Annotated in this window: 53 protein-coding genes and 3 pseudogenes; 32 read left to right on the top strand and 24 right to left on the bottom strand. The window is 68.4% G+C overall.

Translation table 11 applies throughout. The features are described from left to right. The 3 genes from MFF54_RS07110 to MFF54_RS07120 form a co-directional block, all read right to left on the bottom strand. A partial coding sequence (locus tag MFF54_RS07110; protein ID WP_238301923.1) for a pyruvate kinase occupies positions 1-678 on the bottom strand: 678 nt, incomplete at its 3' end. 234 nt (positions 679-912) lie between these two features. Then, on the bottom strand, positions 913-1,989 hold the full coding sequence (locus tag MFF54_RS07115; RefSeq protein WP_238301924.1) for a tartrate dehydrogenase: 1,077 nt from the start codon (positions 1,987-1,989) through the stop codon (positions 913-915). A 40-nt stretch (positions 1,990-2,029) separates the two neighbouring features. Next, positions 2,030-3,328, bottom strand: a complete 1,299-nt coding sequence (locus MFF54_RS07120; RefSeq protein ID WP_238301925.1) for an MFS transporter — start codon at positions 3,326-3,328, stop codon at positions 2,030-2,032. Positions 3,329-3,479: 151 nt separating this feature from the next. On the opposite strand from MFF54_RS07120, the gene MFF54_RS07125 reads away from it, so the two are divergent. Then, a complete protein-coding gene (locus MFF54_RS07125) occupies positions 3,480-4,196 on the top strand; it encodes a GntR family transcriptional regulator (protein WP_238301926.1) in 717 nt (238 codons plus the stop codon). Between the two features lie 162 nt (positions 4,197-4,358). On the opposite strand, the gene MFF54_RS07130 is transcribed toward MFF54_RS07125, so the two are convergent. The 4 genes and pseudogenes from MFF54_RS07130 to MFF54_RS07145 form a co-directional block, all read right to left on the bottom strand. Continuing rightward, positions 4,359-4,907: a cupin domain-containing protein gene (locus tag MFF54_RS07130; RefSeq protein ID WP_238301927.1), complete on the bottom strand. Its 549-nt coding sequence runs from the start codon at positions 4,905-4,907 to the stop codon at positions 4,359-4,361. 20 nt (positions 4,908-4,927) lie between these two features. Next, a complete protein-coding gene (locus MFF54_RS07135; RefSeq protein WP_238301928.1) occupies positions 4,928-5,875 on the bottom strand; it encodes an ABC transporter substrate-binding protein in 948 nt (315 codons plus the stop codon). Next, the gene (locus MFF54_RS07140) at positions 5,875-6,972 is read right to left on the bottom strand and encodes an LLM class flavin-dependent oxidoreductase (RefSeq protein WP_238301929.1); all 1,098 of its coding nucleotides are present in this window, start codon (positions 6,970-6,972) and stop codon (positions 5,875-5,877) included. Before MFF54_RS07140 ends, MFF54_RS07135 begins: the two co-directional genes overlap by 1 nt. 18 nt (positions 6,973-6,990) lie before the next feature. Continuing rightward, positions 6,991-7,137, bottom strand: a pseudogene (locus tag MFF54_RS07145) (acyl-CoA dehydrogenase); the annotation flags it as partial. A gap of 673 nt (positions 7,138-7,810) precedes the next feature. On the opposite strand from MFF54_RS07145, the gene MFF54_RS07150 reads away from it, so the two are divergent. The 4 genes from MFF54_RS07150 to MFF54_RS07165 all read left to right on the top strand — a co-directional run bounded on the left by MFF54_RS07150 (position 7,811) and on the right by MFF54_RS07165 (position 11,729). Beyond that, positions 7,811-8,893 carry an ABC transporter substrate-binding protein gene (locus tag MFF54_RS07150; RefSeq protein ID WP_238301930.1) on the top strand — a complete coding sequence of 361 codons (1,083 nt, stop codon included), beginning with the start codon at positions 7,811-7,813 and terminating at the stop codon, positions 8,891-8,893. Between the two features lie 9 nt (positions 8,894-8,902). Beyond that, complete coding sequence (locus MFF54_RS07155) at positions 8,903-9,898, top strand: ABC transporter permease (RefSeq protein ID WP_238301931.1); 996 nt, start codon at positions 8,903-8,905, stop codon at positions 9,896-9,898. Continuing rightward, complete coding sequence (locus tag MFF54_RS07160; protein ID WP_238301932.1) at positions 9,892-10,701, top strand: ABC transporter ATP-binding protein; 810 nt, start codon at positions 9,892-9,894, stop codon at positions 10,699-10,701. The genes MFF54_RS07155 and MFF54_RS07160 overlap by 7 nt, the downstream gene beginning before the upstream one ends. A 77-nt stretch (positions 10,702-10,778) precedes the next feature. Beyond that, positions 10,779-11,729, top strand: a complete 951-nt coding sequence (locus MFF54_RS07165; RefSeq protein WP_370880302.1) for an aliphatic sulfonate ABC transporter substrate-binding protein — start codon at positions 10,779-10,781, stop codon at positions 11,727-11,729. Positions 11,730-11,747: 18 nt separating this feature from the next. Here MFF54_RS07165 and MFF54_RS07170 read toward each other — a convergent pair whose 3' ends face one another. The 5 genes from MFF54_RS07170 to MFF54_RS07190 all read right to left on the bottom strand — a co-directional run bounded on the left by MFF54_RS07170 (position 11,748) and on the right by MFF54_RS07190 (position 18,188). Continuing rightward, entirely contained in the window at positions 11,748-13,082 is a 1,335-nt protein-coding gene (locus MFF54_RS07170) for an LLM class flavin-dependent oxidoreductase (protein ID WP_238301933.1), read from the bottom strand. Between the two features lie 59 nt (positions 13,083-13,141). Next, positions 13,142-14,014: an ABC transporter permease gene (locus MFF54_RS07175; protein ID WP_238301934.1), complete on the bottom strand. Its 873-nt coding sequence runs from the start codon at positions 14,012-14,014 to the stop codon at positions 13,142-13,144. Continuing rightward, positions 14,011-14,808, bottom strand: a complete 798-nt coding sequence (locus MFF54_RS07180; protein WP_238301935.1) for an ABC transporter ATP-binding protein — start codon at positions 14,806-14,808, stop codon at positions 14,011-14,013. The genes MFF54_RS07175 and MFF54_RS07180 overlap by 4 nt, the downstream gene beginning before the upstream one ends. A gap of 118 nt (positions 14,809-14,926) precedes the next feature. Then, entirely contained in the window at positions 14,927-15,958 is a 1,032-nt protein-coding gene (locus MFF54_RS07185; protein ID WP_238301936.1) for an ABC transporter substrate-binding protein, read from the bottom strand. 403 nt (positions 15,959-16,361) lie between these two features. Further along, complete coding sequence (locus tag MFF54_RS07190) at positions 16,362-18,188, bottom strand: sigma 54-interacting transcriptional regulator (protein ID WP_238301993.1); 1,827 nt, start codon at positions 18,186-18,188, stop codon at positions 16,362-16,364. 244 nt (positions 18,189-18,432) lie between these two features. On the opposite strand from MFF54_RS07190, the gene MFF54_RS07195 reads away from it, so the two are divergent. From MFF54_RS07195 to cynS, 4 genes are all read left to right on the top strand, one after another. Beyond that, positions 18,433-19,803, top strand: a complete 1,371-nt coding sequence (locus MFF54_RS07195; protein WP_238301937.1) for a CmpA/NrtA family ABC transporter substrate-binding protein — start codon at positions 18,433-18,435, stop codon at positions 19,801-19,803. A gap of 3 nt (positions 19,804-19,806) precedes the next feature. Continuing rightward, positions 19,807-20,646, top strand: a complete 840-nt coding sequence (gene ntrB, locus MFF54_RS07200; RefSeq protein ID WP_238301938.1) for a nitrate ABC transporter permease — start codon at positions 19,807-19,809, stop codon at positions 20,644-20,646. 7 nt (positions 20,647-20,653) lie between these two features. Beyond that, complete coding sequence (locus MFF54_RS07205) at positions 20,654-21,631, top strand: ABC transporter ATP-binding protein (RefSeq protein ID WP_238301939.1); 978 nt, start codon at positions 20,654-20,656, stop codon at positions 21,629-21,631. A gap of 180 nt (positions 21,632-21,811) precedes the next feature. Further along, positions 21,812-22,300, top strand: a complete 489-nt coding sequence (cynS, locus tag MFF54_RS07210; RefSeq protein WP_238301940.1) for a cyanase — start codon at positions 21,812-21,814, stop codon at positions 22,298-22,300. A 145-nt stretch (positions 22,301-22,445) separates the two neighbouring features. Here cynS and MFF54_RS07215 read toward each other — a convergent pair. Continuing rightward, a pseudogene (locus tag MFF54_RS07215) lies at positions 22,446-23,594 on the bottom strand (metallophosphoesterase). Positions 23,595-24,218: 624 nt separating this feature from the next. On the opposite strand from MFF54_RS07215, the gene MFF54_RS07220 reads away from it, so the two are divergent. After that, positions 24,219-25,127, top strand: coding sequence for a LysR family transcriptional regulator (locus MFF54_RS07220; protein ID WP_238301941.1), 909 nt, complete (start codon positions 24,219-24,221; stop codon positions 25,125-25,127). A gap of 154 nt (positions 25,128-25,281) precedes the next feature. Here the strand turns inward: MFF54_RS07220 and MFF54_RS07225 are convergent, their stop codons facing one another. Beyond that, positions 25,282-25,740 carry an Lrp/AsnC family transcriptional regulator gene (locus tag MFF54_RS07225; RefSeq protein WP_238301942.1) on the bottom strand — a complete coding sequence of 153 codons (459 nt, stop codon included), beginning with the start codon at positions 25,738-25,740 and terminating at the stop codon, positions 25,282-25,284. A gap of 189 nt (positions 25,741-25,929) precedes the next feature. Between MFF54_RS07225 and alr the strand changes: the two genes are divergently transcribed. Both alr and MFF54_RS07235 read left to right on the top strand, forming a co-directional pair. Beyond that, entirely contained in the window at positions 25,930-27,036 is a 1,107-nt protein-coding gene (alr, locus tag MFF54_RS07230; protein WP_238301943.1) for an alanine racemase, read from the top strand. A 12-nt stretch (positions 27,037-27,048) separates the two neighbouring features. Further along, a complete protein-coding gene (locus MFF54_RS07235; RefSeq protein ID WP_238301944.1) occupies positions 27,049-28,314 on the top strand; it encodes a D-amino acid dehydrogenase in 1,266 nt (421 codons plus the stop codon). A 44-nt stretch (positions 28,315-28,358) separates the two neighbouring features. Here MFF54_RS07235 and MFF54_RS07240 read toward each other — a convergent pair whose 3' ends face one another. From MFF54_RS07240 to MFF54_RS07250, 3 genes are all read right to left on the bottom strand, one after another. Continuing rightward, a complete protein-coding gene (locus MFF54_RS07240; protein ID WP_238301945.1) occupies positions 28,359-29,198 on the bottom strand; it encodes an EamA family transporter in 840 nt (279 codons plus the stop codon). Positions 29,199-29,472: 274 nt separating this feature from the next. Continuing rightward, positions 29,473-30,273 carry a DeoR/GlpR family DNA-binding transcription regulator gene (locus MFF54_RS07245; protein WP_238301946.1) on the bottom strand — a complete coding sequence of 267 codons (801 nt, stop codon included), beginning with the start codon at positions 30,271-30,273 and terminating at the stop codon, positions 29,473-29,475. After that, positions 30,270-31,151, bottom strand: a complete 882-nt coding sequence (locus MFF54_RS07250) for a LysR substrate-binding domain-containing protein (protein ID WP_238301947.1) — start codon at positions 31,149-31,151, stop codon at positions 30,270-30,272. The genes MFF54_RS07245 and MFF54_RS07250 overlap by 4 nt, the downstream gene beginning before the upstream one ends. 118 nt (positions 31,152-31,269) lie before the next feature. Here MFF54_RS07250 and MFF54_RS07255 point away from each other — a divergent pair, with 118 nt between their 5' ends. The 16 genes from MFF54_RS07255 (at position 31,270) to soxA (ending at position 46,908) form a co-directional block, all read left to right on the top strand. Then, on the top strand, positions 31,270-32,379 hold the full coding sequence (locus MFF54_RS07255) for a 2-aminoethylphosphonate--pyruvate transaminase (RefSeq protein WP_238301948.1): 1,110 nt from the start codon (positions 31,270-31,272) through the stop codon (positions 32,377-32,379). A gap of 21 nt (positions 32,380-32,400) precedes the next feature. Then, positions 32,401-33,228, top strand: a complete 828-nt coding sequence (phnX, locus tag MFF54_RS07260; RefSeq protein ID WP_238301949.1) for a phosphonoacetaldehyde hydrolase — start codon at positions 32,401-32,403, stop codon at positions 33,226-33,228. Positions 33,229-33,456: 228 nt separating this feature from the next. Then, on the top strand, positions 33,457-34,473 hold the full coding sequence (locus MFF54_RS07265) for a putative 2-aminoethylphosphonate ABC transporter substrate-binding protein (RefSeq protein WP_238301950.1): 1,017 nt from the start codon (positions 33,457-33,459) through the stop codon (positions 34,471-34,473). A gap of 50 nt (positions 34,474-34,523) precedes the next feature. Then, positions 34,524-35,621 carry a putative 2-aminoethylphosphonate ABC transporter ATP-binding protein gene (locus tag MFF54_RS07270; RefSeq protein WP_238301951.1) on the top strand — a complete coding sequence of 366 codons (1,098 nt, stop codon included), beginning with the start codon at positions 34,524-34,526 and terminating at the stop codon, positions 35,619-35,621. Positions 35,622-35,646: 25 nt separating this feature from the next. Continuing rightward, positions 35,647-37,368 (top strand): putative 2-aminoethylphosphonate ABC transporter permease subunit, encoded by a 1,722-nt coding sequence (locus tag MFF54_RS07275; RefSeq protein ID WP_238301952.1) that lies wholly within the window; start codon positions 35,647-35,649, stop codon positions 37,366-37,368. A 2-nt stretch (positions 37,369-37,370) separates the two neighbouring features. Continuing rightward, the gene (pbfA, locus tag MFF54_RS07280; RefSeq protein ID WP_238301953.1) at positions 37,371-38,756 is read left to right on the top strand and encodes a (R)-1-hydroxy-2-aminoethylphosphonate ammonia-lyase; all 1,386 of its coding nucleotides are present in this window, start codon (positions 37,371-37,373) and stop codon (positions 38,754-38,756) included. After that, positions 38,753-39,958 carry a Na/Pi cotransporter family protein gene (locus MFF54_RS07285; RefSeq protein WP_238301954.1) on the top strand — a complete coding sequence of 402 codons (1,206 nt, stop codon included), beginning with the start codon at positions 38,753-38,755 and terminating at the stop codon, positions 39,956-39,958. Before pbfA ends, MFF54_RS07285 begins: the two co-directional genes overlap by 4 nt. Then, complete coding sequence (locus MFF54_RS07290) at positions 39,955-40,386, top strand: Na/Pi cotransporter family protein (protein WP_238301955.1); 432 nt, start codon at positions 39,955-39,957, stop codon at positions 40,384-40,386. Before MFF54_RS07285 ends, MFF54_RS07290 begins: the two co-directional genes overlap by 4 nt. Before the next feature lie 220 nt (positions 40,387-40,606). Beyond that, on the top strand, positions 40,607-41,068 hold the full coding sequence (locus tag MFF54_RS07295; protein ID WP_238301956.1) for a (2Fe-2S)-binding protein: 462 nt from the start codon (positions 40,607-40,609) through the stop codon (positions 41,066-41,068). Positions 41,069-41,079: 11 nt separating this feature from the next. Continuing rightward, complete coding sequence (locus tag MFF54_RS07300) at positions 41,080-43,263, top strand: xanthine dehydrogenase family protein molybdopterin-binding subunit (protein WP_238301957.1); 2,184 nt, start codon at positions 41,080-41,082, stop codon at positions 43,261-43,263. Then, positions 43,260-43,553 (top strand): c-type cytochrome, encoded by a 294-nt coding sequence (locus tag MFF54_RS07305; protein ID WP_238301958.1) that lies wholly within the window; start codon positions 43,260-43,262, stop codon positions 43,551-43,553. Before MFF54_RS07300 ends, MFF54_RS07305 begins: the two co-directional genes overlap by 4 nt. Further along, a complete protein-coding gene (locus tag MFF54_RS07310) occupies positions 43,550-44,818 on the top strand; it encodes an NAD(P)/FAD-dependent oxidoreductase (RefSeq protein WP_370880301.1) in 1,269 nt (422 codons plus the stop codon). The genes MFF54_RS07305 and MFF54_RS07310 overlap by 4 nt, the downstream gene beginning before the upstream one ends. Beyond that, positions 44,815-45,300, top strand: a complete 486-nt coding sequence (gene soxX / locus MFF54_RS07315; RefSeq protein WP_370880300.1) for a sulfur oxidation c-type cytochrome SoxX — start codon at positions 44,815-44,817, stop codon at positions 45,298-45,300. The genes MFF54_RS07310 and soxX overlap by 4 nt, the downstream gene beginning before the upstream one ends. 20 nt (positions 45,301-45,320) lie before the next feature. Next, complete coding sequence (locus MFF54_RS07320; RefSeq protein ID WP_238301996.1) at positions 45,321-45,782, top strand: SoxY-related AACIE arm protein; 462 nt, start codon at positions 45,321-45,323, stop codon at positions 45,780-45,782. A 5-nt stretch (positions 45,783-45,787) separates the two neighbouring features. Continuing rightward, positions 45,788-46,108: a thiosulfate oxidation carrier complex protein SoxZ gene (locus MFF54_RS07325; RefSeq protein ID WP_238301959.1), complete on the top strand. Its 321-nt coding sequence runs from the start codon at positions 45,788-45,790 to the stop codon at positions 46,106-46,108. A gap of 8 nt (positions 46,109-46,116) precedes the next feature. Further along, entirely contained in the window at positions 46,117-46,908 is a 792-nt protein-coding gene (gene soxA / locus MFF54_RS07330; RefSeq protein WP_238301960.1) for a sulfur oxidation c-type cytochrome SoxA, read from the top strand. A 151-nt stretch (positions 46,909-47,059) separates the two neighbouring features. On the opposite strand, the gene MFF54_RS07335 is transcribed toward soxA, so the two are convergent. The 6 genes from MFF54_RS07335 to MFF54_RS07360 all read right to left on the bottom strand — a co-directional run bounded on the left by MFF54_RS07335 (position 47,060) and on the right by MFF54_RS07360 (position 51,975). Continuing rightward, entirely contained in the window at positions 47,060-47,911 is an 852-nt protein-coding gene (locus MFF54_RS07335) for a lytic transglycosylase domain-containing protein (protein ID WP_238301961.1), read from the bottom strand. A 2-nt stretch (positions 47,912-47,913) separates the two neighbouring features. Continuing rightward, entirely contained in the window at positions 47,914-48,837 is a 924-nt protein-coding gene (locus MFF54_RS07340) for a CsgG/HfaB family protein (protein ID WP_238301962.1), read from the bottom strand. A gap of 141 nt (positions 48,838-48,978) precedes the next feature. Next, positions 48,979-49,467, bottom strand: a complete 489-nt coding sequence (locus MFF54_RS07345) for a curli production assembly/transport component CsgF (protein WP_306423951.1) — start codon at positions 49,465-49,467, stop codon at positions 48,979-48,981. Positions 49,468-49,469: 2 nt separating this feature from the next. After that, complete coding sequence (locus MFF54_RS07350) at positions 49,470-50,099, bottom strand: hypothetical protein (protein WP_238301963.1); 630 nt, start codon at positions 50,097-50,099, stop codon at positions 49,470-49,472. A 258-nt stretch (positions 50,100-50,357) separates the two neighbouring features. Then, positions 50,358-50,684 (bottom strand): curli-like amyloid fiber formation chaperone CsgH, encoded by a 327-nt coding sequence (csgH, locus tag MFF54_RS07355; protein WP_238301964.1) that lies wholly within the window; start codon positions 50,682-50,684, stop codon positions 50,358-50,360. A 115-nt stretch (positions 50,685-50,799) separates the two neighbouring features. Then, complete coding sequence (locus MFF54_RS07360; protein ID WP_238301965.1) at positions 50,800-51,975, bottom strand: hypothetical protein; 1,176 nt, start codon at positions 51,973-51,975, stop codon at positions 50,800-50,802. 713 nt (positions 51,976-52,688) lie between these two features. Between MFF54_RS07360 and MFF54_RS07365 the strand changes: the two genes are divergently transcribed. The 3 genes from MFF54_RS07365 (at position 52,689) to MFF54_RS07375 (ending at position 54,501) form a co-directional block, all read left to right on the top strand. Then, the gene (locus MFF54_RS07365) at positions 52,689-53,255 is read left to right on the top strand and encodes a helix-turn-helix transcriptional regulator (RefSeq protein WP_238301966.1); all 567 of its coding nucleotides are present in this window, start codon (positions 52,689-52,691) and stop codon (positions 53,253-53,255) included. Positions 53,256-53,364: 109 nt separating this feature from the next. Beyond that, on the top strand, positions 53,365-54,018 hold the full coding sequence (locus tag MFF54_RS07370; RefSeq protein WP_238301967.1) for a hypothetical protein: 654 nt from the start codon (positions 53,365-53,367) through the stop codon (positions 54,016-54,018). Positions 54,019-54,159: 141 nt separating this feature from the next. Further along, positions 54,160-54,501 carry a hypothetical protein gene (locus tag MFF54_RS07375; protein WP_238301968.1) on the top strand — a complete coding sequence of 114 codons (342 nt, stop codon included), beginning with the start codon at positions 54,160-54,162 and terminating at the stop codon, positions 54,499-54,501. 28 nt (positions 54,502-54,529) lie between these two features. Here MFF54_RS07375 and MFF54_RS07380 read toward each other — a convergent pair whose 3' ends face one another. After that, the gene (locus MFF54_RS07380) at positions 54,530-54,889 is read right to left on the bottom strand and encodes a curlin repeat-containing protein (RefSeq protein WP_238301969.1); all 360 of its coding nucleotides are present in this window, start codon (positions 54,887-54,889) and stop codon (positions 54,530-54,532) included. A 233-nt stretch (positions 54,890-55,122) separates the two neighbouring features. Between MFF54_RS07380 and MFF54_RS07385 the strand changes: the two are divergent. Next, positions 55,123-55,399, top strand: a pseudogene (locus tag MFF54_RS07385) (methyl-accepting chemotaxis protein); the annotation flags it as partial. Positions 55,400-55,648: the final 249 nt, after the last annotated feature.

Genomic DNA, 55,648 nt, shown 5'->3' on the forward strand with positions numbered 1-55,648 from the left:
GATCGGCGACCGGGCCGGCATCATGACCAAGGTCGAGAAGCCGGCCCGGTCGCCGATCAGGCCGCGTGCCTCGATCACGTCGGAGGGCTTCTGCACGAAGGAGAGCGCCACCCAGTCGACGCCGAGTTCCAGCCCGAAGGCGAGGTCCGCGCGGTCCTTTTCCGTCAGCGGCGACAGGTCGAGCAGCGTTCCGGGCAGGTTCACGCCCTTCCGGTTCGTGATCACGCCGGCCGTGACGACCTCGGCCTCGATCGCGGCGGCCTCGACGCCGACGACGCGCACCCGCACGCGGCCGTCGTCGATGAGCAGGTCCTGGCCCGGCACGACGGCGGCGAAGATCTCGGGGTGGTGCAGCGGGATCGCGTCCTTGCCGCCGTCCGCACCGTCGAGCACGAAGCGCACGCGCTCGCCGGCCGCGAGATCGAGCCGTCCGTCCCTCACGGTGCCGACGCGGATCTTCGGGCCCTGCAGGTCCTGCAGGATGCCGATCGGACGTCCGACCTCGGCCTCGAGTGCGCGGATCGCGGCGTGGACCCGGGCGTGGTCGGCCTGAACCCCGTGACTGAAGTTCAGACGAAAGGTGTCGACGCCTGCCAGGAAAAGGGCCTTCAGCATCTCCGGCGTGTTGGTCGCCGGGCCAACGGTGGCAACGATCTTGGCGTGGCGGTGACGGCGCATGATTCGCTCGGCCGAGGGCGGCCGCCTCTGCAGGATAGGGTCGGACGATCAGCAGCGCGCGGGCCGCTGCCCACCGGTCGGGAAGCGTCAGCCCGGGGGCAGACAGTAAGGGTGGCCCGCCGCCGTATCCAGCACGGAGTGAACCACCTCGGCGGCCGACCCGATGGCCGGGTCGGCCGCTGCCACAGCAGCCGCGAGGAGCAGCCGCGGATAACGCCGGGCTCGACCCGGCACCTACTCGTTGTCGCCCTGCAAGGCCGTGATCACCGCATCCGTGACCTGCCGGGTCGTCGCCTTACCGCCGAGATCGGGCGTGTGCAGGTTCGGATCCGCGGTGACGCGCTCGACCGCGCGCATCAGCCGGTCGGCCGCGGGCTTCTCGCCGAGATGCTCGAGCATCTGGCACGCAGTCCAGAAGGTTGCGATCGGGTTGGCGATGCCCTTGCCGGTGATGTCAAAGGCGGAGCCGTGGATCGGCTCGAACATCGAGGGATAAGTCCGCTCCGGGTTGATGTTGGCCGTCGGCGCGATGCCGAGCGAGCCGGCAAGCGCGGCGGCCAGATCCGAGAGGATATCGGCGTGCAGGTTCGTGGCGACGATGGTGTCGAGCGTCTCCGGCTTCATCGTCATCCGCATGGTCATGGCATCGACCAGCATCTTGTCCCAGGTGACATCGGGAAAGTCCCGCGCCACCTCGGCCGCGATCTCGTCCCACATCACCATCGCGTGGCGCTGCGCGTTCGACTTGGTGACGACGGTGAGCAGCTTGCGAGGGCGCGACTGCGCCAGCTTGAAGGCGAAGCGGATGATGCGCTCGACGCCGGAGCGGGTCATCATCGAGACGTCGGTGGCGACTTCGTTGGGATGACCCTGGTGGACGCGCCCACCGACGCCAGCGTACTCGCCCTCGGAGTTCTCGCGCACGATCACCCAGTTCAGCTCAGGGCCCGTGACGTGGCGCAGCGGGCTGGTGATGCCCGGCAGGATCCGGGTCGGGCGCACATTCGCGTACTGGTCGAAGGGCTGGCAGATGTTCAGCCGTAGGCCCCAGAGGGTGATGTGATCCGGAACGTCCGGCGCGCCGACGGCGCCGAAGAAGATTGCGTCGTGGTTCTTGATCTGCTCGCGGCCGTCGGCGGGCATCATCACGCCGTGCTTCTTGTAGTAGTCCGAGCCCCAGTCGAAGTGGTCGAACTGGAACTTGAAGGTGCCGGTCTTCTCGGCCAGCGCGTCGAGTACCTCGATGCCGGCGGCGATGACCTCGATGCCGATGCCGTCGGCCGGGATGGCGGCGATCTTGTAGGTCTTCATGGGGCGTGTCCTCTCTTGGCTTGAAGGATGTGTGGGGAGATCAGCGCGCGACCGCGCCGGTGGGCTCCGGACGCCGCCCGGTACGGGCGACGATGAGGGTGACGACCGCCGACAGGATCAGCAGCGCGGCGACGAAGATCAGGCCGCCGGTAAAGCTGCCGGTCTGGTCCTTGATCCAGCCGATCGCCCAGGGACCGACGAACCCGCCGAGATTGCCGATCGAGTTGATCGTGGCGATGCCCACCGCCGCGGCGGGGCCCGACAGGAACATCGTCGGCATGGCCCAGAGCGGAGGCTTGGCCGCGCTGATCCCGACATTGACCAAGCTGAGCGCCGCGATCACCGCGGCGACCGAGGCGGCCCCGCCAGCCAGAACGAGCCCCGCGGAGGCGACGAGACAGGCGATGACGACATGCCACTTGCGCTCGCCGGTCTTGTCCGAATGGCGGGCCCACAGGATCATCGCGACGACCGCGATGGTCGGCGGGACGCCGTTGAGAAAGCCGACCGCCATGGTCGACAGGCCGAAGCTCTTGATGATCTGCGGTGCCCAGATGCCGAGGGTGTAGAGGCCGGCCGAGGTGCCGAAGTAGACCAGCGCCAGGGCGAGCACACGAATATCGGCGAGACCGGCCATGATGCTGTGCTTGGCCGCCGTCTGCTTCGAGGCGCGCTCCGCATTCATCTCCGCGACGAGCCAGGCGCGCTGGTCGTCGGGGAGCCACCGCGCCTTCTCGGGACGGTCGGTCATGTAGAACAGCACCACGACGCCGAGCACCACGGCGGGCACGGCCTCGATGAGGAACATCCACTGCCAGCCGTGCAGGCCCAAGATGCCCTCCATCCCGAGCAGGGCGCTTGAGATCGGCGAGCCGAGCACCACCGAGATCGGGGCCGCCGCCATGAACAGCGAGACGACGCCGGCGCGGTAGCGGGCCGGGAACCAGTAGCTCAGGTAGAGGATGATGCCGGGAAAGAAGCCGGCCTCGGCCGCACCGAGCAGGAAGCGCAGCGTATAGAAGCTGTACTCGCCCTTCACGAAGGCGAAGGCGCCCGAGATGATCCCCCAGGTGATCATCACGCGGGCGATCCAGATGCGGGCGCCGACCTTGTCGAGGATGATGTTCGACGGCACTTCGAACAGAAAATATCCGAAGAAGAACACACCTGCTCCGAAGCCGAACACGGCCGAGGAGAAGCCGAGATCCTTGTTCATCGTCAGCGCCGCAAAGCCGATGTTCACGCGGTCGATGAAGGCGATGAAGTAGAGCAGACAGATAAAGGGTACTAGGCGCCACGCGACCCTGCGCATGGTTGCCCGCTCAAGCGAACCGTCCATCGTTTCCTCCTGGGGTACCAGCATGCGTTGATCTATGTGCGCCAACTTGCATGCAAGATGGCCTTCTGCTGCGCCTTTTCGCGCATCCCGTCAACCCCGTATTGCACCTTGCATGGAAGATGATACGAATGAGGGTCAGGCGGAGGATGAGATGGCGCGGATGCGAGGGGCAGCGAAAACGGTGCCGGCTCAGGAGGTTGAACGGCGTCCATCTCTCGTCGACGACGCCTACGCGGCTCTGAAGCGGGCAATCCACGACTCGAGCTTCGCGCCCGGCTACCAAGCATCCGAGCAGGAGATCGCGCTGCGTCTCGGGATGAGCCGGACACCCGTGCACGAGGCCGTGATTCGCCTGCAGGAAGATGGGCTGGTGCGCGTGCTGTCCCGGCGCGGCGTCCTGATCTGCGCCCTCGCACCCGAGGACATGCGGGAGATCTACGACGTCATCGTCGCCGTCGAGGGCCGCGCGGCCGAATTGCTGGCTTCACTCCCGGATGCCGCGCGGGAGGCCGTGGCTTCCGAACTCGCCGACTACACGGAGGCGATGGCCTGTGCTTGGCAGGACAGGGATCTTCCGAGCTGGGGACAGGCGGATGCGCGCTTCCACCGCGCACTCGTCGAGCGGGCGGGCAACGGGCGGATGACTCGGATCATCCAGACCATCACCGATCAGTCGCATCGAGCCCGCATGCTGACGCTCAAGCTTCGGCGCGAGCTCGGGGCCTCCGTGACCGAGCACCGCGCCATCATCGACGCGATCCGGCTGGGGGATTCGGCAGCGGCTCAAGGCCGCGTCCACGACCATCGCCTGCGGGCCCGAGACGAGCTTCTGCCTCTGCTGGAAAGCTTCGGGCTGAAGCACCTGTGACCGGCCTCTCCTGCTCTCGCAGCAACACTCACCCGTCCGGATAACGCCGTCATGCAGTGTGGCGGCCGTCCGGACGCCTGAGAGCGCCACGATGCAGGCGGCGGTTCCGGTTCTATGGTGCGCTCCCCGTCCTCTCACGGATGCACGGTCACGGTCGCACGGTCACGGATGCTTGTGGATCGGATCCACCCAGTAGACGGTCTCCGGGCGCTCGGCCGCGTCCACATCCGGCAGGTTGACCACGACGGCCTCGTTGTCCGAGCGCACCAGCACACAGTGCAGGGGCTCATCGTTCGAGGCATTGATCTCCTGGTGCGGCACATAAGGAGGCACGAAGATGAAGTCGCCGGGTCCCGCTTCGGCCACGTATTCGAGCCGCTCGCCCCAGCGCATGCGGGCTCGGCCCGAGACGACGTAGATCACGCTCTCCAGCGCGCCGTGGTGGTGCACGCCGGTCTTGGCATCGGGCTCGATCGCCACCGTGCCGGCCCAGATCTTCTGCGCGCCGACCCGGGCGGCGTTGACGGCCGCCTGCCGGAACATGCCCGGCGTCTGAGCGGTGTTGGGGTCGAGCCGGTCGCCCGGGATGACCCGCACCCCATCGTGCTTCCAGCGCTCGGCAGGGGCGTCCTGCCCGTGCGTGTGGGCGTCGATATGGTCGTGTGCATGGCCGTCATGGTCGTGCGTGTGGCCGTCGCCGATGTCGTGCATGTCGCTGCCTCCCATCGCCATCATCGCACGGCCGCCAGGGCTTCGGAAAATCCGGGATCGAGGATCGCCTCGGCCCGTGGCGCGGGGGTCTTGGGAATCAGCCCCGCACGCACATAGAGGTCGATGAGGCGCTGCGCGTCGGCGGTCACCGCTTCATCGATCGGAACGGTGCGGTACTGGGCCCGCCCGAACCAGCGCAGGGGAACGGCTTCCGGCAGGCCGATGAGTCTCGACCAGACCTTTGCGTAGGGCGCGGGGTCCTTCAGCGCCCAGGTGCGGGCCTGAGCGAGGCGGGCGGCGTAGTCGGCCAGAAGCACCCGTTTCGTCCTGAGGGCCGCATCGCTCGCCACCGCATAGCTCAGACCCGGCGTGATCCCGTTGCCGTCGCGTACCACGCGGACGAGGCCGGCGAGTTCGGCCGCCGAGGTATAGGGCTCCCAGGTCGCCCAGGCATCGACCGAGCCGGAGGCCAGGGCGAGCTTGGCATCGGCCGGCGGTAGGAAGTGGAAGCGCACGCTGTCGGCGGCCAAGCCCGCCTCTTCGAGGGCGGCGAGCACGACCTGATGGCCGATTGAGCCGCGGTTCGTTGCGATGCGCTTGTCCTTCAGATCCTGCACGCTGTGGATCGGCGTCTCGGGCCGGACGAGGATCGCGAGACCGTCCTGCCGGTTGCGGAAGGCGAAGAAGGCCTTGACCGGCACGCCGGCCGCGGCCGCGAAGGTGAAGGGCGCGTCGCCCACCCCGCCCGCATCGATCGCACCGGCGTTCAGCGCCTCCAGCAGCGGCGCCGCGGCCGGGAATTCGCTCCACTCGAGCCGGTAGGGCAGGCCATCGAGGACGCCCGCCGCCTCCATCAGGGCGCGGGCGTTGCCGCGCTGGTCGCCGACGCGCAGCACCTCCTCGGCACGCGCGGTCGGGCCGGCCAGGAGCGCGAGAAACGCCGAGAACGCGAGGATGAGGGCGCGCATCAGGCGGCCTCCGCCGTCGCGCGGCGACGGGCGAGCAGATCCCTGAAGGCGGGCAGCAACGCACGTCCGTACTGGAGTGCGTCCTCCAGCGGATCGAACCCGCGGATCAGGAAGGTGCGCACCCCGAGGTCGTGGTAGTCGAGGAGCGCGTCGGCCACCTGCTCGGGCGTCCCGACGAGCGCGGTGGAACTGCCGGCCGCGCCGGTCTCGGCGGCGATCGCCGTGTATAGACGCTTGTCGAGACGCGGGCCCGCTGCGGCCGCTGCCAGCAGGCGCTGCGAGCCCACGTTCTGGGGCGTCGCGGCGGGTCCGAGGCCCCTGGCCGCCCGCACCGCGCGGGTCCGCGCCAGGATGTCCTCCGCCCGCGCCCAGGCCTGCGCCTCGGTCTCGGCCAGGATCGGTCGCACGGAGAGGCTGAAGCGCGGCGATCGCTCATGCCGCACGGCCTCGATGCGGACACGGGCGATCAGCTCCCGCACCTGCTCGTACGTCTCGCCCCAGAGGGCATAGGTGTCGGCGTGGCGTCCGGCGACCGTGAGCGCGGCCGGCGAGGCGCCGCCGAAATAGACCGGGATCTGCGTAACGGGCCTCACCTCCGAGAAGCCGCCTTCGACCCGATAATGCGCGCCGGCATAGTCGAACGGTGTCTCAGAGGTCCAGGACAGCCGGACGATGTCGAGGAACTCCTGCGTTCGTGCATAGCGCTCGTCCTTGGTCAGTTTGTCGCCGTCCTTCGCAAGATCCCGGTCGTCGCCGCCGCTGATCGCGTGGACCGCGACGCGGCCGCCGGTGAGCTGATCGAGCGTCGCGAGCTGTCGCGCAGCGATCGTGGGTGCGACGAAGCCCGTGCGGTGGGCGATCATCAGGCCGATCCGCTCCGTCACCGCTGCGATCTCGGTGGCGATCAGCAAAGGGTCGGGCGCCGTCGAGTAGGAGGCGACGAGCACGCGGTCGAAGCCGCCCCATTCGTGCGCCCTGGCGAGAAGGTGCAGGTAGTTGCGGTCGATGACAGGCCCTCTCGGCTCCCGCGTCTCGGAGACCTCGCGCGGGGCAACGAAGCCGATGAATTCGGTCGGTTCGGGGGAGAGCAGGCTCATGGAGATCTCCTTCGGGGATCAGCGGCCGAGGGCGGTGCGGCCGGCGGCTCGCACGGCATCGCCCTGCGGCCGGTGGATGCGTGCGCGCAGGACGTCGCGCAGGTGCCGCTCCAGCGGGTTTGCCTGTGCGTGCGCGGCGGTCCCGCAGAGTTCAGCCCGCTGCTGCAACGCCAGCCCGGCCTCGTACCGGCCCGCGAGGTTCCCGTGCGGGAAGCTTCCGTTGCGGTCGTGCTCTGCGGCGCTGCCGGCGAAGACCTCGACGAGCGTAGCGGCGGGATCGGGCGGTGGAACGGCGACGGTCATCTGAGATCGGGAAGGCGGGCCGACGCGGCTGAGGCCGCAAGCAACGCCTTAGGGTCGGACCAGGCCGTCAGATCGTCAACGAAGCAGATTTCCAAAAAATCGTAGGATAAAGAAATGTTACTCGTGCTTTGCCCGCACGAAATAGGGCGATCATACCCTGCACGATCACGTGCTCGCACGTCATCTGCCTCTCATTGTCGAATGACGCTGAATGGAAGTGTGCATGCCGAGGTTGTCCATCAGAGGGGGTGGCTCGAGGCGAGGCGAGCTGCCGGCGTCGCGCTCATGTCTCCGAATGCAAGAACGTTCTCGCAGGATCGGGGTTGGGCGATCACGATTTCACATCATGCCATCGAGAATGAGAAAACGCTTTCGTTGACATCGCGACCCCGTGATTGAAGATTGAATACATCGGTTCCACAGAGAGCTGCTCCCGGAACAACGCGAGTCCGCTGTCCGACCCATCGGACGGTCCTGCCTGCGTGCCGTTCATCCGTGCGACCCGCCGCCCGCAGCGCGGCACCCGGAGACCACCATGACTGACGTGCTTCGGCGTCCCGGCCACGCTCCGTCGCGCCGGTTCCTGCTGAGCGCAGGCGCGGCCGCCGCGGCCCTGCCCTTGTTCGGCGTGAGCGCCGGGCGCGCCTGGGGGCCCGGCCCCGGCGCGCCGTTCGATCCCGGCCCGCTCTGCAGCCCCGCCGCCGCCGAGGGGCCTGCCGGTCCGCTGAAGCCGATCAAGCTCGCCTGGAACGCTACGGCGATCTGCACTGCCGCGGCGCCGCTGGCCAAGGAGCGGGGCATCTTCGCCAAGCACGGGCTCGACGTGGAATTCGTCAATTTCGGCGGCTCGACGGAGGCGTTGCTCGAGGCCATCGCCACCGGCAAGGCCGATGCCGGCATCGGCATGGCGCTGCGCTGGCTGAAGCCCCTGGAACAGGGCTTCGATGTCAAGATCACCGCGGGCCTTCACGGGGGCTGCCTGCGCCTGCTCGCCGCAAGATCCGCCGGCATCACCGATGTCGCCGCGCTCAAGGGCAAGACCATCGCGATCAGCGACCATGCGAGCCCGGCCAAGAACTTCTTCGGCCTCCTGCTGGCGAAGGCCGGGATCGACCCCGAGAGCGGTGTCGAATGGCGGCAATACCCCGCCGACCTCCTGAACCTCGCCGTCGAGAAGGGCGAAGCGCAGGCGCTCGCCGATTCCGACCCGCGCACGTGGATCTGGCTGAAGAACCCGAACTTCACGGAGGTCGCCACCAACCTCTCCGGCGCGTACGTCGACCGCACCTGCTGCGTGGTCGCGGTGCGCGGCAGCCTGATCCGCAACGATCGCGCCGCCGCCTCCGCGCTCACCCGCGCCATCCTGGAGGGCGGACACCGCGTCCACGAGAATCCGGGGGAGGCCGCCCGCATCTTCTCCGGCTACGGCGGCAAGGGCTCCGTCGAGGATCTGGCCGCAATGCTGCGCAGTCAGCACCACGGCGACCGCCCGGTAGGGGCCGACCTCAAGCGGCAGCTCGTGCTCTACGGGGACGAACTCAAACAGGTGAACGTCCTCAAGCGCACCACCGACACGGCGAAGTTCGCCGAGCGCGTCTACGCCGACGTGCTGAGCTGAGAGGGATTCATGGCTAGCCTGACCGGCGTCGTCCGGGCGCCCGCAACCGCCCAACACCTCCCCCGCCTGCCGCTTCGTGTATTGGCGGCCGGGGCAGCCTGGAGCGCGCTCGCCGCCGCAACATACCTTCTGCCGGAGGAGGGCGACTTTCCCTACACGGCCGCCTTCGCGGGCACCGCTCTCGTCCTCGGGCTGGCCTTGCCGTTCGCATCCGCCCTCTGCAGCCAGCTCGGGCGCTTCGGCGCGTCGCTCGCCCACTGGACACCCTGGCTCGCCGCCTTGGCGGCCGGCTTCCTCGCCTGGGAGCTGATCACCGCCAAGTTCAGCCTCCTGCCGATGCCGTTCTTCCCGCCACCGCAGGCGATCCTTGAGGTGTTTCTGGAGGACGGGCCGAAGCTCGGCGGCAGCATCCTCGCCTCGCTGAAGCTGCTCCTCGGGGGCTACCTGATCGGGGCGGCACTCGGTTTCGCGGCGGGGGTCGCGATCGGCTGGTCGAAGGCGGTCGGCTACTGGGCTCACCCGGTCCTGCGCTTCGTCGGGCCGCTGCCTGCCACCGCGTGGCTGCCGCTCGCCTTCTTCGTCTTTCCCTCCTCTTGGTCGGCCAGCACATTCCTCGTGGCACTCGCCACCGGCTTTCCCGTCACAGTGCTAACCTGGTCGGGCGTGGCCGGGGTCAACAAGGCCTATTTCGACGTGGCGCGCACACTCGGGGCCTCGCAGAGCTTCCTCGTCCTGCGGGTGGCGATCCCGGGCGCGCTGCCGCACGTCTTCGTCGGCCTGTTCATGGGGCTCGGTGGCTCGTTCGCGGTGCTGGTGGTGGCCGAGATGCTGGGCGTGAAGTCGGGCCTGGGCTGGTACCTGCAATGGGCGCAAGGGTGGGCGGCCTACGCGAACATGTACGCGGCGCTGATCGTGATGGCGCTGATGTGTTCGGGGCTGATCACCCTACTGTTCGCCTTCCGCGACCGGGTTCTCTCCTGGCAGAAGGGGCTGGTGCAATGGTAGCCGCGACGCGCGAACGGCCCGACCCCGGCGTCGCCGCCGGGACCACCCCGGTGGGCGGCGCCCGGCTGACGGTCGAGGCCGTCTCCCACGCCTTCGGCATCCGCGGCACCCCATTGCCGGTGCTCGACAGGCTGAGCCTCGACGTGGAACCCGGCGGCTTCGTGGCGCTGCTCGGCGCCTCGGGCTGCGGCAAGTCTACCCTGCTGCGGCTGGTCGCCGGCCTGGAGCCGCCGGATACCGGCCGCATCGCGGTCGACGGCGCGGCGGTGACGGGGCCGGATCCGTCCCGCCTCCTCGTCTTCCAAGACCCCACCCTCTATCCTTGGCGCACGGTGCGAGGGAACGTGGTGCTCGGTCTGGAGGCGCGGGGCATCGGACGCGAGCGGGCGGCCCGCGCGGATGCGGCCCTGCGCCTCGTGGGCCTCGACGGGTTCGCCGAGGTCTACCCGCACCAGCTCTCGGGCGGCATGGCCCAGCGCGCGGCGCTGGCCCGGGCGCTCGTCAACGAGCCCCGCCTCCTCCTGCTCGACGAGCCGCTGGGCAAGCTCGACGCCCTGACCCGGCTCGCGATGCAGGCCGAGATCCTGCGGCTCTGGCAGCGCTCGCGCTTCACCGCCGTCTTGGTCACGCACGACGTGGAGGAGGCCTTGGTGCTGGCCGAGCGGGTGATCGTGCTCTCCGAGCGGCCGGCCGCGATCCGGGCCGACATCCCGGTCGACCGACCCTACCCGCGCCACCGCGACGATCCCGAACTCGTGCGCCTGCGCCGCGAGATCCTCGGGATTCTCGGCCAGCCGACCTGAGCCGGTCGCCGCCACCGAGCCCACGCCGCTGCGCGGGCTCACTCGCGCTTCTCGCAATCCCATCCTTCGAGGACCCGATGTCCCTGTCCCGCCGCGCCCTGCTCGCGGGCCTCGCCGCCCCAACTCTCCTCGGCCGTCCGGCCCGCGCCGCGACGACGTTGCGCATCGGCTACCAGCGCTCCTCGACGCTGGTCGCACTGCTGCGCCAGGACGGTAGCCTGGAGGAGGCACTCAGGGCCCAGGGCACCGGCCTGTCCTGGCACGAATTCACCAGCGGCCTGCCGATCATGGAGGCGCTGAACGCCGGCCAGATCGATGTTTCGGCCGACGTCGCCGACACGGTGCCGGTCTTCGCGCAGGCGGCAGGGGCACACATCACCTACGTCGCGCAGGAGGCGGCCTCGCCCGAGGCGCAGGCGATCCTCGTGCCGGCGGGCTCCCCCGCGCGCACCGTTGCCGACCTGAAGGGCAAGCGGGTCGCGGTGACAAAGGGCGCGGGCAACCACTTCCTGGTGCTCGCCGCCCTTAAGGAAGCCGGGTTGAGCTTCCGCGACATCGTGCCGGCCTACCTCACGCCCGCGGACGGACGGGCGGCGCTCGCGAGCGGCGGCGTCGAGGCCTGGGCCGCCTGGGACCCGTTCCTGACCGCGGCGCAGCAGCAGGCTGGCGCGCGGGTGCTGCGCGACGGGGCCGGGCTATCCCTCTACAAGCGCTATTATCTCGCGGCCGACACCTACGTGGCGGCCAACGGCCCGGCGCTGGGCGTGCTCTTCGCCAGGCTCGCGCAGACCGGGGCCTGGGTGAAGGCGAACCCGGCCGAGGCCGCCGCTCGGCTCGCTCCGCTCTGGCGGCTGGAGCCGGACATCGTCGCGGCGGCCAACACGCATCGCAGCTACCGTGTCGAGCCTGTCACGCGCGAGGGCCTCGCCGAGCAGCAGACGATCGCCGACGCGTTCCGGACCGAGGGGCTGCTGCCGCGCCCCGTCGACACCGCCGCCCTCGGGATCTGGGCGCCGCCCGTCCGCTGAGGGCGGCGGGGCGCGGCCCTATCGCGGAGCGGGAGAGGGGACCGGCGGCGGGCGCGAGCCGAGATGCCCGCGCAGGGTCCGGGCCTCGTACTCGTCACGGAACAGGCCACGGCGACGCAATTCCGGCAAGACGAGCGTGATGAAGTCGTCGAGGCCGCCGGGCAGCGTCGCCGGCATGATGTTGAACCCGTCCGCACCACCGGCCCGGAAGCGCGCCTCCATCTCGTCCACGATCTGGGTCGGGGTGCCGACGATCTGCGAATGTCCGCGCGCGCCCGCGATCCGCAGGTAGAGCTGGCGCAGGCTCAAGCCCTCGCGGCGGGCGAGATCGAACATCAGCTGCTGGCGCGACTTGGCACCGTCGGTCTCCGGCAGCTCCGGAACGGGCCCGTCGGGATCGTAGGCAGAAAGATCGAAGCCGCCGATCATGCGTTCGAGCAGCGCCAGCCCGACCACCGGATCGATCAGGTCCTGCAATGCCTCGAACTTGGCCCGAGCCTCGGATTCCGTGCGTCCGACCACCGGGAAGAGGCCCGGCATCACCTTGAGATCGTCAGGGCGGCGGCCGAAAGCGGCCATGCGGCCTTTCAGGTCGCCGTAGAACTCCACGGCCTCGGCGAGGGTCTGGTTGGCGGTGAAGACGATCTCGGCAGTGCGAGCGGCGAGATCCTTGCCCGGTCCCGACGACCCGGCCTGCACGAGCACCGGCTGGCCCTGCGGCGTGCGCGAGATGTTGAGTGGCCCCCGCACCTCGAAATGCTTGCCCCGGTGGTCGAGCGGCCGGAAGCCGTCCGGCTTCGAGAACTGGCCGCTGGCGCGGTCGATCACCACCGCGTCGTCGTCCCAGGTGTTCCAGAGGCCGAGGACGACGTCGACGAACTCCTCGGCACGCTCGTAGCGGTCGGCGTGGCGCGCGATCCGATCGTTGCCGAAATTGGCGGCCTCCGCGTCTGTCGCCGAGGTGACGAGGTTCCAGCCTGCGCGGCCGCCGCTGAGATGGTCGAGCGAGGCGAAGCGACGGGCGACGTTGTAGGGCTCGTTGAAGCTCGTGGAGGTGGTGGCGACCAGACCGATCCGGCTGGTGACGGCGGCCAGCGCCGAGAGCAGCGTCACCGGCTCGAAATGGGTCGAGCGGGCGGTGCGCTCGCTGGAGCGCAGGTTGGTGTCGCGGATGCCAGTACCGTCTTCGAGGAAGACGAGATCGAACTTCGCGGCCTCGGCCTTCTGCGCCCAGCCGACGTAGCGTTCGAGGTTGATCCCGCCGTCAGCTTCGCTGGAGGGATGTCGCCAGCCCGCGATGTGGTGGCCGGTCGCGTAGAAGAAGGCGCCGAGGCGCAGGGTGTTCTGGGTCATGTACCGGTCTGAAGGTTGAAGGCACGGAGACGTGACGGGGCCTGTGCGGGCCGGCCGCCTCAGCGGACCATGCCCCAGCGCCGCACCGTCAGGCGCTCCAGGGTCGCGAAGATGAGGTTCTCGACGACGAGGCCGATGGCAATGACGAGGAGCAGGCCCGCGAAGACGCGGTCGGTGTAGAGCTCGTTGCGGTTCTGGAAGATGTACCAGCCGAGCCCGCCCTTGCCGGAAGCCGCGCCGAAGACAAGCTCTGCGGCGATCAGGGTGCGCCACGCGAAGGCCCAGCCGATCTTCAGACCGGATAGGATCGCCGGAAGCGCGGCCGGGATCAGGATCTGCCAGACGTACGGCAGACCTCTCAAACCGTAGTTGCGGCCGGCCATCCGAAGGGTCTCGGGCACCCCCTGGAAGCCCGCATAGGTGTTGAGGGCGACCGGCCACAGTACGGAGTGGACCAGCACGAAGATGAGGCTCGCGGCGCCGAGACCGAACCAGAGCAAGGCCAGCGGCAGAAGCGCGATGGCGGGCAGCGGGTTGAACATCGCCGTCAGGGTCGAGAGCAGGTCGCGGCCGGTCTGCGTCGAGACGGCGAGCGTCGTCAACCCGAAGGCAAGCAGGACGCCGATCAGATAGCCCTGCGCGAGCACCTGAAGCGAGATCCGCATCCGTTCGAGAAGCTCGCCGCTGATGAGCCCCTCGGCGAGCGCCGACAGGGTCGCGCGGAAGCCGGGCAGCAGCAGGTCGTTGTACTGCCAGGCCGCCGCCGCCTCCCAGCCGAGGGCGAGCGCCGCCAGGATCAGGCCCTTGCGCAGCCAGCCCTGCTGCCAGAGCCGCGTGGCGAACGGTAGCGCCCGTGCGACAGGCGCTTCTACGTAGGGCGCGAGCGCCCGGTCGTATTCCGGGCGGATCGGCGGCAGGACGTGCTGGTTCATCGCGGAGCCGACGGGGTCTCGGGTTCGGGGCTGGCCTCAAACAGGCGCCCGTGCAGGCGCTGGACGGCAGCCTGGAACGCGCGGCTGCCGATGTCGCCCAAGGTGAAGTCGTGGCAATTGACCTCGCCGCGGACGCGGCCGGGATGGGGCGAGAGCAGCGCTACGCGGCTGCCTACCACCAGAGCCTCCTCGATGGAGTGGGTGACGAAGAGAAGCGTGAAGCGCACCTCCTCCCACAGCGAGAGCAGTTCTTCCTGCATCTTGCGCCGGGTCAACGCGTCCAGTGCCGCGAAGGGCTCGTCCATCAGGAGCACCTTCGGTTGCGTGGCGAGGGCGCGGGCGATGGCGACGCGCTGCTTCATGCCCCCGGAGAGCTGGTGCGGGTAGCTGTCGGCAAAGCGGGAAAGCCCGACCTTGTCGATGAAGTGGCGTGCCCGCGCCTCGGCCTCGCGCCGCCCCGCGAGCCCGGCGGCCCTGAGGGGGAAGGCGACGTTCTGCAGCACGGTCTTCCACGGCGGCAACTGGTCGAACTCCTGGAAGACGACGATGCGGTCCGGTCCCGGACCCCGCACCACTCCGCCGTCGAGCCGGATCTCGCCCTCGACGGGTTCGTGGAAACCCGCAACGGCCTTGAGCAGAGTGGACTTGCCGCAGCCCGAGGGGCCGAGCAGCACAAAGCGGTCGGCCGCGTAGATGTCGAGATCGATCCGGTGGGTGGCCCGCACCACGCGCTCCGGCGTGCGGTACTCCAGGCTGACGCCCGCGATCTGCAGGAGCGGGGCCGTCTGTCCCATTGCAACCGGCGGCGCGGCGGACCGGCCGGTGCGAGCCGCGGATCCGGGCGGCGCATCCGCGGCTCGGTTCACGGCAAGCGCTTCGCGTGCGGCAACCAGCGTCATCGGCCCGGCCCGCTCAGCTACCCGCCGCGATGCGCGGGTTGACGAAGAAGTAGTCTTCCAGAGTCTTGGGCTGGTTCTTGATCGCGCCGACGCGGTGCATGAACTGGCCCAGGCCGAGGGTGTTCTGAGGCTCGACCTTGAACGTGACCTCGGGGTTCTTGATCACCTTCAGCAGCAAGTCGCGGTCGATGCGGCTGTTGTTCGCCTTGATGTAGATGTCGGTGGCCTTCTCCGGATTGGCGGCGATGAACTTCGCTGCCTCGTCGAGTGCATCGACGAAGGCCAGGTAGGTCTTCGGGCTGTCCTTCTGGAACCGCTCGGCGGCGTAGAGCACGGTGGAGGAGGCCGGGCCGCCCTGGACGTCGTAGGAACTCAGGACGATGCGCGCCTTGGGATTCTCGGCAAGCTCCTGCTCCTGGAAGGGCGGGTTGCCGAAATGGCCCGTGATCTCCGTCCCGCCCTTGATGATGGCGGCCGCGGCCTCCGGATGCGGGACCGCGACGCTGATCGGATCGAGCTTGGCGAAGTCCTTGTCGCCCCACAGCTTGGCCGAGGCCCATTGCAGGATGCGCGCCTGGACCGAGACACCGACTGCGGGCAGCGCGATCCGGTCCTTGTCGGTGAAGTCCGCGATCGTCTTCACCTCGGGCCGGTTGCTCACGAGGTAGTAGGGGAAGTTCCCGAGCGAGGCGACGCCCCGGACGTTCTGCCGCCCACGGGTGCGGTCCCAGAGCGTGAACAGCGGCCCGACGCCAGCGCTCGCCACCTCGATATTGCCGGAAAGCAGCGCGTCGTTGACGGCCGAGCCGCCCGAGAGCTGCAGATACTCGACCTTAATGTCGAGTCCTGCGGCCTTCCCGTGCTTCTCGATCAGCTTCTGGTCTTCGGCGACGTTCAAGAGCAGGTAGACCACACCGAACTGCTTGGCGATGCGCAACTGGCCTTCCCCGGCCGCAGCCGGGCTCAACGCCGCCCCCATGAGGGTCAGGCCGCCGAGCATGGCGGCGACCCAGGGACGGGAGAACAGGCTGTGTCGCAGACGCATCGCAAGATCCTTGGGAACGCCGGTCGCTCTGGCTGAGACGAAGCGACAGCGTGGGAACCAACCAAAAATCTGCCCTCCGCTCACAATCAGGTCAACGAAATGTTCTTTTTAAAGAATTCGACCGAGAGGTTTGATCATCTCTCCATCGCGGGGTGGCGTAGAAGAAACCGTTGTTGCCCAACCTATGCGGGATGGGAGACAATGCGGTGCGGATGCCGGGCCATGCGCTCCGACGAGGCTCCAAGCCGCCAGGATCGCGTTCGATTTGACGGACAAGACGTGTGCGGATTGCGTTGGACGGGGCGTGTCCTGTCCGCTGCGAGCTACAGGTCGCTGACCACATCCTCACCCCTGTATCTGGAGGGGCCCGGATCGCTCGTGACACGGAGATGTTCGCGGTCGCTCATCTCTTGATGCCGTAGGCCTTGATGCGGGAGGCGAGCGTCGTCGGGCGCAGGCCGAGCAGCTCGGCGGCCCCGCCGGGACCGAAGACCTTGCCGCCGCAGAGCGCCAGCGCCTCGACGATCTCGGTCCGGTCATGGGCGCGCCGCTCGGTCTCGCTCCGCGGGCGCTGCCCCGGGGCGGCGATCGCGTGGGCGTGCCGAGCGACGGCCTCGCTCGGAGCGGCCTCCTCCACCTCCGGCAGATCGAGCCGCAGGCGACCGCGCTGAGCCAGGATGACGCCGCGCTCGATGGCGTTCTCCAATTCGCGCACGTTGCCCGGCCAGTCGTAGCGGATGAGGCGCCGGACATCGCCTTCCGTCAGGCGGGGCTCGGGGACGCCGAGGCGGTGTGCGGCCCCGGTCAGCATGTGCTGGGCGATCAGGGGGATGTCCTCGGGCCGCTCGCGCAGGGGCGTCGCGCTGATCGGGAAGACATTGAGGCGGAAGTAGAGGTCGCCGCGGAAGCGGCCGCGGCGCACCTCGTCCTTCAGGTCGCGATTGGTTGCCGCGACGAGGCGCACATCGACCGCGCGGGTGCGCTCCTCGCCGACGCGCTCGAAGGAGCGCTCCTGCAGCACCCGCAGGAGCTTACCTTGAAGGTCGAGAGGGATCTCGCCGACCTCGTCGAGGAACAATGTGCCCCCATCGGCCAGTTCGAAGCGCCCGACCCGGTCGCGCAGCGCGCCCGTGAAGGCGCCGCGCGCGTGGCCGAAGAACTCGCTCTCGAACAGCTCGCGCGGTACGGCGGCGCAGTTGACTCGGATGAGCGGCCGGTCGCGGCGGCGGCTCGCCTCGTGGATCGCGCGGGCGATAAGCTCCTTGCCGGTGCCGGATTCGCCGGTGACGAGAACGGTCGCGTCGGTGCCGGCCACAAGGTCGATCTGGCGGCGGATCACCTCGATGGCCGGGCTCCGGCCGATGATGCCCTGGTGGTGGCTGCCCGCTCGGATCTCCTCCTTCAGGTAGGCATTCTCGAGCTCCAGGCGCTCGCGTAGGGAGACGACCTCCGCGAGCGCCTGCCGCAGGCGCTCGTCCGCCTCGCGGCGCTGGCTGACGTCGCGGAACACGATGACGGCGCCGACCAGCGCGCCGCGGTCGCGGATCGGCGTGGAGGTGTACTCGACCGGGAAGGACGTGCCGTCGCGCCGCCAGAACACCTCGTCGTCAACCTGATGCACAGCCCCGTCGCGGAAGGCCGCGTAGATCGGGCAGTCCCGGTGGGGATAGTGACAGCCGTCCGGATGGGTGTGGTGCACGGAGGCGTGCATGTCCCGGCCAACCAGATCGGCGGCGGCCCAGCCCAGCATCCGCTCCGCGGCCGGGTTGACGAAGGTCGTCACGCCCTCCGCGTTGACCCCGTAGATGCCCTCTCCGGCCGCGCGCAGGATCAACTGGTTCTCGCGCTCGATATCGCGAAAAATCCGCTCCATGCGCTGCCACTCGGAGAGGCCGGCGCGCATGTGTCGGTCGGCCTCGCGGTCGACCTGGCGCTGGCGGCGCTCGTCGAGGTCGAACAGCGTGACGAGGACGAGCCCGCCGGGCAGCACGGTGCCGACGATCTCGACGTTGAGGGCGCGGCCTGCCCCGTGGCGGGGCGTGAGCGTGTGGGTCCACCACCGGCCCTTCGCCTGAACACCCTGCGTGAATACGATGAGGACCGGAAGCTGGCCCGGGTGCAGGGTGCTCGCCGCCATGCCCCTCAGCGCGGTTCGGGCTTGGCCGAGCAGGCGCGCGGCGGCGTCGTTGGCGTCGACGATCCGGTCTGCGTCCGGATCCAGCACCAGCATGGCCTCGGCACCCGCCTCGAAGACGGGGCCGAAATCGGCCTCGCGGCCGGGACCTGCAGCGGCAGCATGGCGTCCGTCGAGCATTGCGAAATCTCGTGACAGGCCTACGAGATCTCGTTCTACACGAGTTCTCGTAGTTTCGCACGGTCATGACAAGCCATTGTTATATAACGTTCTTTCAGAATTCCTTCGTCTGGCATACCCCTTGCCACTCTGATGCCGTCACGAACCGTCCGAGGCGCAGATGGCCCTGTTCGACAATCCCTTCGACGCGAAACGCCGTCTCGCCCGCGGCGGCTGCTCCTGCGGCGCCCATGCGAGCCAGGCCGCCCACGATGCCGAGAGCGCGGTTGCACCGACGGGCGAGGCCGCGCTGGAGCGGGCGGTGGAGGGCGCGGTGATGCGCGCGCTTTTCCCGCACGATGCCGAGCGCCGCGCCTTCCTGCGCAGCGTCGGGGCCGCCACCGCGCTCGCGGCGGTGAGCCAGTTCTTCCCGACCAAATTCGCCGCCGAGGCCTTTGCGCAAGGGGCCAAGCCCGAGAAGACCGACCTGAAGGTCGGCTTCATTCCGATCACCTGCGCCACGCCGATCATCATGGCCAAGCCGATGGGCTTCTACGAGAAGCAGGGCCTGAACGTGGAGGTGGTGAAGACCGCCGGTTGGGCGGTGATCCGCGACAAGACCCTGAACAAGGAATACGACGCCGCCCACATGCTGGCGCCGATGCCGATCGCGATCTCGCTCGGCCTCGGCTCGAACCCGCAGGCCTACACGATGCCGGCGGTGGAGAACGTCAACGGCCAGGCCATCACCCTGGCGATGAAGCACAAGGACCGGCGCGACCCGAAGGACTGGAAGGGCTTCAAGCTCGCCGTGCCCTTCGACTACTCGATGCACAACTACCTGCTGCGCTACTACCTGGCGGAAGCGGGCATCGACCCCGATACCGACGTGCAGATCCGCGCGGTGCCGCCGCCCGACATGGTCGCCAACCTGCGCGCCGACAACATCGACGGCTTCCTCGCTCCCGATCCGGTGAACCAGCGCGCGGTCTACGACGGAGTTGGCTTCATCCACATCCTGTCGAAGGAGATCTGGGACCGGCACCCGTGCTGCGCCTTCGCGGCCTCGGAGGCCTTCATCAAGGAGACGCCCAACACCTACGCGGCACTCCTGCGGGCGATCATCCAGGCGACCGCCTACGCCTCGAACAAGGACAACCGCAAGGAGATCGCCGCCGCGATCGCGCCCGCGAACTACCTCAACCAGCCGCTCACGGTCGTGGAGCAGGTGCTCACCGGCACCTACGCCGACGGCCTGGGGCAGGTGAAGAAGGTGCCCGACCGCGTCGATTTCGACGCCTTCCCCTGGCAGTCCTTCGCGGTCTGGATCCTGACCCAGATGAAGCGCTGGGGCCAGCTCAAGGGCGAGGTGGACTACGCGGCTGTGGCCAAACAGGTCTACCTCGCCACCGACGCCGCCAAGCTGATGAAGCAGGACGGCTTCACACCGCCCGAGGCCACGACCAAGACCTTCGCGGTGATGGGCAAGACCTTCGACCCGGCCAAGCCGAAGGAATACCTCGAATCCTTCAAGATCAAGCGCGCGAGCTGAGCCATGACGCGCAGCCTCAACGTCCGCGCCGGCGTGCTCTCGCTGGCGCTTCTCGCCGCGTTCCTGCTCGTCTGGCAGGTCGCGGTGAGCGGGACCGCCCGAACCGAGGCGATGGACCCGGAATACGCCGCCCTGATGGGCGCCACGGCCACCACCGGCAAGTCCGCGATGCCTGGTCCTCTCGATGTCGGCGCGACCGTCTGGAAGCACCTGAAGGACCCGTTCTACGACCGGGGCCCGAACGACAAGGGGCTCGGCATCCAGCTCGCCTACTCGATCGGGCGCGTGGCTTTGGGCTACGGCCTCGCGGTTCTGGTCGCGATCCCGGTCGGCTTCCTCATCGGCATGTCGCCGCTGATGAGCCGGGCGCTCGATCCCTACATCCAGATCCTCAAGCCGGTCTCGCCGCTCGCCTGGATGCCGCTCGCCCTCTACACGATCCGGGATTCGGGGCTCTCGGCGATCTTCGTGATCTTCATCTGCTCGCTCTGGCCGATGCTGATCAACACGGTGTTCGGTGTGTCGAGCACCCGCAAGGAATGGCTCAACGTCGCGCGGACGCTCGAGGTCGGGCCGATCCGCCGGGCCTTCACGGTGATCCTGCCGGCCGCCGCCCCCACCATCCTCACCGGCATGCGCATCTCCATCGGCATCGCCTGGCTCGTCATCGTGGCGGCCGAGATGTTGGTCGGTGGCACGGGCATCGGCTACTTCGTCTGGAACGAGTGGAACAACCTCTCGATCACCAACGTGATCACCTCGATCCTGCTGATCGGCCTCGTGGGCATGGTCCTCGACCAGCTGCTCGCCCGGGCGCAGCGCCTCGTCACCTTCCCGGAGTGAGGCACCGATGAGCATCCTCCTTCCCTTCCGGCGGCGCGTGCAGCCTGCCGCCCTCGACCAGGCAGCCGGGACCAGCCGTATGTCGACGTCCGAAAAGTTCATCTCGATCGAGGGGATCGCCCGGCGCTACCCGGCGCCCGGCGGCAAAACCACCACGATCTTCGAGAACCTCTGGCTGCCGATGCGGCGCGGCGAGTTCGTCTGCATGATCGGGCATTCGGGTTGCGGCAAGACCACGGTGCTGAACATCCTGGCGGGGCTCGAGGCGCCCTCCGAGGGCGCGGTGATCGTCGATGGGCAGGCCCTGGAGGGCACCAGCCTCGACCGGGCCGTGATCTTCCAGGGCCACGCCCTGCTGCCGTGGCGCAGCGTGCTCGGCAACGTCGCCTACGCGGTCTCCTCGCGCTGGCGGAAGGCACAGAAGGCCGAGATCGAGGCACGGGCCAAAAAGGCCATCGCCACGGTGGGGCTCGCCGGCTCCGAGCACAAGAAGCCGTCCGAATTGTCGGGCGGCATGAAGCAGCGCGTCGGCATCGCCCGGGCGCTGTCGATCGAGCCGAAGATCCTGCTGATGGACGAGCCCTTCTCGGCGCTCGACGCGCTGACCCGCGGCACCCTGCAGGACGAGGTGCGCCGGATCTGCGTCGAGACCGGGCAGACCGTGTTCATGATCACCCACGACGTGGACGAGGCGATCTACCTCGCCGACAGGATCGTGCTGATGACGAACGGCCCGGAGGCGAAGGTCGCCGAGATCGTCGAGAACCCGCTCCCGAAGGACCGTGACCGCACGCAGCTCCACCACGCGCCGGGCTACTATGCGCTCCGCAACCACCTGATCGACTTCCTCGTGACGCGCTCCAAGACCCTCCGGGACGCGATGCCCGAGGGATACGATCAGCGCCACCCGCCGGTCGTCCGTCCCGCGCTGAGCGAGGCCGACGCCGCGGCGATCGCGGCCGATGCGCCCGCCCGCCGGGCCTGACCCGGCCGATCCGTTCCGGTCCCCGTGCACGACACCGCGCCGCCCCTCGACGGCCAGTGCCCGGGACCGCGCCCCGAGAGGGGCGGGACGGCGGGGGCGCGAGCCAGCCGCCCTCCGCCGTCCGATGCCCACCCCTGACACGCGCCGCCCCGCCGGGGCGGCCCCATCTGGAGAGACCCGATGAAGCGCGAAGACCTCACCGAGAAGCTGCTCGACATCAAGCGGGAGAAGGGCTGGACCTGGAAGTACATCCAGGAGGAGATCGGCGGCATCTCGCCGATCCTGATCACCGCCGCCTGCATGGGCCAGATGAAGCTGCCCAAGGCCCAGGCCAAGAAGGCGGCCGAGCTGTTCGGCCTCTCCCAGGCCGAGGAGCGGATGCTGAACGAGGCGCCCTACCGCGGCTCCATACCTCAGATGCCGCCGACCGACCCGCTGATCTACCGCTTCTACGAGCTGGTGATGGTCTACGGCACCACCTGGAAGGAGCTGATTCAGGAGGATTTCGGCGACGGCATCATGTCGGCGATCGACTTCAACATGACCATGGAGCGCGAGCCCAACAACAAGGGCGACCGGGTCAAGATGAGTCTCTCGGGCAAGTTCCTGCCCTACAAGTACTATGGCAACGAGGAAGGCGTGCCCGAGTACGGCTTCAAGGAGGGTTGAGCGGTTCGCTCCGGCCGGCGGCTCGCAAGCCGCCGGCCGGCATCGGCTCGGATCGTGGAAGCTCACTCATCCAGCAGCCCGACCAATGGTTGACGTCGAAGGACCTGTAGGTTCGTGACTTTACCTAGAGAGCAGTGACGGAGCGTTAGAGTTGCGAACTGTAGGGTTCCGCCGACGGCCCTGCTCTGCGGAGCGTGATGCGGGTTAGTTCGGACGGGCGCCCGAGCCTGAGGGCAAAGCCCGGCCATAGCGCGGTGCCGTTGTTCACGTAGAGCGTCATGCCGCCGACTGCGTACAGACCCGACACGAAGCCGTCGTTGGCGAGTGCGAGCAACCGGTCGAAGCCGAGGATCATTCCCCCATGGGTGTGGCCGGACAGCTGCAGCGCCACCTCGCGCGCCGCTGCCGCCCGCGCTCCTCTCGGTTGGTGGTCTAGGAGCATTACAGGTGCACTGGAGGGGGCGCCGGCGAGCGCGGCATCGAGATCGGGTCCCGGCTGGCCGGTCTGCGGTGCCGACAGGTCCGTCACCCCTGCGAGCACCAAACTCTCCCCGCCGCGCCGCAGGACCGTGTGAGCGTTCTACAGCGCTTTCATGCCGAGTTCGGCGTAGCGGCGCATCCACGCCTCGTAGCCGAAGAAGTACTCGTGGTTGCCTGAGACGACCCAAACACCGTCCCTGGCATGCAGCCGGCCCAACGGTTCCACGTCGCGATGTCGAGCGGAGACGGAGCCGTCGATGAGGTCGCCGGTGATCACGACGAGATCGACATCGAGTCCGTTGGATCGAGCGACGACCTCCTGCGCCCAGGAGGCAGGGAACAGAGGGCTGATATGGAGATCGGTCAGTTGCAGGACCGTGTAGCCGTCGAAGGCAGCGGGCAGGTTCCTGAGCGGGATCTCGACATCCTTGAGCGTCGGCACGCGCGCGGCCTGATGGACCGCGAGCCACGACAGCAGCATGGCCGCCGTTGCCGCCGCGTAGCGCCAGCCGGTTGAGACCGCGCGTCCATCCCCCAGCAGCAAACGGAGGACGAGCGCCGCGACGTCGAGGGCCAGCTGAATCACCGCCAGCAGCAGCACGGTGCCGAACGCCCAGTTGAACAGCAGCACCATTGCGTGAGGGAACTCCGGTGCGAAGACGGAGCCTGACGAGAGCCGGTTCCACAGGTGGAACTGGGACGCGGCGAGCAACAGGACGGCGACGGCGGCCTTGAGCACCAGTGGCCACGGCAGCGGCCACAGGGTGCGGACAACGACGTAAAGGCCGGGAAGGCCGAAGATCAGGTGGGACATGTCGCTCCTTCAGTCGCGGCTGACCGCGGCGGGGACGGTATGGTCGACCGACGATCCCGCACCGAGACCCTGCATGCTGAGTCGGGTTACCGTTCGGGGGCGTCACGTCGATGGTCCGCCGCGGTGCGGTGATCAGGTCCCGCGATCCGGCCCCCGCGGTCCGTCCCGTGAGCGCTGACGGGTCATCCCCCACTCGAGCAGGTCGAGGATCTCCGCCCCGCCGCTCGGTCGGCTGCGTGGTCCGACAGCCGCCAGCAGGCGCAAGCCTCACGAAAGCGTCCGGGCTGTACATCCCGGTGCCTGGTCAGTGCAAATTCCCGTACTGATCGATCAGGACGGCGTAATCGGGCGCTTCGCGATGAGCCCTGGATGCCAGCGCAAGCGCAACGGCGAAGATACGGAATGAGATTTCACTTGGTTTTAACATGAATATATTTCATCATTACTCGTTATTGCTGATTTAGATGATGTGGATGAACCAAGGATTCATATCTCCGCGCATCAGCGAACGGTGAGGTGCATTCGGCGTTCCGTGCGCTCATAAAACATCGGGCCTGGGTTGCCCGCAAGCAAAACTCAACGCACTGTGCAGTGCAGCTCAATACAACGACGAGAAGTGAGCGCGTGAGCCCTCTGACCCGTGCCGATCTGGGCGACCTGAACCTGTTTCGAGCGATCGCCCGGGCGGGCGGATTCCGCCGTGCCGCGCTGGAACTGGACGTCTCGCCTTCGGCCTTGAGCCACGCCGTGCGCGGCCTCGAGACCCGCCTCGCGGTGCGGCTGTTCAACCGCACCAACCGCAGCGTCACGCTGACGGAACCCGGGGAGAATCTGCTGGCACGCTTGGAGGTCGGTTTCGGAGCGATCGAGGAGGGACTCGAGGACCTGAATCACTACCGCGGCAAACCGGCCGGTCGTCTGAAACTCAACGTCCTGACCGATGCGGCCAGGCTGGTCCTCGGTCCGTTTCTGGCGGAATTCACGACCCAGTACCCAGCGGTGAAGTTGGAGATCGTCGTGCAGGACGGTTTCGTGGACATCGTCGGCGGCGGCTTCGACGCCGGTATTCGCTTCGGCGGCCGCGTCCCAGAGGAGATGATCGCGGTACCGATCGGCTCCGACCTTCGCTGGGTGATGGCTGCGTCGCCGGCCTACCTCGCAGGAGCCGAGCCTCTGGTCCAGCCGTCCGACCTGCCGAAACACCGCTGCATCGGGCTCAGGATGGGGACAGGCGCGATCTACCATTGGGAATTGGAGCGCGGCACCGAACAGATCGCGGTCGGCGTCGACTGGACCATCGTCGTGAGCGACACCGCGCTCGCGATCGCCCTGGCCGAGGCCGATGGCGGGATCGCCTTCTGTCTGGAAGGACTGATCGCGGAGCAACTCGCGGCGGGAAGGCTGCGGGAGGTTCTCTCTGAATGGAGTTCGTTCGGACCCGCCTTCCACCTCTACTATCCGAGCCGGCGGCAGATCCCGCAGGCGCTCCGAGCGTTGATCTCGTACCTGCAGCAGCGCGCGCGGAGGGGCTAACACCGATCCCGCTCACCGGCCGTGCTTGCCCCTGTCTCATCAACGATCTGGAGCGCGAGGTCTGCCCAGCATGCGGCGCCCGGCCGCGACGTGAAGAAGCCGGCTTCCTGCACTGTAATGGCTTTGCGTCGCCTGGAATCAGTCTGTGCTTGAGTCAGACCTGTCTTGCGGGGTTCACGACCGCGCGGATGGCGAAGCTCGATTGCAGGCGTGCGACGCCCGGGAGACGCGAGAGCACGTCCTTGTGGAGGCGCTCGTAATCGCCCGCATCCTTCACCTCCAATTTCAAGAGATAATCCGCGATACCGGTCATCAGGTAACAGTCACGCACCTCCGGACACCGTCTCACCGCTGTCTCGAAGCGGTTCAGGAACTCCTCGGTCTGACGGTCGAGGGTGATTTGCGTGACGACGATCAGACCCCCGTCGCCCGGCAGGGCATCGATCAGGGCTGCGTAGCCTCGAATCACGCCGGAACTCTCGAGATGGCGCACGCGTCGGTGGCAGGCCGAGGGCGACAGGCCGATGCGCCCGGCGAGGTCGGCATTGCTGATCCGCCCCTCCATCCGGAGAACCCGCATGATCCGGCGGTCGGTGTCGTCGAGGTCCGGCATGGTGGATGCTTCGCCTTCAGCGCAGATCCTTGCGTAGGGAACATCATATTAGAGGATCCTGTGCGCTTTTGCAGAAAAATTCGACGATCCTTCGCGTAGGCTGGAAGCCAGGCCACAGGTGTCTCGAAAGGGTTCGGGATGATGGTTTCTGTCGCGCGTTCGCCCGATCCCTCTCACGACGGCGCCCACATGGACTCGGCTGCCCAGCGAGCGGGCGCCGTCCTGACTGTCGATCTCGGAGCCGTCGTCGAGAACTACCGCTTCCTGCGCAAGCGGGCCGGCGGCGCCGTTTGCGCCGCCGTGGTCAAGGCCGATGCGTACGGGCTCGGGGTCGACCGGATCGCACCAGCCCTCGCACGGGCCGGCTGCCGCGATTTCTTCGTCGCCACGCTCGACGAGGGTATGGCGCTGCGGAATGTCCTCGGCCTCGGCCCCCGGATCGCCGTTCTGCACGGTGCGCCGCCGCGGGCCGAGCCGGACTGTCTCGCTGCCCACCTCGTTCCGGTCCTGAACGGTGCGGAGCAACTCGCAGCGTGGCGCAGGCTCGCCCGCGACCGCGGCCGGTCTCTGCCGGCGATCCTCCAGGTCGATACGGGCATGGCCCGCTTCGGGTTCTCGCAGGCGGATCTTGCGCACCTGCTCACCGCGCCGGATCCGTTCGAGGGCGTCGCACTCGGCCTCGTGATGAGTCATCTGGCCTGCGCCGATACGCTCGACCATCCGGCCAATGCTGAGCAACGCGTCGCCTTCCGATCCGTCCGCGCGCGCTTGCCCGGCATTCCCGCGAGCCTTGCGGCCTCCTCTGGCATCTTCCTAGGGCCTGAGTTTCACGCTGACCTCGTCCGACCGGGCGCCGCGCTCTACGGGGTGAACCCGCAGCCCGGTCGTCCCAACCCCATGCGGCCGGTGGTGCGTCTCCAGGCCCACATCCTGCAACTGCGCGACGTCGCGACCGGCGTCGGCATCGGTTACGGCCACGCCGCCGTCGCCCATCGCCCGATGCGTCTTGCGGTGGTCGCCGCCGGTTACGCCGATGGCTATCTGCGCAGCGCTTCCGGACGCGGCATGGCCTTTGCGGGCCCTTATCCTCTGTCCGTACTGGGGCGTGTCTCGATGGACAGCCTGATCCTCGACGTCACGGACGTGCCGCCGGAGCATGTTCCGCTCGGCGGTTGCGTCGATCTGATCGGGCCTGGCCACGGCCTGGATGCCGTGGCCGAGGCCGCGGGCACCATCGGCTACGAGGTGCTGACGAGTCTCGGGGCCCGCTACCACCGCATCTATCGCGAGGCTTGAGGAGGGTTAACGATGCACGTTCTGGTTCTCGGCGGCGGCGTGGTCGGCGTCACCTCAGCCTGGTACCTTGCCAGGGCCGGCCATCAGGTCACGGTGCTCGACCGCCAGCCCGGAGCGGGGCTGGAGACCAGCTTTGCCAATGCCGGGCAGGTCTCGCCCGGCTACTCGGCCCCGTGGGCCGCGCCCGGCATCCCGATCAAGGCGCTCAAGTGGCTGATGATGCGCCACCGCCCGCTCGTGCTCTGGCCGAGGCTGGAGCCGCGCCTCTACGGCTGGCTCGCCCGCATGCTCGCCAACTGCACGGAGGAGGCCTACCAGCGCAACAAGGGCCGCATGGTGCGTCTGGCCGAGTATAGCCGCGACGCCCTGCGCGACCTGCGCCGGGAGACCGGCATCGCCTACGACCATCGCGAGAAGGGCACGCTTCAGCTCTTCCGCACGCAGAAGCAGCTCGATCACGTTCCCGACGACACCCGCGTTCTCGACGCTTATGGTGTTCCCTACGCGGTGCTCGACCCCGCGGGCTGCATCGCGGCCGAGCCCGCGCTCGCCCACGTGTCGGGGAGTTTCGTGGGAGGCCTGCGCCTGCCCGGCGACGAGACCGGCGACGCACACATCTTCACGCAGCGTCTTGCCGCCCTCTGCGAAGGGCACGGCGTCCGTTTCCGCTACGACACCGCGGTCGCCGGTCTGCGCCGGGAGGCCGGTGCCGTTACCGGCGTTGTGACGGGCATGGGCGAAGTGCTAACGGCGGATGCCTATGTGGCGGCCCTGGGCAGCTACACGCCGGCCCTGCTCCGCCCGCTCGGGATCGATCTTCCGGTCTACCCAGTGAAGGGCTACTCGCTGACCCTTCCCGTGGCGGATGCCGAAGCCGCCCCGGTCTCGACCGTGATGGACGAGACCTACAAGGTGGCGATCACGCGGCTCGGCGACCGCATTCGGGTCGGCGGCACGGCCGAACTCGCCGGGTTCAGCCACGCGTTGCGCGGCCCGCGGCGGGAGACGCTGGTGCGCTCGCTCGCCGACCTGTTCCCGAACGGCGGTGATCCCGCGAAGGCGCGGTTCTGGACGGGCCTGCGCCCGATGACACCGGACGGAACGCCGATCGTCGGCCGAACGGCTTTTTCGAACCTCTTCACCAATACCGGCCACGGCACGCTGGGCTGGACCATGGCCTGCGGCTCCGGCCGCTTGCTCGCCGACCTGATGTCCGGCTGCTCTCCCGAGATCGCCGCCGACGATCTCGCGATCGGCCGGTACCGCAGAGCGGCATGACGGCGGCGTGATTCCGGTGCAAAGCCGGCGCGGCCCGCAACGCCTCAGCCGAGGCGCAGGGCGGCGATGCCCACGAGGATGACGAGCGCGGCCACGGCGCGGCCGGTGAGAAGCGGCTCCTTGAGGATCGTCACGGAGATCAGCGCCGCCACGAGCACACTGGTCTCGCGCAACGCCGCAACGAGAGGGATCGGGGCGACCGTCATCGCCCAGATCGCGATCCAGTAGGAGCCGAGCGAGAACAGCCCGCCGAGGAGGCCCGGCAGCGCCACGCCCCGGATCTGGCGCAAGACGCCCATGCCCCTGCGCCACAGCACGAAGGCGGCGAGCGGGATGCCGTCCACCACGAACAGGGCGGCCGCGTAGGCGTGCGCGTCGCCGGCGACCCGGGCGCCGATGCCGTCAACCAGGGTATAGCCGCAGATCATGAGGGCTGTGAGACCAGCGAAGGCGAGCGCGCGCGGTCCGAGGCGGCGACTCCGGCTGCCGAAGGCCATCAAGCCGACGCCGAGGCATAGGATCGCGATGCCGCCCGCGGCCAGCGGCGCGACCGGCTCGCCGAGCGCGATCAGGGAGGCGAGCGTCGTGAGAAGCGGCGCGCTGCCGCGAGCGATCGGGTAGACCTGACCCATATCGCCTTGACCGTAGGCTTCCGTCAGCGCGACGTAGTAGCCGAGATGCAGGACGATCGAGCCGAACAGCCAGGGCCAGGCTGCCAGGGGCGGCAGGCCGAGCCAGACGAGCGCCGGCAGCGCGATCAGCCCCGCGGCCGCGGTGATCAGCGCCATGGTCAGGATCGGCTCCAGCCGCAGCTTGACCAGGGCATTCCAGCCGGCATGCATGCAGGCCGCCGCGAGCACCGCGGCGAAGACGGCAGCGCTCACGCGGCCTCCGCAATCCAGGCGACGCGGTCGGTCGCCAGGGGCCACACCGGCGGCGTCGACACCCGGGCCGATGTCGCGGTCATGGGCCGGGCGGTCGCGCCTGATCGGCAGGGCGCGAGGAGGCTGGAGGCCGAATTCGACCTCGGCCCATTTACCGGGCGGGTATGAAGGCCGATGGAGGAGCGGATCATCCGAGTTGTTTCAGCCCTGTGCATGCGCCCTCATCTATCGCGGAGAGATCACACAAAGCAACAGAAAGCCACAAAAAGCCACGTCAGGGCGCTGCGATGATCCTGAGACCCCGCGCCGCCAGTGCCTCGGCCATGGAAGCGGGTGGAGCGGCATCCACGATGAGGCTCGTGCCAGCGGGAATGGGCTGGAGGCGGATCGGGGTCAGGCGGCCGAACTTCGTGCGATCGACGACGATGAAGCCGCGTTCGGCCGCACCGAGCATCGCCGCGCGCAGTTCCGTGGGCAGCACCGCGAAATCGGTAAGGTCACCGGATGCGGAGATGCCGCCGACCCCGATGAAGGCGATGTCGGCACGGAAGCGGCCGAGCGCGGCGATCCCCTCGGTGCCGAAGGCCGCCTCGTCCGAGCCGTTCACCTCGCCGCCGAGCAGATGCAGCCGGATGCCGGGCACCCGGCACAGCACCAGTCCGATCGACAGGCTGTTGGTGCACACCGTCAGGCCCTGCCAGGCGGTCGGGCCGCGGGCGGCGAGCGCCTGCGCGACGGCCAACGTGGTCGAACCCGAATCGAGCAGCACAACCATGCCGTCCTCGATGAGGCCGGCCGCGGCCCGCCCGATCGCCGCCTTTCCGGCCGGGTTGTCCGCGCGACGCACGGCGAGCGCCGGCTCATCGGATCGGTGGGTCGCGCCCCCGTGCACGATCGCGAGCTGTCCGCGCCCGGCCAGCGCCTTGAGATCGCGCCGGATGGTCTCGCGCGAGACCGCGAAGTGGGCCGCCATCTCTTCCACGCTGATATGACCGTCGGCCGCGAGCCGCTTCAGAATCTCGTCATGCCGATGTGCGGCGATGGCGCGGGCGGACGGGATGTCGTCGGGGCTCACGGCCGTTCTCCGATGGGCTGCCCCTCGACGGCGAGATCCAGGACGGCCCGGATCAGGCGCAGCGAACGGCGACGGGCGAGGCACACGATGGCGTGGCGATTCGACAGATCCGCCCCAGTGATCGGGACGGCACGGATGCGCCCGTCCTCGCCGCATTCGAGGGAGGAGACGATGCCGATGCCGATGCCGGCGGCGGCGGCCTCGATCACTGCCTCGCGGCTGTCGAGCTCCATCAGGACGGCGGGCTCGATGCCGCGGGCGCGGCAGGCACGATCGAAGGTCCTGCGGGTGACGGAGGTGGGCTCGCGCAGCACCATAGATTGCCTGTCGAGGGCGGCGAGATCGATCGGCGCACCGGTCGCGAGAGCATGGTCCCGCGGCAGCACGGCGCAGACATGCGAGACCGCGAGCTCCTCCATGTGGAGCTCGTCGCGCCGCGCCGCCTCAGTCACCACGCCGATGCTCGCCCGCTCGGCCAGGAGGGCCTCGTAGGTCTCGGCTGCGTTGCCGAGGCTCAGACCCACGGTGATCCCGGGATGCCGCGCGCGTAGGCGCGCCAGCAGCGGCATCACGACATGGGGCGAATCGGCGGCGACCTCGATCCGGCCGGTGACGAGCGCACGGTTGGCGAGCAGGAGATCCTCCGCCTGCTCGACCAATCCGAACAGCGGCCGCGTCAGGGCCGCCAGTGCCTCGCCCTGGGGGGTCAGCTCGGCGCTTCGGGCAGTGCGGCGGAACAGGATCAGGTCGTAGCGCTCCTCCAACGCCTTTACGTGCCCTGTGACCGCCGGCTGGCTGATGCTCAGCCGCTTGGCCGCGCGCGTGAAGCTGCCTTCTCGGGACACGGCATCGAAGGCGCGGAGCTGGAACAGGTTCACGGCAATCCATCGGTCAGGCTGATGGGAAGCATCACGACAAACGATTTGATCTGATGGGAGCGCGAACGCAAGATCTCTGCATCCGAACCGCCCTCGGCCAGGACGACGAAGGACGATCATGGCTTCCGCCGCCCCTATCCTCCTGACCCCTGGCCCGCTCACCACCTCCGAGCGGACCCGCGCGGCGATGCTGACCGACTGGGGCTCCTGGGACGGCAGCTTCAACGGGCTCACCGCCAGTGTCTGCGACAAGCTCGTGGCGATCGCGAACGGCTCCGGCAGCCATGTCTGCGTGCCGCTTCAAGGCAGCGGCACCTTCGCGGTCGAGGCGGCCGTCGGCACCTTCGTCCCGCGCAGCGGCAAGATGCTGGTCCTCGTCAACGGCGCCTACGGCAAACGTCTCGCCCGGATCTGCGAGATGCTCGGACGGGACCACAGCATCTACGAGACGCCCGAGGACGTGCCGACGACGCCGGAGGCCGTCGACCGGCTGCTCAGCCAGGACCGGGCGCTCACCCATGTCGGGTTGATCCATTGCGAGACCTCGACCGGGATCCTCAACCCGCTTCCCGAGATCGCCGCCGTGGTGGCCCGACACGGGCGACGCCTGATCATCGACGCGATGAGCTCGTTCGGCGCGCTCCCGATCGATGCGCGCGCCATCCCGTTCGAGGCGTTGATCGCGGCCTCGGGCAAGTGCCTCGAAGGCGTGCCGGGCATGGGCTTCGTGCTGGCGCGCGAGGAAGCGCTGCTGGCTGCCGAGGGCAATATCGCCTCCCTCGCGCTCGATCTGCGCGACCAGCACCTCTACATGCAGCGCACCGGCCAGTGGCGCTTCACGCCGCCGACCCATGTGGTGGCGGCCCTGCACGAGGCCTTGCTGCAATACGAGGACGAGGGCGGCTTGGCCGCCCGCCACGCCCGCTACGCGCGCAACTGCCGGACCCTGATTACCGGCATGGCGCGCCTGGGCCTGCGCAGCTTCCTCGCACCCGAGATCCAGGCGCCGATCATCGTCACCTTCCACGCCCCGCGGGACGGCCGCTACCGGTTCGGCGACTTCTATGAAGCGGTGCGGGCCAAGGGCTTCATCCTCTATCCGGGCAAGCTCACCCGGGTGGAGACCTTCCGGGTCGGCTGCATCGGGGCTGTCGAGCCCGCCGACATGGAGCGGGCGGTCGAGGCGGTCGCCGAGACGTTTCGCGACCTCGACATCGAGATCCTCTGAACCGCCGGCCGGGAGCGCGCCATGTCCTATGAAAATCCGAAAGCCGTTCAGGGCGTGGTCCTAGACTGGGCCGGAACCGTGGTGGATTTCGGTTCCTTCGCCCCGACCCAGATCTTCGTCGAGGCCTTCGGCGCGTTCGGCGTCGCCATCAGCCTGGAAGAGGCGCGCGGGCCGATGGGCATGGGCAAGTGGGACCATATCCGCACGCTCTGCAACGCTCCGCAGATCGCCGCGCGGTTTTCCGAGACGTTCGGCCGCGCGCCCACCGATGCCGACGTGACCGCGATCTACGAGCGCTTCATGCCCCTGCAGATCGAGAAGATCGCCGAGCATTCCGCCATCATCCCGGGAGCCGTCGACGCGATCGCCGCTCTGCGGGCCCGCGGCATCAAGATCGGATCCTGCTCGGGCTATCCGGTCTGCGTGATGGAGCGCGTTGTGGCGCTCGCCCGGACCAACGGCTACGAGGCCGACCACGTGGTCGCCACCGATGAGGTGCCGAACGGGCGTCCCTTCCCGTCGCAGGCTCTTGCCAATGTCATCGCTCTGGGGATCGACGACGTCGCCGCCTGCGTGAAGGTCGACGACACCGTTCCGGGCATACTGGAGGGTCGCAGGGCCGGGATGTGGACGGTGGCGCTCACCTGCTCCGGCAACGCGATGGGCCTGAGCTACGAGGCTTTTCAGGCGCTGCCCGCCGAGCGGCTCGCGGCCGAGCGGACCCGGATCGCAGCGCTGTTTGCCGATTCCCGCCCCCACTTCCTGATCGACACCATCGCCGACCTGCCGGGCGTGATTGCCGACATCGAGGGGCTGCTCGCGGCCGGGCGCGTACCGCAAGCCTGCTGACGGCGCCTCGCGCGCCAGCAATCACTGGATGGGACGCCCGGCCCGGCAATGTCGGGTCGAGACCTACAGTCATGCCCGTATAGTCTCGAATATATGCCTGGATTTTATGCCAAAAAACTGGGCAAATCTGCAAAAACTAGAAACTTGCCGCCGGGAGATATCGTCGCTCTACTGTCATCATGCCGGAGTTATGTGCCCCCGGTGTAGTCCGATGCTGGAGCCCCGCGCATGAGACTCTTCTCGACCCTTGCCCTCGCACTCGCTCTAGCCGGATCGCCTGCGCAGGCGGCCGAGCGGACGAAGCTCACGGTCTACACGGCTCTGGAGAACGACCAGCTCGGTCCCTTCAAGGCGGCGATCGAACGGGCGGTGCCCGAGGCCGAGGTGGTCTGGGTGCGCGACTCGACCGGCGTCATCACCGCCCGGTTTCTGGCAGAGAAGGACAATCCCCGCGCCGACATGGTGATCGGGCTCGCGGCCTCGAGCCTCCTGATGTTCGAGAAGTTCAACCTGCTGGCCGAGTACAAGCCTGCCGGCGCCGACGCCCTGAAGGAGGCCTTTCGCGACCCGAAGGCGCCCTACACCTGGACCGGAATGGACGCATATCTCGGCGTCGTGTGCTTCAACACCGCGGAGGCCGCCCGCGACGGCGTGAAGACGCCCCAGCGCTGGGAGGATCTGCTCCAGCCAGACCTCAAGGGCAAGATCGTGATGCCCCATCCCGCCTCGTCGGGCACTGGCTACCTGATGGTGGCCGGCTGGCTGCAGAGCATGGGCGAGGAGAAGGGCTGGGCCTTCATGGACCGCCTCCACGAGAACATCGCGGCCTACCTGCATTCGGGCTCGGCTCCCTGCGTCCAGGCCGCCCGCGGCGAGCGCACGGCCGGCCTCTCCCTCGACATGCGCGGCGCCGCCGAGAAGACCAAGGGCGCGCCGATTGAGGTCGTGGTGCCCGCCGACGGCACCGGCTGGGACGAGGAGGCGATGGCGGTGGTGGCGAGCTCGAAGAACCTGGCGCTGGCTAAGAAGGTCGCCGACTGGGGGGCGACCAAGGCCGCGAGCGAACTCTACGCGAAGAGCTACGCGATCGTCGCCTATCCGGGCGTGTCGAGCACGCCCGCCAACTACCCCGCTAATGCCGAGGCGGGAATGATCAAGAACGATCTCGGCTGGATGGCCGAGAACCGCGACCGCATCCTGGCCGAGTGGTCGCGCCGCTACGAGGCGAAGGCTGCCAGGAAGTAGGCGAGCGGCAGGACCGGAGCAGGCGAAGCCCGACGAGGAGCGAGAGTGGCATGACGAGACCCGATCCCGCACCGTTCCTGAAGGTCCAGGGCCTCTCGAAGAGCTACGGCGCCTTCCAGGCCCTGGGCGGGATCGACCTTGCGATCCCGCGCGGGGCCTTCGTCTGCTTCCTCGGCCCCTCCGGCTGCGGCAAGACCACGCTCCTGCGCATCATCGCGGGCCTCGACCGTCAGAACGGGGGCCGCATCGAGATGGGCGGCGTGGACGTCTCGACGGCGCCGCCGGCCGAGCGGGACTTCGGCATCGTCTTCCAGTCATACGCCCTCTTCCCCAACCTCACGGTCGCGGACAACGTCGCCTACGGGCTCGTCAACCGCCGGATGAAGCGCGACCGAATCCGGGCGCGCGTCACCGAACTTCTCTCCCTCGTCGGCCTGCCGGACCAGGCGACGAAGTATCCGGTCCAGCTCTCGGGCGGCCAGCAGCAGCGCATCGCCCTTGCCCGCGCGCTCGCCGCCGCGCCCTCCCTGCTGCTGCTCGACGAGCCACTCTCGGCGCTCGACGCCAAGGTCCGCATCCGCCTGCGGGAAGAGATCCGCGCTCTCCAGAAACGGCTCGGCATCACCACGATCATGGTCACCCACGACCAGGAGGAGGCTCTGGCCATGGCCGACCGCGTCGTGGTGATGAACCACGGCCGGATCGAGCAGGTCGGCACGCCGGAGGAGATCTACCGCAGCCCGGCGACCGCCTTCGTCGCCGACTTCATCGGGGCGATGACCTTCCTGGACGCGACGGTGGCGCCGTCGCAGACGCTGCGCGTCGGCGCCGTCGATCTCGTCTGCGAGGACGGGCGCGGCTTCGTGCCGGGCAGTCCGGTGCGCCTGGGCGTCCGGCCGGAGGAGATCCGGGTCGGGGGCGTCGCCGCTGGCGACGTCAACGCGATCGAGGTGCGGGTGAGGAGCCTCGAATTCCTCGGCTCCTTCTACCGGGCGCGGCTGGAGCCGAGCCGCGACCTCGGCGGCAGCCTCGTCGCCGACCTGTCGGCCAACCTGTTCGGTGACCTGCGGCTCGCGGAGGGGCAGTACCTCTACGTGGCGCTGCCGCCGCGGGCGCTGCGCGCCTTCCCGCAGGCCGCGCTGGCCTGATCGACGCGACGGAGGCTCCGACACGATGAGCGATGCTGCGATCACGTTGCCCCTGCCGGACGCCGGCGCACCGGTTGGCATCCGCCGCGTCCCCGAGACGGCCGTGGCCACGGGCCTCGTCGCGGCGCTGTGTGCGCTCCTCGTCCTGATCATCGCGCTGCCGCTGGGCGCCCTGCTGATCAAGAGCTTCGAGGGAGCGGACGGAGGCTTTGCCGGCCTCGCCAACTTCCGCACCTACTTCGCGACGCCGACGCTCGTCGCGGCGCTCGTCAACAGTCTGGTGATCGCCGCGCTCTCGGTGGCCCTCGTGGTGCCGCTGGCCTTCGGCTATGCCTATGCCCTGACGCGAACGGTCATGCCGTTCAAGGGGCTATTCCTCGCCGCCGCGCTGCTTCCGATCTTCGCGCCCTCGCTGCTGTCGGGCATCGCGCTCACCTACATCCTCGGCAACCAGGGTGTCCTGCGCGGTCTGCTGTTCGGGCACTCGGTCTACGGGCCGATCGGCATCGTGATCGCCGAGTGCCTCTACGCTTTCCCGCACGCGCTGATCATCCTGACCACCGCGCTGGCGCTCGCCGACGGGCGCCTCTACGAGGCGGCTGCCGCCATGGGCACGGGGCGGCTGCGCACCTTCGCCAGCGTGACTCTGCCCGGGGCACGCTACGGGCTCGTCGGCGCGGGCTTCGTGGTCTTTACCCTGGTGGTGACCGATTTCGGCATCCCGAAGGTGATCGGCGGCCAGTACTCTGTCCTCGCCACGGATGCCTACCGGCAGGTGGTCGGCCAGCAGAATTTTCCGATGGGCGCCGTCGTCGGACTACTGATGCTGGTGCCCGCCGTGCTGGCCTTCGGGGTCGACCGGGTGATCCAGCGCCGCCAGTCCGCCCTGCTCTCCGCCCGCTCGGTGCCCTACGAGCCGAAGCCGCGACGTCTCCGCGATCGCTTGGCGCTCCTCTACGCGGTCGCTGTCGCCGGCGTGATCGTCGGTACCTACGGCGTCGCGGTCTGGGCCTCCTTCATCCGCTACTGGCCCTACAACCTCGCCCTGACCCTCGACCATTATGACTTCGCCGCCACCGATGCCGACGGCTGGCAGCCCTACTGGAACTCGCTCGCCATGGCGGCATCGGTCGCCGCGATCGGCACGGTGGTGGTCTTCTGCGGCGGCTACCTGATCGAGAAGCTGAAGGTCTTTGCCGCGGGCCGGATTCTGGCCCAGCTGCTGGCCATGCTGCCGCTCGCGGTGCCCGGCCTCGTCCTCGGCCTCGGCTACGTGTTCTTCTTCAACGCGCCCTGGAACCCGCTCAACGTCCTCTACGGTTCGCTGGCGCTGCTCGCGCTGAACACGCTCGCTCACTATTACACGGTCGCCCACGTGACCGCGACCACAGCGCTCAAGCAGATCGATCCGGAATTCGAGGCGGTGTCGGCCTCGCTCAAGGTGCCGTTCTGGCGCACCTTCACCCGGGTCAGCCTGCCGATCTGCCTGCCGACCGTGCTGGAACTCGCCGTCTACCTCTTCGTCAACGCCATGACGACGGTGTCGGCCGTGATCTTCCTCTACGGGCCCGACACCAAACTCGCCTCCATCGCAATCGTCCACATGGACGAGGCCGGGACCACTGCCGCCGCCGCCGCGATGGCGAGCGTCATCATGGCGACCGCGCTGGCCGCGCGCCTCGGTCTCGCGCTGATCGGCTGGGGTGTCGTGGCGCACCTGCAGCGCTGGCGCCGCCGCGAGGCCTGATCATGGACCGCCCTACGAACCGTTCTCTCGGCATCGCCGAATCGGAGAGCGACACCAACCTGACCGGTCGCCGCGCCGCCTGGCAGGCCCGCAGCCTCGACGGCGAGACGCGCGGCCTCCTCGCCCGCGACGCCCGCTCCTTCCTGCACCAATCGGTCTCGACGCCTTGCCTCAACGCCGTCGCGAAGGCCGAGGGCATCTGGATCGAGGACGTGGCCGGGCGCCGCTACATGGACTTCCACGGCAACAACGTCCACCACATCGGCTACGGCCATCCGCGCCTGAAGCGCGCGATCGCCGAGCAGATGGACGCCTTGCCCTTCGCGCCGCGCCGGTACGCCTGCGCCAGCGCGGTCGCCCTGGCCGAACGGCTCGGCGCGATCACCCCGGGCGACCTCGGCAAGGTGCTGTTCACCACCGGCGGCTCGGACGCGATCGTGGTCGCGGTGAAGATCGCCCGCGCGGCGACGGGGCGCCACAAGACCCTGTCCTTCTGGGACGCCTTCCACGGCGCCGGCACCGGCGCCTCGGCGATGTCGGGCGAGATGTTGTTCCGCTCCGGGCCCGCCGGACCGCTGGTCGCGGGCGCGCTCCACGTGGCGCCCTTCGGCGGCTACCGCTGCCCCTACGGCACGGAGAGCGCGGAGGCGAGCGGACGGGCCTGCGCCCGCATGATCGACTACGTGCTCGCTCGCGACGGCGACGTCGCCGCCCTCGTCGCCGAGCCGACGCGCGCCGTGCCGTACCTGCCCCCGCCGGGCTTCTGGGCGGAGGTGCGCCGGATCTGCGACCGGCACGGCGTCCTCCTCATCTTCGATGAGATCCCGACCGGCCTCGGCAAGACCGGCCGGATGTTCTCCTGCGAGCACGACGGGGTCGTTCCGGACATCCTCGTGCTCGGCAAGGGGCTCGGCGGCGGTATCCTGCCGATCGCGGCTGTGGTCGCCGACCGGCGCCTCGACGTCGGCGGCGACTGGGCCTTCGGGCACTACACGCACGAGAAAAATCCGGTTACCGCCCGCGCGGCGCTGGAGACCCTCGCGATCATCGCCGACGAGGATCTGGTTGAGAACGCCGCCCGGGTCGGAGCGCTCGCCCTCGAGCGGCTGGAGGCGATGAAGGCGCGGCTGCCCGCGATCGGCGACGTGCGCGGCCGGGGCTGCCTGATCGGCATCGAACTGGTGCGCGACCGCGCGACCCGTGAGCCCGATGCCGATCTCGCCGAAGCGGTGCTCTACCGGGCCCTCGATGCCGGCCTGTCGTTCAAGACGACGATGGGCAACGTACTGACGCTGACGCCGCCTCTGGTGGTGACCGAGGCGCAGATGGTCGACGCCCTGGACATTCTGGAGGCGGCGATCGCCGATGCCGCAGGGGGCCGGGCATGACCGGCACCATCGTTCTGCTCGATCTCGCCGGTTGGGTGGCACTGCTGCTCTGGGGCATCCACATGATCCGCACCGGCGTGCAGCGCGCCTACGGGGCCGACCTGAAACGGGTGCTGGGCGCGAGCCTCGGCCGCCCGCTCAAGGCGCTGCTCGCGGGGCTCGGCGTGACCATGGTCCTGCAGAGCAGCACCGCGACCGGCCTGATGGCCACGAGTTTCGCGGCGGGCGGCCTCGTCGAGCGCGTGCCGGCGCTCGCCGTGATGCTCGGCGCGAATGTCGGCACGGCGCTGATCGTCAAGGCGCTGTCCTTCGACGTGGCGAAGGCAGCGCCCATTCTGGTGCTGGTCGGGGCCGTCGCCTTCCGCCGCGCGGGCGGACCGAAGGGCCGCGCCCTCGGTCGGATCGCGATCGGTCTCGGCCTCGTGCTTCTCGCCCTGATCCAGCTCGTCGCGACGCTGGAGCCGTTCACGTCCGCGCCCGGCCTGCAGGCGGTGCTGAGAGCCGTCTTGGCGGATGCGGTGATCGCGCTTCTGCTCGGCGCGATCCTCGCCTGGGCCGCCCATTCGAGCGTGGCGGTGGTTCTGCTCGTTGCGGCCGTCGCGCAGCAGGGCATCGTCCCAATCGAAACAGCGCTCGCCCTCGTCCTCGGGGCCAATCTCGGCAGCTCGCTCAACCCGCTTCTCGCGAGCCGGGAAGCCGCTGGCCGGCGCGTGGCGCTGGGCAACCTGCTCGTACGCCTCGTCGGCTGCGTGGCCGCTCTGCCGAGCCTATCCTGGTCGGCGGAGAACCTGACATCGGTGGTCGGTGCGAGCCGGGATGCGGTCGCCGATTTCCACGTCCTGTTCAACCTCGCGCTCGCGGCGGTCGGTCTGCCGCTTCTGCGTCCCCTGTCCGTCCTCGTCGGGGGCCTCCTGCCCGACCGGACCGTCGCCGCGACGGAGCCGCCGCTCCGCCTCGGTGGGGGGCTTGCGGAAACCCCCTCGATCGCCTTGGGGCTCGCCGCGCGCCACGCGCTGCGCATGGCGGACCGCCTAGAGGTCATGCTCACCGACTCCACCCACCTGCTGTCCGGGGAGGAAGGCTCCCAGGAGCGCATTCGACTTGCGGAGCGGGACATCGACACGCGCGGGGCGGAAATCCAGCGCTTTCTCGCCAAGCTCGATCCCAAATCTCTGAGCAGCGCCGGCTCGCCACCCTGGTGAGCTTCACGGTTCAGATCGGCCATGCCGCGGACGTGCTCGCCCGCAACGTCGCCGCGCAGATCAGCCGCAGACACAAGCAGGCGGGCCGCCCGCCGCCCCGTGCCGATGCGGATCTGACGAACATGCTCGATCGCCTGTCGACCAACCTCCGCACGGCAGCCTCAATCCTCGTCACCGAAGACGAAGTGCTGGCGCGCCGGCTGGCCGATGAGAAACAGGGCTTCCGAAGCCTGGAAGAGACGCGTATCGCATCCCACGTCGCATCGTTGCGGAACGACGCAAGCTTCGAGCCTCTCAATTGGATTGCGGATCTCGATCTCGTTCGTGACATAAAGCGTATAAACGATCATCTTGTTGCCTCTTCCGCCTATCCTATACTCATGAAAAGAGGTGAGCTTTTGGAAAGTAGGTTGAAGTATGCCGAATAAAATAATACAATTTAAGTTGGTATAGTATTTTAATTTTTTTGCGCGACGCTCGCCTGCGCTGGTTGGCGGCTGATCTCGTCGTGTTGCTCAAGTCCCTCCCTGTGGCTGAGCACCGGCTCCGGAGGGGAGCCCAACCACGCCCGTCCCGAGCCGCCTCTTGAGATCCGACCGCGTGTGGGGATACGGTATACCTTACGCCTGTTCCACAAAGAGAGATCCGATGGCGCGTCTGAACGTCAACGGCGTCGTGCGTGAAGTCGATGCCGAGCCCGACACGCCGCTCCTCTGGGTGATCCGCGAGCAGATCGGGCTCACCGGCACCAAGTACGGTTGCGGCATCGCCCAGTGCGGCGCCTGCACCGTGCATATCGACGGGGCGGCGGTGCGTGCGTGCTCGCTGCCGCTCTCCGCGGTCGAGCCGGGGCAGAAGATCGTCACGATCGAGGGGCTTGCACCGGGTGCCGATCACCCGGTCCAGCAGGCCTGGGCCGAGCTCGACGTGCCGCAATGCGGCTTCTGCCAGCCCGGGATGATCATGGCCTCGGCGGCCCTGCTGGCGCAGAACCCGCGCCCGAGCGAGGCCGAGATCCGCCAGGAGATCACCAACATCTGCCGCTGCGGCACCTACAACCGCGTGCTCGCGGGCATCAAGCGCGCCGCCGAGCGCGGCCAGTCCGGCTGAGGGGGAGAGCGATGAGCATCGACATCCGAGCCCCCCGGCCCTCGCGCCGCGCCGTGCTGGCCGGTGCTGGCCTCTTCAGCCTCGGCTTTCACATCCCGTTCGCCGCCCAGGCCGCGACCCTCGACGCAGCGCCCGCGGCGCCGGAGGTGAACGCCTGGGTGGTGGTGAAGCCGGACGAGACCGTGGTGATCCGCATCGCCCGCTCAGAGATGGGCCAGGGCACGCTCACCGGTCTTGCCCAGCTCGTCGCCGAGGAACTCGACTGCGACTGGTCCCGCGTCACCACCGAGTATCCGAGCCCGGGTCAGAACCTCGCGCGCAAGCGCGTCTGGGGCGACTACTCGACTGGGGGCAGCCGCGGCGTGCGCGACTCCCACGAGTACGTGCGCAAGGGGGGCGCCGCCGCCCGCACGATGCTGGTCGCCGCCGCCGCCAAGGGCTGGGGCGTGCCGGCGGCCGAATGCCGCGTCGAGCGGGGCGTGATCACGCACGGTCCGTCCGGCCGCAGCACCACCTACGGCGCTGTTGCAGCGGAGGCCGCGAAAATCGAGCCGCCCAAGGACGTGGTCCTCAAGGATCCGAAGGACTGGACGATCGCCGGCAAGCCGCTGAAACGGCTCGACACGCTGCCTAAGCTCGACGGCAGCCAGGTCTACGGCATCGACCTGAAGCTGCCCGGCCTGCTCAACGCCGCCATCCGCGACTGCCCGGTGACCGGCGGCAGCGTGAAGAGCTTCGACGCGGCCGCGGTGTCGGGCATGCCGGGCGTCAAGCGCGTCGTCCAGGTCGGCGACAGCGCGGTCGCGGTGGTGGCCGACACGTTCTGGCGCGCCAAGACCGCCCTCGACGCCCTGCCGATCGTCTGGGACGAGGGCCCGAACGCGCAGGTCTCCAGCGAGACCATCGCGGCGACCCTGCGCGAGGGGCTCGACGCGGAGCAGGCCTTCGTCGGCAACAAGGCCGGCGACGTCGCGGGAGCCCTGAAGGGCGCCGCCAAGGTGGTGGAGGCCGTCTACGGCGTGCCGTTCCAGAACCACGCCACGATGGAGCCGATGAACGCCACCGCCCTCTGGACGGCGGAGCGCTGCGAGGTCTGGACGCCGACGCAGAACGGCGAGGCGGCGCTCGCCGCGACCGCCGACGCCGCGGGCCTGCCGGCGACGGCCTGCGAGGTCTACAAGATCCATCTCGGCGGCGGCTTCGGGCGCCGCGGCGCCACGCACGACTGGGTGCGGCAGGCGGTGCTCATCGCGAAGGAGTTGCCGGGCACGCCCGTCAAGCTGATCTGGACCCGCGAGGAGGACATGACGCACGGCCGGTACCACCCGGTCACGCAGTGTCGCATGCGCGCCGCGCTCGACAAGGACGGCAACCTGACCGGCCTGCACATGCGCATCTCCGGCCAGTCGATCCTGGCCTCGGTCGCGCCCCAGCGCATGGTCGAGGGCCGCGATCCCGTCACCTTCCAGGGGCTCAACCCGGGCGGCCCGGAGGCGGCGATCGGCTACACGATCCCGAACATCCTCGTCGATCACGCCATGCGCAACCCGCACATCCTGCCGGGCTTCTGGCGAGGCGTGAACCTGAACCCGAACGCCATCTATCTCGAATGCTTCATGGACGAGCTGGCCCACGCGGCCGGCCAGGATCCGCTGGCCTTTCGGCTGAAGCTGATGGGCAACCACCCGAAGCACCGGGCCGTGCTGGAGGCGGTGGCCGAGAAGATCGGCTGGGACAGCAAGCCGCCGGAAGGCGTCTATCGTGGCATCTGCCAGACGATGGGCTTCGGCAGCTACGTGGCGGGCGCGGCCGAGGTTTCGGTCTCGGATAAGGGTGAGCTGAAGATCCACCGCATCGTGGCCGCGACCGACCCGGGCCACGCGGTCAACCCGCAGCAGATCGACGCGCAGGTGGCGGGCTCCTTCGTGTACGGCCTGTCGGCGGCGCTCTACGGGGCCTGCACGGTGAAGGATGGGCGCATCGAGCAGACGAACTTCGACAGCTACCCGGTGATGCGGATGGACGCGATGCCGGCGGTCGAGACGATCCTGATGCCGTCCGGCGGCTTCTGGGGCGGCGTCGGCGAGCCGACCATCGCGGTGGCGGCGCCCGCCGTGCTGAACGCGGTCTTCGCCGCGACCGGCAAGCGGGTGCGCCAGCTGCCCCTGAAGGACACGGACCTGCGCCGGGCATGAGGGCTGCCACCCCGGTGCTCGCGGCCTTCCTCGCGCTCGCCTGCGGGTCGGTCGCGCGGGCCGCCGAGATGCGCCCGCCGCCCGGCGCTTCCTCCTGCACGGGATGCCACGCCGAGGGCGCCGCGATGGGCGTCCTCGACGGCCGGCCGGCGGATGAGATCGCGGGGGCGCTCGAGGCGTTCCGGTCGGGCGCGCGTCCGGCCACCCTCATGGACCGCATCGCCAAGGGTTTCGACGCGCAGGAGAGCCGCGCCATCGCCGCCTGGTTCGCCGCGCAGGGGCCGCGATGATGTGCCGGATCCCGTCCGCACCAACCCGACGCGCCCTGATCGGCGGCGCCGCGGCGGCCGCGCTGGCGCGCCCGGCGCTCGGCGGCACGTCCCCGCGCGTCGTGGTGGTCGGGGCCGGGTTCGGCGGCGCCACGGCGGCGCGCTGCCTCGCCGCCGGCGGCGTCGACGTGACCCTCGTTGAGGCGGCCGAGCGCTACGTCGCCTGCACGGGCAGCAACGCGGTCGTGGTGGGCCTGCGCGGGATCGAGGCGCAGACCTTCGGGTACGACGCGCTCGGCCGGGCCGGGCTCCGGCTCGTGCGCGCGACCGCGAGCGCCGTCGATCCGGCGGCGCGCCGGGTGACGCTCGGCGACGGGACGGTGCTCGGCTACGATCGCCTGATCCTCTCGCCGGGCATCGCGCTGCGCTTCGACGCCGTGCCGGGCTACGACGAAGCCGCCGCCGAGGCCATGCCGCATGCCTGGAAGGCCGGGGCGCAGACCGTGCTGCTCGCCCGCCAGCTCGCCGCCATGCCGGAGGGCGGCACCGTCGTCCTCTCGGCACCGGCCAACCCCTATCGCTGCCCGCCGGGCCCCTACGAGCGCGCGAGCCTGGTCGCGCATTTCCTCAAGACCCGGAAGCCGCGCGCAAAGCTCATCCTACTCGACGCCAAGGACACCTTTTCCAAGCAGAAGCTGTTCGAGGCGGCCTGGGCCAAGCTCTACCCGGACGTGCTCGAATACGTGCCCCTGGCCGCGGGCGGACAGGTCAGCGAGGTCGATCCGGCCGCGATGGTCGTGCGCACCGACTTCGCCGAGTACAAGGCCGACGTCGCCTGCATCATCCCGCCCCAGCGCGCCGGGCGCATCGCGGCGCAGTCCGGCTGCGCCGACCGCAGCGGCTGGTGCCCGATCGACCCCGCGACCTTCGAATCGCGCCTCGTGCCGGGCATCCACGTGATCGGCGACGCGGCGATCGCCGGAGCGATGCCGAAATCCGCCTTCTCGGCGAACGCGCAGGCCAAGGTCTGCGCGCAGGCGGTGATCGATCTGCTGGCCGGGCGGGATCCCGAGGATCCGCGGCTCATCAACACCTGCTGGAGCCTCGTCGCGCCGGGCTACGGCATCTCGATCGCGGGCGTCTTCCGCCCGCATGACGGGCTGCTCGCGGACGTGCCGGGCGCCGGCGGCGTCAGCCCGCTCGACGCGCCGGACACGGTGCGCGCGCAGGAGGCGGCCTACGCCGAGAGCTGGTACCGGACGATCACCCGGGACGTGTTCGGGTGAGGCTTCGCCGTGGGGCCGCCCGCCTCCTCCCGGCCGTGCTGGCGCTCGCCGCCCCGGGTGCGCGGGCCGAGGAGGGCCTCGTGCCCTACGCGATCGTCGGCGACGCGATCTCCGAATCCCTGACCGGCGCGCCGGGCGACCCGGCCCGCGGCCGGGCGATCGTGGCCGACCGCACCCGCGGGCTCTGCCTGCTCTGCCATGCCGGGCCTTTTCCGGAGGAGCGCTTCCAGGGCAACCTTGCCCCGAACCTCGCGGGCATCGGCGCCCGCCGGAGCCCGGCGGAGCTGCGCCTGCGGCTGGTGGACGGGCGGGCGTTGAACCCGGACACCATCATGCCATCCTATTACAGCTTGTCGGGGCTCGCCCGGGTGGGCCGGGCGTGGCAGGGGCGCCCGATCCTGAGCGCGGGCGAGATCGAGGACGTCGTCGCCTTCCTGGCGACCTTGCGCGGGCCCGAGGGGAGGCCGGAGGGGCAGCCATGAGGAGGGTGACGGTGGGACGGATGAATGGGCTCGACCGGCGCCGGGTTCTCGCGGGGGCAGCCGGCACGGCGCTGGCGGTCGCTTTGCGGCCGGCCACGGCGGCGGCGCTGTCGCGCATCGAGACGACCGAATCCGCCATCCGGCGCTTCGCGGGGGACAACCCGATCCGGCCGGGGCGCGTCACCCTCGACCTGCCGCCGCTCGTGGAGAACGGGAACACGGTGCCGCTCGGCGTCACCGTCGAGAGCCCGATGACGCCGGAGGACCATGTGCGCCGCATCGGCGTGTTCAACGAGAAGAACCCGCAGCCGAACGTGGTCACGGTGCATCTGCGGCCGGGCGCCGGCCGCGCCCAAGTCGCGACGCGCATCCGGCTCGCCGACACCCAGCGCATCACCGCCATCGCCGAGATGAGCGACGGCACCTACTGGTCGGCGAGTGCGGACGCGATCGTCACGCTCGCCGCCTGCCTGGAGGGCTGAGCCGGATGGCCCGCACCCTGATCAACCTGCCCAAGACCGCCAAGCCCGGCGACGTGATCGCGATCAAGACCCTCATCTCGCACCCGATGGAGACGGGCTTCCGCCCTGGCGCGGACGGGCGCATCCTGCCGCGCAACATCGTCACGGAGTTCGTCTGCCGCTTCGAGGACGAGGAGATCTTCCGGGCCGAGCTGTTCCCCGCCTCTGCCGCCAACCCCTATCTCACCTTCACCTGGGTCGCGACGCGGAGCGGTCGCTTCAGCTTCATCTGGCGCGGCGACGACGGCTTCGACCAGACCGAGTCCGCGGCGATCACGGTGGCCTGAGCCCGGCCGTGCCGCGCCGCCCGGGCTTCCTGATTCCGGCCGCCCTCCTGGCGCTGGTGCTCGCTGATGCCTCGGTCGAGGCGGAGCCGATCGCGCCGGCCGATCGCCGCTCGGGCTTCGATCAGATGAGCCCCGAGATCCAGGCCATGCAGCGGGACGACGCTGCCAATCCGGGCATGCTCGCGGTCGCCGACGGTGCCGAGCTCTGGACGAAGCCGCCGGTCTCCGGCCTGCCTGCCTGCGCCGGCTGCCACGGCGAGGCCGCCGTGGGCATGCGCGGCGTGGCGTCGCGCTATCCGGCTTGGGATGCCAGGGCCCAGCGACCGATCGACCTCCAGGACCGGGTCAACGCGTGCCGGCGCGAGCGCCAGGGCGCCGCTCCCCTCGCTTACGAAAGCCCCGAGCTGCTGGCCCTGACGGCCTACGTCGCTACCCAGTCTCGCGGCTTGCCGATCGCGCCGCCCGAGGACTCCCGGCTCATGCCTGCCCGGGCGGAGGGCCGTGCGCTGTTCGAGGCGCGCCAGGGCCAGCTTGGCCTGTCCTGCGCGACCTGCCACGACGACCACTGGGGTCGCCGCCTCGGCTCTGCCGTGATTCCGCAGGGCCAGCCGACCGGCTACCCACTCTACCGCCTGGAGTGGCAGGGGCTCGGCTCGCTGCAGAGGCGCCTGCGCAACTGCCTCACCGGCATGCGGGCCGAGCCCTTCAGGTACGGCGCCCCGGAATACGTCGCGCTCGAACTCTACCTCGCGACGCGGGCCGCCCCTCTGCCGCTGGAGACGCCGGCTGTGCGTCCCTAACGACCACTGCCGAACGCAGACCGGCACGGATTTTGGCCCGGTCGCGCTTCGGGATCTCCTCTACGGGGGACCGCGCAGGGGAGCTGATTGGCCCGGCAGAGCGAGGCGGAAGCCGGTATCCCGTCCGAACCGCCGCCCGAAGCGATTGGCTTCAGTATCGAGTGAAGGCAAGGCACCGGGAAGAGACATCGAGCAGAGCGGCGCAGGGATCGGTTGGATCGCGTGGGACCAGCTGAGCGCGAGCGGAGGATTTCGACGCCGGGCGGACGGGTTGTGCAAGAGACTCGCGGCCGGCCGTGATCGGTAGGCTCGTCAGGCCGATGCCGCGCAGCCCCAGCAGGTTGCGACGTCCCTCGGCCTCGATGCCGCCTGCGGGGAAAACGAGTGCCTCCTGCGCGGGCGAGGCGAGACCCGCCAGACGCTTACCGTCGGCCCAAGTCACCACGTCGATACCGGTGATGCTCGCGACGTAGATTACGGTCTCTGTCGGTAGGACCGAGCGGCCGAGAAGCCAAGCATCCGTTCGCCCGGGGCCCGCGTTGTAGGCGGCCGCGGCCAAACCCCAATTGCCGTAGCGGGCCTTGAGGTTCCGCAGCAACTCCGCAGCTTTCGGAATGGCCTTCTCGGGGTCGAAGGGGTCGTCGAGCCCCATCTCGGCGGCAGTTGCCGGCATGAACTGGGCGATGCCCTGCGCGCCCTTCACGCTCACGGCCTGTGGGTTCAGGCCGCTCTCCTGCTTCAGCAACCGAAGCAGGAAGCTCTCCGGAACGCCGGTGCTCACCGCCGCCTGAGCGATGATGGCGCCGAGGTTCCGGCTCCGGTCCTGGCCCCGCTCGACCATCATGACGACACCGAGTGGCTCCGGTGCGGCCAGCTCGATGACGGGGACCGACGCGGTGAGGTCTAGAACCAGCGGGGCCGCCCGGCGAAGATCGGCACGGGCCGTCGTGCAGAGGAGGAGCAGGGCCGCAAACGCGCGGCCCGATCCGCGCGGAGAGGTCACGGCTAGTTCTTCGCGACGACGACCGCCTCGGGGACGATCTCGGCACTCTGGCTGGCCACAGGCAGAGCCTTGTCGCGATCGAGATAATCTTGGACCAGGCGCTGGCCTACGATGGGATCGCGGAATTTCCAGAGGCCCTTCTTCGCGCCCTCCATGACGATTGCGTAGACAGCGAGTTCGATCGATTCGCGAACGGCGAACTGCGTCGGCTCGTTGCGGGTCACGCCGGCATCGAGCGCGAACAGCTTATTCACCGCCACATAGCGGAAGGTGCTGGTCGTGAGGCCGATCGAGTAGATCGTCTTGGTCGTCGTGACGCTGCTCAGCACCTCGCCGGACTGGACCGAGACGATACGCATGCCGACGGTGACGACGTCGCGTCGATACTTGATATCGCCGCCGATGCCGAGATAGCGCGCGCCGATGCCGCCGGTCACGAAGTTCGTGTCGTAGGCCAGGATGCCGCCCTCGACGAGCAGGCCCGCGAAGCGAATGGGCGGAAGCGGCTTGGCCTTGTCCTGGTCGAACTCCTGCCGGGTCGCCCGGATCAACTGGCGCTCCTGCAGGACATTGGCGAGGCTGCCGCGCTCGACAACGCGGAACCAGCGGCCGCCGCCGGCCCGCCGGAGGGCATCGATCAGGAAGGCCGCGCCACCCTGCGTGACGGCGCGCGAGAACTCCGCGAAATTGTCACTCGGCTTGTTCTGGCCGGTCAGGTCGGGAAAGCTGTAGACCGCGAGATCGATCTCCCGGACCGGCGGCGGAAGAAGCTCGAGATTGAGACCGGTCGGCGAGGTCTCGGTGATGGTCGGCGGCTCGTTCAGAGCCTCGCGCTCGCCGACGGCCATGCAGCCACCGAGGCCGAGTGCCGCGAGGAGCAGTGTGCCGACGGTCACGCGCCGAAGAAGGGAAGGCTCAGCCCACATAAGATCAGGAATCCCGACCGTGACCGGGCCGCCTGCCGCGACCTTCAGGTCTCTCGCGTGTGAAAGGACCGCCATGGGACCGCTCCGCGTGCGTTGCGGATCCGATCGCGTCGTTTGGACAACCGGCGAATGAACGCGGCGCTAGGGGGCCGCAGGCACCACCACCTGCGTTATCGTCTGACCATCGTTAATCGTTACCCTAACATCCGACCCGATCCGGACGAAATCAATCGTCGTACCCTGAAACGTGAACGTCCCGTTCGGGCGCGCATTCTCTCCGAAGATAGACTGCGTGATCTGATTGGCGAGCGAGCTGAAGAGTTGTGACTGCAACTGCTGGGCGAAAATCTGGCCCGGGGTCAAAGTGCGCGACGTCGCTGCCTGATTGACCGCGTTGAACACCTGCTGCCGACGCTGATCCGCGGCCTGCGGAATATTCTGCGCCTGCGCATCGGCTTGCAGCCAGCTCCCGTTGAGCGGACTGCCGCCGAAGGCTGGGTTCACGGGCTGATACACGAGGTTTCCAGCAAGACCGGCAGTCCCGGAGAGGGTGAGCGCAGCGATGGCCGCAACGATCCGAGTTATCATGGTTTGAACTCTGGTTCCCGGGCGCTTCGCGAGCGTGCCCATCATCATCTCCGGGCCTGGACCAGACCGAAGCCCTTCTGGACACCGATCTGGCTGACATCGGCGGACAGGCCGTTGCCGCTCTGGACCACGGACACTTGGCGTCCGCCCGGCACCGAGCCTGTCGCGCTGTTGCCGTCACCGGTCTGCTGAACCGTCAGGCTTCCCCCGGTCCCCCCGCTCACCGTGAGATCGGCCCGGTTGCCGTTGCCGTCCTGATTCAGGTTCAGGGTCAGACCGTTGCCCTCCAGAGTGCCGTAGCCGGCATTGTTGCGGCCGCTCTGGTTGATGGTGGCTGTGTTGTAGGCGCCTGTCGCAGCGACGCCGGCGCGGTTGCCCTGGCCGATCTGGCCGATCTCCGTCACGTTGCCGGTGCCGATCTGCCGATTCGACGCAACCTGATCGCCCGCGACCGCCGAGGCGCTGTCCGGCCGCAGGATCGGGATCGAGAGCTGTACTCCACCGATCGTCGCGTACTCGAGAGCCACGCCGGCAGAGACCGGACTCACGTTCGAGCTTCCGGCTTCGCCCAGTTGTTGCGCGGACGCCGCGAATGGAATCCCTGCCAGCAACAATCCGCCCACAGCGCGGAACATGGCCCGATAGGGAGATGCGAAACGCGAAAATCCGGCCATATCTCAGACGCTCCCTACTGAAATGCGCCACCCCGACGGACTGCGAACTAGAAACCCGCGAGATCTATATGTGAATGAATTATTAAAATAGTATCGGAAAAAATGAGCCTTCAGTGGGCGATATATTGATGTGGATTGTCTTGAGGGACAGGCGCGTCCGAGTCAATTCAAAATTGGGCCGCCCTTAGGACCAGATGCCATCCGCATGGCCAAGCGTGCCCAGGATGCCACAGGTTGGCTCATCAGGGGACCGCAATCCTAGAGATCGTCCGCCCCGCCGGGTCCGGTGCGCTCGCAGACATAGGTGGCACCGCCGGAACTGACGGAGAGGACCGCCCGGTAGTGAGCCGACGGCTCCATCGATAGGCTCAGTCCTTGGATCTGCATCGAGCGACCCGCATCGAGCGCGAACTTCGACTGTTGGCTGATCCGCGAGTCCCCGGAAGGGCCCTGCTTGATCACCTGCAGGCGATAGATCCCCACTCGCTCCGCATCGGAACGGATCTGCACGGAAATCCGAACCTGTGCGCCCACGCGCTGCTCGACGAGCGCGCACGAGATCGGCGGCGGAACCTCGGCGGACACGACCATTACGTCCCCCCTTTGGACCACAGGCGGCGTGGATGCACACGAGGGTGCCTGAAAAGGCGACGTGGCTTCCTGCGGCGGCAGGAAGCCACGTCGTTCTCGTCGTCCAGGCTTAGCGGCGGTAGACCCCCTGGGTGATCGTCGCAGTGTTGCTGGTGCCGATCTGCGTGCTGGTGATCACGCTGTTGGCGCTGGCGTACTGCCCGGCGGTGAGAGTGTTGCTCGTGCCGGTCTGCGTGCCGTTGATGACGCTCGCCGCAGAGTTCGACTGCGTGAGGTAAGCGACGTTGAGGTCGCCGGTCTGGGTCAGATAGATGCCGGCGCCGCTCGAACCCGTCTGCTTCACATCAGCGAGGTTGCTCACGCCGCCGGTCTGAAGCACGCTGATGCGGGCCGCATTGGAGCGGATCTGCCTGATCTCGGCATTGTTGTCGTTGCCAAACTGATCGAGGAGGATGTCGCTGCCCGTGGAGCTCTCTTGGAACAAGAACGCCTGGTTCCGGTCTCCAGTCTGCGTCGACTGCAGGGTGCTGCCAGTGTTGAATCCCTGGTATGCCGTGACGATGTTATTGTTGCCGGTCTGGAACAGATTGGCGACGGTGTCCCGACCGCCGACCTGCACGAGGCTGGCTTCCTGCCGGTCACCGGACTGGGCTACCGTGCCGATGGTACGGGTGGTGCCGATCTGGAACGCACTCGTGGTGTTGTCATGCCCCGCCTGCCCGATGAGGAGCTGGGAGTTGTCGGTCTTCGACTGTCCGATATCGGCCTTCTGGATTGAACCGCTCTGTCCGATCACGATCTGCGAGTCGTTCGTCGCGCCGTACTGAATGGCAAGGGCGAACTGCCGGTATGTGTCCTGGACGATCGTGATCGACGAGTTGGAGCCGTCGGTCTGCTCGGTCTTGGCCTCGTGCCCGAAGTCCGGAGCGCCGTACTGCACCACGGTGGTTGTGTTGTTGGAGCCGCCGGTCTGCTTGAGGTCCGCGCTGTTGGCGTTGGCCTCCTGTGTCAGGTCGATGGTGTTGCTCGTGCCGCCCTGCTGATTCGACTTGAAGCTGTTGAAGTCGCCCGTCTGATTCACGGTCAGGGTGTTGCTCGTGCCCGATTGCTCACCCGTCGCGCCGAAGCCGGTGGTGCCATTCGACCCGCCATTCTGCTCGACCTTTACGGTCCCGGACGTGCCAGTCTGCGTCAGGGTGAGTTCGTTGAGCGTGCCATCCTGCTTGACCGTCGCATCGTTGTTGCTGGCCGCGAACGCCGTCGAGGCGGCGAAGAGCGCGAGCATGCTGACAGCAGTAACCGAAAGATGCCTCATGACTGATCCCCTGCGAGTTAGTTTGCCAAGCGTCAGCCGGAGCGATTCACTGTCTGTTGACCAGACCGTCCGATCCGCCGTCTGCATCCTGGCGTTGTTAACGAGAGATTAAATATGGGCCTGCGGCCCGATCCGCATCATTCATTCAGATGACAATATTAGAGTTTTGATAGAGACGATCGATTCAGGTTAACGCAGACGCGTGTGATAAATATGTCAAAATTCGTTCATCGATGAACAGAATTTTCTCGACCGATGACTTGGATGCAATTGATCGATCCATGATCGCGCCTGATCATATATTTCATCGGCGGAAGAGGCATTTCATCTTAAGACAAGATGCCGAATTTATGAGCGATTTCACGGGCTGTAACGCCATGCTTGCCGTTCTACTGCCGCTCGCGGCAGGATGCTGCGGCGGCGAGCACGTGGAAGGCGCGAAATCAGGAGACTGAACGCTGACGAAGACCAATGATCGGTCGGAACGTCTCGCGTGCTATGTAGTCTGCCGCGCCTCTTTGGCGGACAGATCCAGTATCGTCAGCCGTTGCAAGAAGGCATCACTCTGGCGAGTTTCTTCGTTTCGCCGGTGAAAGCTCTTGTGAAGACCATTTGCGATCCGCTACAGGCGCGGTTCGCGCTCGGAAAACTGTTTTAGGTCGCGGTGAAGCAAATTCTCTCCGATGGACGAAGAGTTGTTTTATTTCCTGGGCTTGCTCGATAAAGTGGGCTCGCCGGCCGCTCTGATCGATCAGCGCGGAAACATCGTCGAGTACAACATGCTCGCGCGACAGCTTATCCGCGCCGATGACATCGACATGTCGCAGCCCGGTGGGAAGCCGTTCACAGGCCGTACCATCCAGAGCGTGCTGACGGACATGTTCGGAACGGTCGCCTTCGAGCACCCGTCCTCGAACCGGCGCTTGGCTTTCCAGGCGCTGGACATCGTTGCGGACGATGACACGTACCGTCTGATGCTCCTGATCGACCTGACGCTCAGGCCGAAGGCGTGCGGGCCCGCCCTGGAGAAAATCTTCGGGCTGACCGTGGCGGAGGGGCGTCTCGCGGCCGAGCTCAGCAACGGCATCGCGCTGGCCTCGATCGCACGCGAGCGCAAGGTCAGCATCACCACGCTGCGCACCCAACTGGCCTCGATCTTCGCGAAGACCGGAACGTCGCGGCAGCCGGAGCTTGTCGCCCTCCTGGCGCAGGTCTGCCGTGCTCCCCCCGCGCCGGGCGTCGCAGCTTGACCGGAGGGGCACGACGCCGCGCCTATCCGGCGGCGGGCACCCACGGGTCCCCGACGAGATACGGACGCTCGGGGCATAGACTGTCGTCTGGCCGCGACAGAAGTTCCCGATGCCGGCTCGCGGCACAAACAAAGGGCGTCCGGATGAGAATGGGGGGCTTCAACAGATGACACGGATTGCTATTCGAGTCGGGCACGCACGCGTCACGATCGGCCTCGGCCTCGCTGGCCTCGTCGCTTGCCTCGGCGCTGCGGACGCTGCAGCGCAGGAGAGCAAGACTGCGCCGGCGCCGCCGACCGCCGCTGCGGCACCGGTCAAGCTGGGCTGCGATGCGGCCTGCACCCGCCAGGCTGTTCCAGCCGCCATTCAAGCCTGCGCGCCGAGCATCGAGCGCCAGGCACCGAGCGATTTCGAGTGGATGAGCCGCCCGGCGGGCACGATCTTCCAGCAGGCCGAACCCCCGACGGGTTCGGACACGGTGGCCCGGTTCCGCGGCGACTCGATCCGCTTCCTCAGCCCGCAGGGGCAATGGGTGCGCGTCACCTACGAATGTGATTACGACACCGCGGCGCAAACGGTTCGCAACGTGAAGGTCCGGCTCGGGCGGATCGACGGCAAGGGCGCGAACGAGGGTGCCGCGGTGCGTCCTGGGGCAGGGGGGAACCAAGCTGCGGCGCCGGCCACTCCGGCTCAGCCCAAACGACTGCGGCCGGGTGAGCCGAGCGAGGTGGAGATCCGTCAAGTCTCGCCGGGCGCTCGCTAGGACGTTCGACGGCGGAGCGCCGTACGCTCGGAGGGCGTCCCTCGGAACAGTTCCGCCGGCGCCGATTGTTCAGCTACACAGACCGAGCCCGGCTCTTCTCCGGGCGCTTGAGCCCCGAGGTGACCGATGCGAAGATTGCTGATGGCCCTCACCGCCGCAGCGCTGGCGCAGTCCAGCACGGCTTGGCCTCAACAACCCATCACCAACGTGAACGAGTGCACGTTCATCACCGATCCGATCGCTCTGAAGCGGTGCATCGACGGCTTCCAACTGCGTGGGCCGCCTGCCCAGTATCCGCAATCGCCGCCGATTCCCCAGGTCGAAACGCCCGCACAGGCCGAGCGTGACAGGATCGGTACTGCAGTTCCACCGAACACGAGCTACCGCGACTCGCCGGAATGGCTCGGTTCGACGGCCAAGGGCCAGGCGGGCGAACCGCAGCCGAAGAACAACCCGCGGGTCATCGACCTCAATAGGCCATGAACCTTGAGGCTCCGGTGCCTCGGCCGTTTCAGCGGCCCTGGTGCAGGGTAATGCGATTGTAGGATCCCGTCTGTGAGATGGTGGCCGCGTTCTGCTGGCCGGTCTGCACGATCTGGATGAGGTTGTTGGCTCCGCTCTGCAGGGCGGTGATCGTGTTGTAGTCGCCCACCTGCGAGGCCTGGAACACGTTTCCGCTCCGGCCAGCCGTCGTATCGGCCAAGGTGTAGGCCTGAGCGTTGGTTCTGCGCGCCGCGGCGTTCTCAAGGTCCTGCATCGTCAGATCGGTGCGCATCTGCATCGCCGGTACCGTCTGCGCCTCAGCGGGGGCAGCCGCCTGAACCGCGAGGGCGCAGGCGAAATTTGCAGCGATGATCAGATTCGTATGCATGAAATTGCTCCGCTACTTCTGCCAAAATACCGGTGGAGGGTTAAGAAGTGCTTCGCCAATCTGTACAGCTTGTCTGATGGTAAACAAATCAGCCGCGCGGGGACTTGCAGTCGATCAGATTGCACTGTGTGTGCTCAGGGCGTGGTCTCCCCCATGGCATCGCCGGGCCCTTACTCCTCGATGCTGCGATGAGCGGGCATGACTTGCGCGCTTAATGGGGCGACGTGCTCGCCATCGGGGCCCGCATCCGCGAGATCAGTATGGTGTCGGCCTCGATCGCTGCCGCCGTCGGGGAACAGGGTGCGGCGACGCAAGAGATCGTGCGCCGCGGCTCAGGCCTCAGCCGGCACCACGGAGGTGACGAACAACATCACGGGTGTCGCGGATGCGGTGGAGGAGACCGGTGCCGCCGCGAGACAGGTTCTGGCCTCGGCCGCCGAGGTGTCGCGTCAGTCGGAGCATCTAAGCGTTGAAGTCGATCGGTTCCTAAGCACAGTCCGGGCCGCATGAGGCCAGAATCATGAATAAACTCTACGCTCCTTCCAATACGAGTAACCCAGGGCGGGCAAGAATGCCAGGTCTCGCCCAATTTAAGTTCGCGAAGTACGCTCTGGACTTCTGCCTTTCTGTAGCGAACTGGAGACCGTTGCCGAGAACGTGCAACGATCGCGCATGCCAAACTGGAGCGTCCCTGTCTCCGCATTGATCCAGAACGCCTCCGCAGATCTGGCTCGGCTCGCCCGTGCCGCTGCGGATGCC

The sequence above is a fragment of the Methylobacterium gregans genome, assembly GCF_022179245.1.
In the GTDB taxonomy this organism is placed as follows: Bacteria; Pseudomonadota; Alphaproteobacteria; order Rhizobiales; family Beijerinckiaceae; genus Methylobacterium; species Methylobacterium gregans.

Bases quoted from the DNA above. Each gene is read 5' to 3' on its own strand.
- MFF54_RS07340 (WP_238301962.1), bottom strand. From the start codon at position 48,837: ATGTGGGCTGAGCCTTCCCTTCTTCGGCGCGTGACCGTCGGCACACTG.
- MFF54_RS07130 (WP_238301927.1), bottom strand. From the start codon at position 4,907: ATGCACGACATCGGCGACGGCCACACGCACGACCATGACGGCCATGCA.
- alr (WP_238301943.1), top strand. From the start codon at position 25,930: ATGGACTCGGCTGCCCAGCGAGCGGGCGCCGTCCTGACTGTCGATCTC.
- MFF54_RS07310 (WP_370880301.1), top strand. From the start codon at position 43,550: ATGATGTGCCGGATCCCGTCCGCACCAACCCGACGCGCCCTGATCGGC.
- MFF54_RS07125 (WP_238301926.1), top strand. From the start codon at position 3,480: ATGGCGCGGATGCGAGGGGCAGCGAAAACGGTGCCGGCTCAGGAGGTT.
- MFF54_RS07225 (WP_238301942.1), bottom strand. From the start codon at position 25,740: ATGCCGGACCTCGACGACACCGACCGCCGGATCATGCGGGTTCTCCGG.
- MFF54_RS07295 (WP_238301956.1), top strand. From the start codon at position 40,607: ATGGCGCGTCTGAACGTCAACGGCGTCGTGCGTGAAGTCGATGCCGAG.
- MFF54_RS07195 (WP_238301937.1), top strand. From the start codon at position 18,433: ATGGCCCTGTTCGACAATCCCTTCGACGCGAAACGCCGTCTCGCCCGC.
- MFF54_RS07135 (WP_238301928.1), bottom strand. From the start codon at position 5,875: ATGCGCGCCCTCATCCTCGCGTTCTCGGCGTTTCTCGCGCTCCTGGCC.
- MFF54_RS07300 (WP_238301957.1), top strand. From the start codon at position 41,080: ATGAGCATCGACATCCGAGCCCCCCGGCCCTCGCGCCGCGCCGTGCTG.
- MFF54_RS07115 (WP_238301924.1), bottom strand. From the start codon at position 1,989: ATGAAGACCTACAAGATCGCCGCCATCCCGGCCGACGGCATCGGCATC.
- MFF54_RS07165 (WP_370880302.1), top strand. From the start codon at position 10,779: ATGTCCCTGTCCCGCCGCGCCCTGCTCGCGGGCCTCGCCGCCCCAACT.
- MFF54_RS07155 (WP_238301931.1), top strand. From the start codon at position 8,903: ATGGCTAGCCTGACCGGCGTCGTCCGGGCGCCCGCAACCGCCCAACAC.
- MFF54_RS07285 (WP_238301954.1), top strand. From the start codon at position 38,753: ATGACCGGCACCATCGTTCTGCTCGATCTCGCCGGTTGGGTGGCACTG.
- phnX (WP_238301949.1), top strand. From the start codon at position 32,401: ATGTCCTATGAAAATCCGAAAGCCGTTCAGGGCGTGGTCCTAGACTGG.
- MFF54_RS07350 (WP_238301963.1), bottom strand. From the start codon at position 50,099: ATGGCCGGATTTTCGCGTTTCGCATCTCCCTATCGGGCCATGTTCCGC.
- MFF54_RS07175 (WP_238301934.1), bottom strand. From the start codon at position 14,014: ATGAACCAGCACGTCCTGCCGCCGATCCGCCCGGAATACGACCGGGCG.
- MFF54_RS07160 (WP_238301932.1), top strand. From the start codon at position 9,892: ATGGTAGCCGCGACGCGCGAACGGCCCGACCCCGGCGTCGCCGCCGGG.
- MFF54_RS07345 (WP_306423951.1), bottom strand. From the start codon at position 49,467: ATGGGCACGCTCGCGAAGCGCCCGGGAACCAGAGTTCAAACCATGATA.
- MFF54_RS07140 (WP_238301929.1), bottom strand. From the start codon at position 6,972: ATGAGCCTGCTCTCCCCCGAACCGACCGAATTCATCGGCTTCGTTGCC.
- MFF54_RS07265 (WP_238301950.1), top strand. From the start codon at position 33,457: ATGAGACTCTTCTCGACCCTTGCCCTCGCACTCGCTCTAGCCGGATCG.
- MFF54_RS07370 (WP_238301967.1), top strand. From the start codon at position 53,365: ATGCCGGCTCGCGGCACAAACAAAGGGCGTCCGGATGAGAATGGGGGG.
- MFF54_RS07375 (WP_238301968.1), top strand. From the start codon at position 54,160: ATGGCCCTCACCGCCGCAGCGCTGGCGCAGTCCAGCACGGCTTGGCCT.
- MFF54_RS07205 (WP_238301939.1), top strand. From the start codon at position 20,654: ATGAGCATCCTCCTTCCCTTCCGGCGGCGCGTGCAGCCTGCCGCCCTC.
- MFF54_RS07190 (WP_238301993.1), bottom strand. From the start codon at position 18,188: ATGCTGGTGCTGGATCCGGACGCAGACCGGATCGTCGACGCCAACGAC.
- MFF54_RS07275 (WP_238301952.1), top strand. From the start codon at position 35,647: ATGAGCGATGCTGCGATCACGTTGCCCCTGCCGGACGCCGGCGCACCG.
- MFF54_RS07150 (WP_238301930.1), top strand. From the start codon at position 7,811: ATGACTGACGTGCTTCGGCGTCCCGGCCACGCTCCGTCGCGCCGGTTC.
- MFF54_RS07360 (WP_238301965.1), bottom strand. From the start codon at position 51,975: ATGCTCGCGCTCTTCGCCGCCTCGACGGCGTTCGCGGCCAGCAACAAC.
- MFF54_RS07320 (WP_238301996.1), top strand. From the start codon at position 45,321: ATGAATGGGCTCGACCGGCGCCGGGTTCTCGCGGGGGCAGCCGGCACG.
- MFF54_RS07180 (WP_238301935.1), bottom strand. From the start codon at position 14,808: ATGGGACAGACGGCCCCGCTCCTGCAGATCGCGGGCGTCAGCCTGGAG.
- MFF54_RS07365 (WP_238301966.1), top strand. From the start codon at position 52,689: ATGGACGAAGAGTTGTTTTATTTCCTGGGCTTGCTCGATAAAGTGGGC.
- cynS (WP_238301940.1), top strand. From the start codon at position 21,812: ATGAAGCGCGAAGACCTCACCGAGAAGCTGCTCGACATCAAGCGGGAG.
- MFF54_RS07325 (WP_238301959.1), top strand. From the start codon at position 45,788: ATGGCCCGCACCCTGATCAACCTGCCCAAGACCGCCAAGCCCGGCGAC.
- MFF54_RS07185 (WP_238301936.1), bottom strand. From the start codon at position 15,958: ATGCGTCTGCGACACAGCCTGTTCTCCCGTCCCTGGGTCGCCGCCATG.
- ntrB (WP_238301938.1), top strand. From the start codon at position 19,807: ATGACGCGCAGCCTCAACGTCCGCGCCGGCGTGCTCTCGCTGGCGCTT.
- MFF54_RS07170 (WP_238301933.1), bottom strand. From the start codon at position 13,082: ATGACCCAGAACACCCTGCGCCTCGGCGCCTTCTTCTACGCGACCGGC.
- MFF54_RS07305 (WP_238301958.1), top strand. From the start codon at position 43,260: ATGAGGGCTGCCACCCCGGTGCTCGCGGCCTTCCTCGCGCTCGCCTGC.
- MFF54_RS07235 (WP_238301944.1), top strand. From the start codon at position 27,049: ATGCACGTTCTGGTTCTCGGCGGCGGCGTGGTCGGCGTCACCTCAGCC.
- MFF54_RS07255 (WP_238301948.1), top strand. From the start codon at position 31,270: ATGGCTTCCGCCGCCCCTATCCTCCTGACCCCTGGCCCGCTCACCACC.
- MFF54_RS07270 (WP_238301951.1), top strand. From the start codon at position 34,524: ATGACGAGACCCGATCCCGCACCGTTCCTGAAGGTCCAGGGCCTCTCG.
- pbfA (WP_238301953.1), top strand. From the start codon at position 37,371: ATGGACCGCCCTACGAACCGTTCTCTCGGCATCGCCGAATCGGAGAGC.
- MFF54_RS07120 (WP_238301925.1), bottom strand. From the start codon at position 3,328: ATGGACGGTTCGCTTGAGCGGGCAACCATGCGCAGGGTCGCGTGGCGC.
- MFF54_RS07380 (WP_238301969.1), bottom strand. From the start codon at position 54,889: ATGCATACGAATCTGATCATCGCTGCAAATTTCGCCTGCGCCCTCGCG.